The organism is Streptomyces sp. NPDC000594 (genome assembly GCF_040299965.1).
GTDB lineage: Bacteria > Actinomycetota > Actinomycetes > Streptomycetales > Streptomycetaceae > Streptomyces.
On the sequence record NZ_JBEPCY010000007.1, the window covers coordinates 230007 to 287677 of the forward strand.

General features: G+C 73.3%; 43 protein-coding genes (2 of these 43 cut by a window edge). 18 read left to right on the top strand and 25 right to left on the bottom strand.

The genetic code is table 11. The annotated features are described in order from the left end of the window. Positions 1–68 carry the final stretch of an acyl-CoA dehydrogenase family protein gene (locus tag ABT354_RS13745; protein ID WP_351493014.1) on the top strand. Its footprint begins 958 nt before the window's first position, so 68 of the gene's 1026 nt are visible here — the last part of the coding sequence; its start codon lies off the left edge, out of view; it ends in the stop codon at positions 66–68. A 76-nt stretch (positions 69–144) separates the two neighbouring features. On the opposite strand, the gene ABT354_RS13750 is transcribed toward ABT354_RS13745, so the two are convergent. From ABT354_RS13750 to ABT354_RS13770, 5 genes are all read right to left on the bottom strand, one after another. Next, positions 145–1845 (bottom strand): class I adenylate-forming enzyme family protein, encoded by a 1701-nt coding sequence (locus ABT354_RS13750; RefSeq protein ID WP_351493017.1) that lies wholly within the window; start codon positions 1843–1845, stop codon positions 145–147. Between the two features lie 97 nt (positions 1846–1942). Next, on the bottom strand, positions 1943–2707 hold the full coding sequence (locus tag ABT354_RS13755; RefSeq protein WP_351493019.1) for a crotonase/enoyl-CoA hydratase family protein: 765 nt from the start codon (positions 2705–2707) through the stop codon (positions 1943–1945). Between the two features lie 77 nt (positions 2708–2784). After that, entirely contained in the window at positions 2785–3699 is a 915-nt protein-coding gene (locus ABT354_RS13760) for an acyl-CoA thioesterase (RefSeq protein WP_351493021.1), read from the bottom strand. 11 nt (positions 3700–3710) lie between these two features. Next, complete coding sequence (locus ABT354_RS13765) at positions 3711–4877, bottom strand: thiolase family protein (RefSeq protein ID WP_351493023.1); 1167 nt, start codon at positions 4875–4877, stop codon at positions 3711–3713. Between the two features lie 35 nt (positions 4878–4912). After that, complete coding sequence (locus tag ABT354_RS13770; protein ID WP_351493025.1) at positions 4913–6070, bottom strand: acyl-CoA dehydrogenase family protein; 1158 nt, start codon at positions 6068–6070, stop codon at positions 4913–4915. A 358-nt stretch (positions 6071–6428) separates the two neighbouring features. Between ABT354_RS13770 and ABT354_RS13775 the strand changes: the two genes are divergently transcribed. Then, complete coding sequence (locus tag ABT354_RS13775) at positions 6429–7886, top strand: aldehyde dehydrogenase (RefSeq protein ID WP_351493027.1); 1458 nt, start codon at positions 6429–6431, stop codon at positions 7884–7886. Between the two features lie 47 nt (positions 7887–7933). Beyond that, positions 7934–9010, top strand: coding sequence for a zinc-binding dehydrogenase (locus ABT354_RS13780; RefSeq protein WP_351493029.1), 1077 nt, complete (start codon positions 7934–7936; stop codon positions 9008–9010). Between the two features lie 37 nt (positions 9011–9047). On the opposite strand, the gene ABT354_RS13785 is transcribed toward ABT354_RS13780, so the two are convergent. The 6 genes from ABT354_RS13785 to ABT354_RS13810 all read right to left on the bottom strand — a co-directional run bounded on the left by ABT354_RS13785 (position 9048) and on the right by ABT354_RS13810 (position 15055). After that, positions 9048–10058, bottom strand: a complete 1011-nt coding sequence (locus tag ABT354_RS13785) for a zinc-binding dehydrogenase (protein WP_351493031.1) — start codon at positions 10056–10058, stop codon at positions 9048–9050. Positions 10059–10172: 114 nt separating this feature from the next. Then, on the bottom strand, positions 10173–11102 hold the full coding sequence (locus ABT354_RS13790) for a malate dehydrogenase (protein WP_351493034.1): 930 nt from the start codon (positions 11100–11102) through the stop codon (positions 10173–10175). Further along, entirely contained in the window at positions 11099–11920 is an 822-nt protein-coding gene (locus ABT354_RS13795; RefSeq protein ID WP_351493036.1) for a methyltransferase domain-containing protein, read from the bottom strand. The genes ABT354_RS13790 and ABT354_RS13795 overlap by 4 nt, the downstream gene beginning before the upstream one ends. Positions 11921–12007: 87 nt before the next feature. Further along, positions 12008–12721, bottom strand: a complete 714-nt coding sequence (locus ABT354_RS13800; protein ID WP_351493038.1) for an alpha/beta hydrolase — start codon at positions 12719–12721, stop codon at positions 12008–12010. A 128-nt stretch (positions 12722–12849) separates the two neighbouring features. Then, positions 12850–14106, bottom strand: coding sequence for an FAD-dependent monooxygenase (locus tag ABT354_RS13805; RefSeq protein ID WP_351493040.1), 1257 nt, complete (start codon positions 14104–14106; stop codon positions 12850–12852). Positions 14107–14422: 316 nt separating this feature from the next. After that, on the bottom strand, positions 14423–15055 hold the full coding sequence (locus ABT354_RS13810; protein WP_351493042.1) for a TetR/AcrR family transcriptional regulator C-terminal domain-containing protein: 633 nt from the start codon (positions 15053–15055) through the stop codon (positions 14423–14425). Positions 15056–15357: 302 nt separating this feature from the next. Between ABT354_RS13810 and ABT354_RS13815 the strand changes: the two genes are divergently transcribed. From ABT354_RS13815 to ABT354_RS13830, 4 genes are all read left to right on the top strand, one after another. After that, positions 15358–15495 carry a hypothetical protein gene (locus ABT354_RS13815; protein WP_351493044.1) on the top strand — a complete coding sequence of 46 codons (138 nt, stop codon included), beginning with the start codon at positions 15358–15360 and terminating at the stop codon, positions 15493–15495. Positions 15496–15582: 87 nt separating this feature from the next. Next, positions 15583–16902 (top strand): YcaO-like family protein, encoded by a 1320-nt coding sequence (locus tag ABT354_RS13820; RefSeq protein ID WP_351493046.1) that lies wholly within the window; start codon positions 15583–15585, stop codon positions 16900–16902. Positions 16903–16915: 13 nt separating this feature from the next. Next, positions 16916–17869, top strand: coding sequence for a LysR family transcriptional regulator (locus tag ABT354_RS13825; RefSeq protein ID WP_351493048.1), 954 nt, complete (start codon positions 16916–16918; stop codon positions 17867–17869). A gap of 206 nt (positions 17870–18075) precedes the next feature. Further along, entirely contained in the window at positions 18076–18717 is a 642-nt protein-coding gene (locus ABT354_RS13830) for a DUF6545 domain-containing protein (RefSeq protein ID WP_351493050.1), read from the top strand. Here the strand turns inward: ABT354_RS13830 and ABT354_RS13835 are convergent. Together ABT354_RS13835 and ABT354_RS13840 are read right to left on the bottom strand one after the other, a co-directional pair. Further along, positions 18686–19060, bottom strand: coding sequence for a peptidase inhibitor family I36 protein (locus ABT354_RS13835; protein ID WP_351493052.1), 375 nt, complete (start codon positions 19058–19060; stop codon positions 18686–18688). The genes ABT354_RS13830 and ABT354_RS13835 overlap by 32 nt on opposite strands. Positions 19061–19092: 32 nt before the next feature. Further along, a complete protein-coding gene (locus ABT354_RS13840) occupies positions 19093–19440 on the bottom strand; it encodes a peptidase inhibitor family I36 protein (protein ID WP_351493054.1) in 348 nt (115 codons plus the stop codon). A gap of 480 nt (positions 19441–19920) precedes the next feature. Here ABT354_RS13840 and ABT354_RS13845 point away from each other — a divergent pair, with 480 nt between their 5' ends. Then, the gene (locus ABT354_RS13845; RefSeq protein ID WP_351493056.1) at positions 19921–21120 is read left to right on the top strand and encodes a hypothetical protein; all 1200 of its coding nucleotides are present in this window, start codon (positions 19921–19923) and stop codon (positions 21118–21120) included. Between the two features lie 93 nt (positions 21121–21213). Here ABT354_RS13845 and ABT354_RS13850 read toward each other — a convergent pair whose 3' ends face one another. After that, the gene (locus ABT354_RS13850) at positions 21214–22488 is read right to left on the bottom strand and encodes a serine hydrolase domain-containing protein (RefSeq protein WP_351493058.1); all 1275 of its coding nucleotides are present in this window, start codon (positions 22486–22488) and stop codon (positions 21214–21216) included. A gap of 282 nt (positions 22489–22770) precedes the next feature. Between ABT354_RS13850 and ABT354_RS13855 the strand changes: the two genes are divergently transcribed. From ABT354_RS13855 to ABT354_RS13885, 7 genes are all read left to right on the top strand, one after another. Further along, on the top strand, positions 22771–23094 hold the full coding sequence (locus ABT354_RS13855; protein ID WP_351493060.1) for a hypothetical protein: 324 nt from the start codon (positions 22771–22773) through the stop codon (positions 23092–23094). Positions 23095–23625: 531 nt separating this feature from the next. Next, positions 23626–30864, top strand: a complete 7239-nt coding sequence (locus tag ABT354_RS13860; RefSeq protein ID WP_351493062.1) for a non-ribosomal peptide synthetase — start codon at positions 23626–23628, stop codon at positions 30862–30864. Between the two features lies 1 nt (position 30865). Next, positions 30866–32083 (top strand): FAD-dependent monooxygenase, encoded by a 1218-nt coding sequence (locus tag ABT354_RS13865; protein WP_351493064.1) that lies wholly within the window; start codon positions 30866–30868, stop codon positions 32081–32083. Positions 32084–32310: 227 nt separating this feature from the next. Then, complete coding sequence (locus ABT354_RS13870; RefSeq protein ID WP_351493065.1) at positions 32311–32889, top strand: HD domain-containing protein; 579 nt, start codon at positions 32311–32313, stop codon at positions 32887–32889. A 542-nt stretch (positions 32890–33431) separates the two neighbouring features. Next, entirely contained in the window at positions 33432–34445 is a 1014-nt protein-coding gene (locus tag ABT354_RS13875; protein WP_502983406.1) for an ABC transporter ATP-binding protein, read from the top strand. An 86-nt stretch (positions 34446–34531) separates the two neighbouring features. Beyond that, the gene (locus ABT354_RS13880; RefSeq protein ID WP_351493067.1) at positions 34532–35335 is read left to right on the top strand and encodes an ABC transporter permease; all 804 of its coding nucleotides are present in this window, start codon (positions 34532–34534) and stop codon (positions 35333–35335) included. A gap of 4 nt (positions 35336–35339) precedes the next feature. Beyond that, positions 35340–36155: an ABC transporter permease gene (locus ABT354_RS13885; protein ID WP_351493069.1), complete on the top strand. Its 816-nt coding sequence runs from the start codon at positions 35340–35342 to the stop codon at positions 36153–36155. A 63-nt stretch (positions 36156–36218) separates the two neighbouring features. On the opposite strand, the gene ABT354_RS13890 is transcribed toward ABT354_RS13885, so the two are convergent. From ABT354_RS13890 to ABT354_RS13900, 3 genes are all read right to left on the bottom strand, one after another. Further along, positions 36219–37415 carry a cytochrome P450 gene (locus ABT354_RS13890; protein ID WP_351493071.1) on the bottom strand — a complete coding sequence of 399 codons (1197 nt, stop codon included), beginning with the start codon at positions 37413–37415 and terminating at the stop codon, positions 36219–36221. After that, entirely contained in the window at positions 37412–37651 is a 240-nt protein-coding gene (locus ABT354_RS13895; RefSeq protein ID WP_351493073.1) for an MbtH family protein, read from the bottom strand. Before ABT354_RS13895 ends, ABT354_RS13890 begins: the two co-directional genes overlap by 4 nt. Positions 37652–37798: 147 nt before the next feature. Beyond that, the gene (locus ABT354_RS13900) at positions 37799–45571 is read right to left on the bottom strand and encodes a non-ribosomal peptide synthetase (protein ID WP_351493075.1); all 7773 of its coding nucleotides are present in this window, start codon (positions 45569–45571) and stop codon (positions 37799–37801) included. A gap of 476 nt (positions 45572–46047) precedes the next feature. On the opposite strand from ABT354_RS13900, the gene ABT354_RS13905 reads away from it, so the two are divergent. Beyond that, on the top strand, positions 46048–47217 hold the full coding sequence (locus ABT354_RS13905) for a tryptophan dimethylallyltransferase family protein (protein WP_351493077.1): 1170 nt from the start codon (positions 46048–46050) through the stop codon (positions 47215–47217). 20 nt (positions 47218–47237) lie between these two features. Further along, the gene (locus ABT354_RS13910; protein ID WP_351493079.1) at positions 47238–48251 is read left to right on the top strand and encodes an aldo/keto reductase family protein; all 1014 of its coding nucleotides are present in this window, start codon (positions 47238–47240) and stop codon (positions 48249–48251) included. A 53-nt stretch (positions 48252–48304) separates the two neighbouring features. Here the strand turns inward: ABT354_RS13910 and ABT354_RS13915 are convergent, their stop codons facing one another. The 7 genes from ABT354_RS13915 to ABT354_RS13945 form a co-directional block, all read right to left on the bottom strand. After that, positions 48305–49444, bottom strand: a complete 1140-nt coding sequence (locus ABT354_RS13915) for a YeiH family protein (RefSeq protein ID WP_351493081.1) — start codon at positions 49442–49444, stop codon at positions 48305–48307. After that, on the bottom strand, positions 49444–50016 hold the full coding sequence (locus ABT354_RS13920; RefSeq protein WP_351493083.1) for a cysteine dioxygenase family protein: 573 nt from the start codon (positions 50014–50016) through the stop codon (positions 49444–49446). Before ABT354_RS13920 ends, ABT354_RS13915 begins: the two co-directional genes overlap by 1 nt. 167 nt (positions 50017–50183) lie before the next feature. Beyond that, complete coding sequence (locus ABT354_RS13925; protein ID WP_351493085.1) at positions 50184–51089, bottom strand: LysR family transcriptional regulator; 906 nt, start codon at positions 51087–51089, stop codon at positions 50184–50186. A 79-nt stretch (positions 51090–51168) separates the two neighbouring features. Continuing rightward, complete coding sequence (locus ABT354_RS13930) at positions 51169–52029, bottom strand: ABC transporter ATP-binding protein (RefSeq protein ID WP_351493087.1); 861 nt, start codon at positions 52027–52029, stop codon at positions 51169–51171. Between the two features lie 72 nt (positions 52030–52101). Continuing rightward, positions 52102–53151, bottom strand: a complete 1050-nt coding sequence (locus ABT354_RS13935) for a FecCD family ABC transporter permease (RefSeq protein WP_351493089.1) — start codon at positions 53149–53151, stop codon at positions 52102–52104. Then, complete coding sequence (locus tag ABT354_RS13940; protein ID WP_351493092.1) at positions 53148–54194, bottom strand: FecCD family ABC transporter permease; 1047 nt, start codon at positions 54192–54194, stop codon at positions 53148–53150. The genes ABT354_RS13935 and ABT354_RS13940 overlap by 4 nt, the downstream gene beginning before the upstream one ends. Then, positions 54191–55306, bottom strand: a complete 1116-nt coding sequence (locus ABT354_RS13945) for an iron-siderophore ABC transporter substrate-binding protein (RefSeq protein ID WP_351493094.1) — start codon at positions 55304–55306, stop codon at positions 54191–54193. The genes ABT354_RS13940 and ABT354_RS13945 overlap by 4 nt, the downstream gene beginning before the upstream one ends. Positions 55307–55663: 357 nt before the next feature. Here ABT354_RS13945 and ABT354_RS13950 point away from each other — a divergent pair, with 357 nt between their 5' ends. Next, positions 55664–56935 (top strand): MFS transporter, encoded by a 1272-nt coding sequence (locus ABT354_RS13950; RefSeq protein ID WP_351493096.1) that lies wholly within the window; start codon positions 55664–55666, stop codon positions 56933–56935. 22 nt (positions 56936–56957) lie between these two features. On the opposite strand, the gene ABT354_RS13955 is transcribed toward ABT354_RS13950, so the two are convergent. Further along, positions 56958–57671, bottom strand: partial view of a D-2-hydroxyacid dehydrogenase family protein gene (locus ABT354_RS13955; RefSeq protein ID WP_351493098.1) — the 3' portion only. Its footprint extends 249 nt past the window's final position; 714 of the gene's 963 nt are visible here — the last part of the coding sequence; its start codon lies off the right edge, out of view; its stop codon occupies positions 56958–56960.

Consider the following 57671-nt stretch of genomic DNA (forward strand, 5'->3'; position numbering starts at 1 on the left):
GCCGCCGGGCGGGCGAGGCCGGTGAGTCCGGTGTCTGGACCGCCCTCACCGCCACCGGGCACGGCTGACGGCGGAGAGAGCCGAAGGTCAGGGCCGGGCGACCCCCCGTGGTCGCCCGGCCCTGACCTGTGCCCTCACCCGCCGTCAGGAGTCGGTGACCCGCCTGCGCAGCTCGGTCTTGAGGATCTTGCCCGTGGCCGACAGCGGGAGTTCGTCCACGATCACCACCTCCCGGATCCGCTGGTACGGGGCGACCCGGGCCGCGACATACGCCGTCAGCTCCGCGGCGGTGGCCGCCGGGTCGAGCGCCCGTTCCCCGGACTTCAGCGCGACGAAGGCGACCGGGATCTCCCCGTGCTCGGGGTGCGGCCGGCCCACGACGGAGGCCTGGGCGACCACCGGGTGCTCACGGAGGATGTTCTCCAGGGGGCCGGGGTAGACGTTGTACCCCTTGTAGATGAGCATGTCCTTCGCCCGGCCGACCAGGGACAGCCGGCCCCGGTCGTCGAGGGTGCCGAGGTCGCCGGTGCGCAGCCAGCCGTCGACGTACTGCTCGGCGGTGCGCTCCGGGTGGCCGAGGTACCCGGCCGTGATCTGCGGGCCCCGGACCCAGACCTCGCCCTTCTCCCCCGGTGCCAGGAGGGTGACGCCGTCCGGCTCCCGGATCTCGATCTCGGTGTCGAAGAGCGCCGGGCCGATGCTGCCCTCCGGACGGGGCACGGCCGGGTCCAGCGGGCTGATCGAGACGCCCATGGTCGCCTCGGTCAGGCCGTATCCGTCGCTGACGATCGCCCGGGGGAAGATCTCGGTGAGTTCCGCGGTGGCGGCCGGGTTGATGGGGGCGGAGCCGCTGCTGACCAGGCGTACGCAGGACAGGTCCCGCTCACGCACCCCCGGTACGGCGAGCAGGGCGTGGCAGAGGGCCGGGGAGCCGGTGACGGCGTGGACGCCCAGCTCTTCGACGGTGTCGAGATAGCGGACCGCGTCGAAGCGGCCGAACACCACGACGGTCAGCCCCGAGGCGGCGTAGACGCTCTGGCTGACCATGCCCATGCCGTGGAAGAGCGGGGCGATGGAGATTCCGGTGGCGCCGCCCAGCGGGATGTGGTGCGGGGTTCTCGCGCCCGGCACTTCGCGCAGCCGGATACGGCCCCGTTCGTCCGCGGCCGGGACGGCGGCGGAGCGCCAGCAGGCCACCTGGAGCACATTGATGATCAGATTGCGGTGGAGGACCATGACGGCCTTGGGCACACCGGTGGTCCCGCCGGTGAAGGCGAGATGGGCGACCGCGTCCCCGGCCACCTCGGTCGCGGGCGCCGGGTGGGCGGCCATGAGGTCGGCCAGGGGGACGGTGGTGACCGGAAAGGCGACCGGGCCGGCGCCGGGTGCGGGGGCCGCCGCGGTCGGGGCGGCGAGGGTGACCAGACGGACGGTGGGCGATCCCTCCAGGGCCTCGGCCATGGGCGCCGCGACGGAGGGGTGGGTGACCACGGCGACGGCGCCCGAGTCGTCCAGCTGGCGGCGGAGGGCGCCCGGCGGCTGGGAGGGGTTGACCGGCACCACGGCGGCACCGGCGAGGAGGACGCCGTAGTACGCGACCGTGAACCAGATCGAGTTGGGCAGATGGAGGGCGATGGCCTCACCGGGGACGATGGACCGTTCACGCAGCCCCTGGGCGACGCGGAGCGCCCGGTCGTGCAGTTCGGCGTAGCCCATCCGGATGTCGCCGTCGATCAGCGCCGGGCGGTCGGGGTAGGCATGGGCGGAGCCGGCGAGCAGGTCCGCGACCGTGCCGTCGGGGTAGTCGAGGGTGCGGGGCAGCGCCTTGGGCCAGGCGGTGGTCATGGCGGAACTCCTTTGTTCGGTCATGCCCGGGGCGGGGTCTCGGGACCGTGACGGTGGTTCACCTCATGGCGGGCGGGCTCGCGAGAGCCGGCCGGGTCTAGCGGCCGTTCCAGCGCGGGGCGCGCTTCTCGGCGAAGGCGAGCGCGCCCTCCCGGGCGTCCGCCGAGGCGAAGACCGGGGCGCAGGCGTCGCGGTTGCGGGCCCAGACCTCATCGGCGGGCCAGTCGGCGGAGTCGGCCACGATCCGCTTGCTGGCCCGGACCGCGAGCGGCCCGTTGGCGGCGATCCGCCGGGCGAGCGCCAGGGCCGTCTCCAGCGCCGCGCCCTCCTCGGTCAGTTCATTGACCATGCCGAGCCGGTGGGCCCGTTCGGCGGGGAGGAAGTCACCGGTGAGCGCGTACTCCATGGCGATGGTGTACGGGATCCGCCGGGGCAGCCGTACCAGGCCGCCACCGGCGGCGATCAGGCCGCGCCGGGTCTCGGGGAGGCCGAAGACGGCGTTTCCGGCGGCGACGATCAGGTCGCAGGCGAGGGCCAGTTCGGTGCCGCCGCCGAGTGCGTACCCCTCGACGGCGGCGATCAGGGGTTTGGCGGGCGGGGTCTCGGTGATGCCGCAGAAGCCCCGGCCGGGGATGCCGGAGCGCTCCCCGGCGGCCAGGGCCTTGAGGTCGGCACCGGCGCAGAAGGTGCCGCCGGCCCCGGTGATCACTCCGACGACGAGGTCGTCCCGGCTGTCGAGGGTGTCGACGGCCTCGGCGACGGCGTCCGCGACCGCCCGGTTGACCGCGTTCCGGGCCTCGGGCCGGTTGATCGTCACCACGGCGATGCCGTCGTCGAACGAGGTGAGGACGAGATCGGACATGAGGGATTCCTTTGATGAGGTGAGGCGTTGAGCGGGTGACGGCGCGCCGAGCGGCAGCAGCGCGGCTCGGTGGTGTCTCAGGGGCGGGGCGGCCTGGACGGGCGCACCACGGTCTCCTGCACCACATGGGCGATCAGCAGGCCGTCGGGGCTCCAGACCTCCGCGAGGGCGAAGCCGCGTCCGTCGGCCGCCGTGGGGCTGCGCTGGGCGAAGAGCATCCAGGTGTCGGCGCGGAACGGGCGGTGGAACCAGACGGCGTGGTCCAGTGAGGTGAGGAAGACCGACGACGGCTTCTCCCGGAGCATCCTGGGCGGCTCGGTGGACAGGACGGTGGTCGGGGCGAGGAAGAGATCGGAGGCGTACGCCAGGGCGCAGGCATGCGGCAGGGGGTCGTCGGGGAGCGGCCGGGCCGCCCGTATCCAGAGCTTCTGCTCCGTCAGTCCGGGGGTGTGCGGTTCGGCGGGCCCGGGTACGTGGCGCATCTCCAGCACCCGGCGGAACTCGGCGCGGGCGTAGTCCTCGGGGTTGTTCCGTTCCCAGAGCCCGTACATGTCGGGGAGCAGCTCCGGTGCGGGTGCCGTGGGCATGGCGGGCTGGCGGTCGGCGGTCGTCTCCGGCCGTTTGAAGGAGGCCGAGAGGGTGCAGACGGCCTCCTGGCCCTGGTGGGCGACGACCCGGCGGGAGTGGTAGGAGGAGCCGTCCCGTTCCCGTTCCACCGTGTAGTCGAGGGGGTGGGCCGAGTTCCCGGCGCGCAGGAAGTAGACGTGCAGGGAGTGCACGGTGCGATCGTCGGGGACGGTCCGTCCGGCGGCGGCGAGCGCCTGCGCGGCCACCTGGCCGCCGAAGGCGCGCAGCGGGAGGCCGTCGTGGCAGCGGCCCCGGAAGAGGTCCCGGCCTCGTGGTTCGAGGTCGAGGAAGCCGGCGAAGGCGTCGTGGGTGTCATGAGAGGTCTGGGGAGTCTGGTCCGCCCGGGGTCCGGGCCGTACCTGCATGGCGGGCCGCCTCAGAGGAGTTCGAGGATCGTGGCGTTGGCCATGCCGCCGCCCTCGCACATGGACTGGAGGCCGTAGCGGATGCCGTTGTCCCGCATGTGGTGGACGAGGGTGGTCATGATCCGCGCGCCCGAGCCGCCGATGGGGTGCCCGATGGCCATCGCACCGCCCAGGGGGTTCAGCCGCGCGGGGTCCGCGCCCGTCTCCCGCAGCCAGGCCAGGGTGACCGAGGCGAATGCCTCGTTGATCTCGTAGACGCCGATGTCGTCCAGGGAGAGACCGGATTTCCTGAGCGCCTTGGCGGTGGCCGGGATGGGTCCGGTGAGCATGGTGACGGGGTCGGTGCCGGTCACGACGGCGGTGTGGACGCGGGCCATCGGGGTCCAGCCGTGCGCGCGGGCGATCTCACCGGTGGTGAGGAGCAGCGCGCCGGTGCCGTCGGACACCTGGGAGGCGTTGCCCGCGGTGATGGTGCCGTCCTCGCGGAAGGCGGGTTTGAGGCCGGCGAGCGTCTGGAGGGTGGAGCCCCGGCGTACCCCCTCGTCGGTGGCGAAGCGGCGGGTGGTGCCGTCCTCGCCGGTGACGGTGACGGGGGCGATCTGGCCCTCGAAGCGGCCTTCGTCGATCGCCCGCGCGGCGCGGGCATGGGAGTCCAGGCCGTGCTGGTCCATCTCGGCGCGGGTGATGCCATGGGCGTCGGCGATCAGCTGGGCGCCCATGCCCTGGTGGAACCGGATGCCGTCGTAGCGGTCCCAGACATGGGGGCCGAAGGGTTCGCCGCAGCGGCCGTCGAGCCGGGTGGTGCCCAGCGGGACGGCGCTCATGATCTCGACGCCACCGGCCACGGCGATGTCGTACTGGCCCGATATCACCCCGGCGGCGGCCTGGTGGACGGCCTGCTGCGAGGAGCCGCACTGCCGGTCGACCGTGAGCCCGGGGACGGACTCCGGCCATCCCGCGGCCAGTACCGAGGCCCGGCCGATACAGCCGGCCTGCATGCCGACGCCGGAGGCGCAGCCCCAGATCACATCGTCCACGAGGGCGGGGTCGAGACCGGTGCGCCCGGCAAGGGCGTTGAGGACATGGGCGGAGAGGGAGGCGGAGTGCAGCCGGGAGAGCGAGCCACCGCGTTTGCCGACCGCGGTACGTACGGCGTCGACGATCACTGCGTCGCGCATGGGGTCCTCCGGGGGAGATGGGTACCAGGGCAGGGCTACAGGCCCAGGTCCTTGGCGATGATCGTCTTCATGACCTCGCTGGTCCCGGCGTAGATCCGGGAGACGCGGGTGTCCGCGTAGAGGCGGGCGATCGGATACTCCAGCATGTACCCGTAACCGCCGTGCAGCTGGAGGCACTTGTCGATGACCCGGCCGGCGGTCTCGGTGCAGAAGAGCTTGGCCCTGGCCGCGTCGGCGGGTGTCAGTTCGCCCGCCGCGTGGGCGGCGACGGCGCGGTCCACCAGGGCCTGGGCGGCGGTGACCTCGGTGTCGCACTCGGCGAGGACGAACTTGGTGTTCTGGAAGGCCGCCACGGGCCTGCCGAAGACCTGGCGTTCGCGTACGTACTCCCGGGCGAAGCCGATCGCGCCGGCCGCGCCCGCGTAGGCGCCGACGGCGGCGCCCAGCCGCTCCACGACGAGATTGCGGGTGAGGTAGGAGAAGGCGGCGCCCTCCTCACCGAGGAGGTTCGCCACCGGGACCCGGACATCGGTGAAGGAGAGTTCGGCGGTGTCCTGCGCGCGCAGCCCGATCTTGTCCAGCCTGCGCCCGACGGCGAAGCCCTCGGAGCGGGTGTCGACACAGAGGATCGACAGCCCGGCGCGGCGGTCGGCGGGGTCGTGGTCGGCGGTGCGGCAGACCACCAGGACGAGGTCGGCCCCGGCGCCGCCGGTGATGAAGGTCTTGGCGCCGTTGAGGAGATAGTGGGTGCCGTCCTCGGAGAGGCGGGCGCGGGTGGTGATGCCGGCCAGGTCGGAGCCGGTGCCCGGCTCGGTCATGGCGATGGCGGTCATCGTCTCCCCGGTGAGGAAGCCGGGCAGCCAGCGCCGCTTCTGCTCCTCGTCGCCGAAGTCCAGCAGATAGGGGAGGACGAGACAGGTGTGCACGTTCTCCGCGCCGAAGCCGACTCCGGCCCGGCCGCACTCCTCGCGGATCACGGTCTGGTAGGTGAAGTCGGTGACACCCGCGCCGCCGTACTCCTCGGGCACCTGGATGGCGAAGACCCCCAGGGCGCCGAGCTTGCGGTAGAAGTCGCGGGGGACCTGGCCCGCCCGCTCCCAGTCGGGGTAGTACGGGACGACCTCCTGGGCGATGAACGCGCGGATGGTCGCCCGGAACGCCTTGTGCTCCTCGGTGAACAGGCTGCGGCGCACGGCTGCACTTCCTTCCTCGGGCGCGCCCGGCGCACTCGCCGGAAACACCCCTGAAGTTAATCTTCAATAACCACACTGTCCAGATCTCGCGGGCCTGATTCTGCTGTCGGAGCGGATAGCGGCACGGCGCCGAGTGATTCTCTGATCGCCCCTCACCGGACCCGGGCCGACGGACGGGACGGTCACCGCGAAAGCCTGGACAGGAGAGTTAGCGTGAATTAACTTCATGGACATTCGGCCCGCTGTCCGACCTTTCCGGTTCCGGTGGCAGCGGCCCCCTTCCCCGCGCCCCACCAGCCGCCCCCGACGCCACCGACGCCACCGCCACCGCCGTCGCAATGAAGCGAGGACCCTGCGCATGACCGACATCGTGGAACACCGCACACTCTTCATCGGCGGGAAGTGGACCGCCCCGGCGGGCCCGGAGACCATCGACGTGGTGTCGCCCGTGACCGAGCGGATCGTCGGCCGGGTCCCGCACGCCGGCCCGGCCGATGTGGACAGGGCCGTGGCCGCCGCCCGCGAGGCGTTCGACCACGGCCCCTGGCCCCGGATGGCGCCCGCCGAGCGCATCGAGGTCGTCACCCGTATCCGGGACGGCCTGCTCACCCGCCACCGGGAACTCGCCGAACTGGTCACCCTCCAGAACGGCTGCCCCATCACCGTCTCCGTACGGGCCCAGGCGCTCAGCGCGGTCGCCGCCTTCGGCGCGGCCCTGGCCGTCGCCGCCGGGATCCCCACGGAGGAGGAGCGCCCCGGGCTCACCGGCCCGCTCCTGATCCGCCGGGAGCCGGTCGGTGTGGTCGCCGCCGTCACCCCGTGGAACGTCCCCCAGCTGACGATCGCCGGCAAGCTCGCCCCCGCCCTGCTCGCCGGCTGCACGGTCGTGCTCAAGCCGTCCCCGGAGACCCCGCTGGACGCCTTTCTGCTGGCCGAGGTGTGCGCGGCGGTCGGTCTGCCGGAGGGGGTGCTCAGTGTGCTCCCGGCCGGCCGGGAGACCGGCGCCCACCTGGTCGCGCATCCGGACATCGACAAGGTCGCCTTCACCGGCTCGGTCGCGGCGGGCAAGCAGATCATGGCCGCGGCGGCGGGGAACCTCACCCGGGTCACCCTGGAACTCGGCGGCAAGTCCGCCGCGATCCTGCTGCCGGACGCGGACCTCGGTACCGCCCTGCCGCAGGTCGTGATGGGCGCCTTCGCCAACAGCGGTCAGGCGTGTGTGGCGCTGAGCCGGGTGCTCGTCCCGGCGAGCCGCTACGACGAGATCGCCGCCGGGATCACCGCCGCCGTCGCCGCGCTCCGGGTCGGCGACCCGGACGACCCCGCCACCCTGATCGGCCCGATGGTCACCGAGGCACACCGCGAGCGGGTCCTGGAGTGGATCCGCGTCGGCCGGGAGGAAGGCGCCACGGTCCTCACCGGTGGCGGCGTCCCCGACTCCCCGGCCACCGGCTGGTATGTCGAGCCCACGGTGTTCGGGGACGTCGACAACGGAATGCGGATCGCCCGCGAGGAGATCTTCGGCCCGGTCGTCTGTCTCATCCGGTACGAGGACGAGGCCGACGCCGTCCGGATCGCCGATGACTCCCCGTACGGACTGGCCGGCACCGTCTGGGCGGGCACCGACGAACACGGCACCGCGATAGCCCGGCGGATCCGTACCGGCACCTACTCCGTCAACTGCCAGCGGTTCGATGTCGCCGGACCGTTCGGCGGCTACAAGAACTCCGGCATCGGGCGCGAGTTCGGCCCCGAGGGCTTCGCCGCGTACCAGGAGACCAAGACCATCCATCTGCCCGCCCCGGCCCGGCCCTGAGCCCGTCCGCCGAGCCACCCACCGAGCCAGCCACAAGGAGAAGACCCATGCACGCAGCAGTACTCCACCGGACCGGTGACGCGACGCTGGAGGTGACCGATGTCGACACCGTCTCCTTCGGCCCGGGCCGGGTACGGGTCCGGATGCACAAGGCGGGCCTCTGCCACTCCGACCTCTCCGCCATGAGCGGTGTCCTGGCGCACCCCGCGCCGTTCGTCCCCGGCCATGAGGGCGCGGGCGAGGTCATCGAGGTGGGCGAGGGCGTCACCCATGTCAGGCCCGGTGACCGGGTCATCGTCTGCTGGATGCCGCCGTGCGACGCCTGCCCCTCCTGTACGGCGGGCGACGGACATCTGTGCCGCAGCGGCTACCGCAATCTCGCCCACCCCAACTTCCGCAGCGGCGACACCGTCCTCCCCGGCATGCTGGGCGCCGGGACCTTCGCGGAGGAGACGGTGATCGCGGCGTACGCGGCGATCCCGATCCCCGACGACGTGCCCTATGAGATAGCCGCCCTGGTCGGCTGCGGGGTGACCACCGGGATCGGCGCGGCCCTCAACACCGCGAAAGTGCGGCCCGGGTCCTCGGTCGTCGTCATCGGCCTCGGCGGCGTCGGGATCAGCATCGTCCAGGGCGCCCGGGTCGCCGGGGCCGCGCGGATCATCGCGGTCGACCCCACACCCAACCGCCGTGCGTGGGCGCTGGGGTTCGGCGCCTCGCAGGCCGTGGCCCCCGAGGAGCTGAAGGAGACCGTCGAGCGCCTCACCGGCGGCTTCGGTGTCGACTACGCCTTCGAGGCCGTCGGCAGGCCGGGCACGCTGCGCGCCGCGTACGACGCCACCCGCCTCGGCGGCACGGTCTGCCTGGTGGGCGCGGGCTCCCGTACCGATATGACCGATCTGAGCATGGCGGAGCTGGTCCTCTCGGAGAAGGCCGTCCTGCCGTCGTTCTACGGCGGCGCCGACATCCGCCGCACCTATGCCACCATCTTCGAGCTGTGGCGCGCGGGCCGGATCGACCTGGAGTCGATGATCACGCACCATGTGCCGCTGACGGGGATCAATGAGGCGATCCGTCAGATGCACACCGGGGAGGCGCTGCGCACCATCGTGGACATCGCCTGAAACCGGGGGCCGGGACCGACGACCGGCGATACCGGAGTCAGAGCCGTACGACGAGTTTCCCCGGGCGCCGGCCCTCCTCCATGTCCCGGTGCGCGTCCCTGATCTGCTCCAGGGCGTAGACATGGACGGGCCCGGCGGAGAACTCGCCGGTGGCGATCCGGTCCAGATAGCGCTGGAGCACCTCGGCGGGCAGTTCGGCCGAGGCTCCCCCGTAGGCGGAGAGCCGCACCCCGCGCGGCAGGTAGTCGATCGGGTAGAAGTCCTTGACGGTCCACTGGTTGGAGAGCATCCCGGTGAAACAGACGGTGCCCTGGTCGCGGGTGGCGGCCAGGGTGTCCGGGAGGGTGGGGGTGCCCACCAGTTCGAGCCCCCTGTCCACCCCGTCCGGAAGGATCTCGCGTACCAGCGGGGCGACCGCGCCGTCGTCGACCAGCGGATGGTCGACGCCGTGGTCGGCCAGGACCCGGACCCGGTCCGGCTTACGGGTGGTCGCGAAGACGGTCGCCCCGATGTCCCGGGCCAGTGCGGCCGTCGCCAGCCCCAGGGCCGAGGTCCCGCCACGGATCAGCAGCGTCTGCCCGGCCCGCAGCCCCAGCCCGGTGGTGAGCGATCCATACGCGGTCTGGAGAGTCTCCGGCAGCGCGCCCACCGTCTCCCAGGGCAGCTCGGAGGTGAAGGGAATCACCTGGGAGCGCGGGACGACCGTGTACTCGGCATAGCCCCCGTCGAAGGTACGGCCCATGCCGCCGACCATGGTCACCACCTGCTGACCCGGCGGCAGCACCCCGTCCGGGTCGGCGTCGACCGTCCCGGTCGCCTCGATGCCCAGGACCCGGGGGAGGGTCACCCCTTCGGCGAGACCGAGCCGGGTGTGCAGCTCGGAACGGTTGAGACCGAACGCCTCCACCTTGATCCGTACCCAGCCCGGCTCCGGCTCGGGCACCGGGAGCACCCGCAGCTTCAGATGGTCCACCGGCCCCGGCTCCTCCAGGACAACGGCGCGCATGGTCTTCCCCACCGGACCTCCTCGTGATCGCCTGCGGGCCATCGTGGCGCACCGGCGGGGGAACCGGTGGAAGCGACGGCACCGGCCGGCCGGACAACGACCCCCATGGCGGCACCGAACGCCGCCGGCCGCCCCCTCCTCCCGCGGTCGGCCCGCTCACAGCCCGCCGAGACGGTCCACCCGCAGTCGGACCAGGGAGGCCGCCTGCCGGAGGGCGGTGTGTTCGGCTGCCGACAGCTCCCACTCGACCACGCCCAGGTCCCCTCGCGCGTCCAGGGTGACCGGGACGCCGACACTGACATCGCGCAGCCCGTACTCGCCGTCCAGGCCCATGGAGGCGGTCCACTCCCCCGGCCGCCGGCGGGTGAGGTCATGGATCATCCGGGCGACCCCCTCGGCCGTGGTCCATGCCGTGGTCCGGGGGATGCCGAGCCGGCCCCAGCGGACATAGAAATCGCGCAGTTCACCGACGACGGTCTCCCGCTGCCGGGCGGAGAGCCGGACGCGCGCCCCGTGCACCAGGATCCGGTCGAGGAGCGGGACGAAGGCGTCCCCGTGCTCACCGATGACCCAGGCCGTGACGGACGCCGCCTCCTCCCCCAGCACCCGGGCGACGGCCACCCGCAGCCGCAGGCTGTCGTTCCAGGAGTAGCCCAGGATCCTGGAGCGGTCGATCTGCGCGTACCGCCGCAGCCAGGCGCTGAACACATCGATCGGATTGGTCACCACGATGACATGGCCGCGCCAGTCGGACCGTATCTTGGCGATCTCGCGGAAGTAGGGGTGCACGATCTCCGCGTTGCCCGTCATCGAGTCCGCGCGGGGCGCCCAGGCGGTGAGCGGGACCGACGCGGTGATGACGATGATGTCCGCGTCGTGGAAGTCCCGGATGTCGCCCTGCCCGACGACCGGTGTCCGGCCCAGCGGCGCGAGCGACTCGGCGTCCATCAGCAGACAGCCGATGGACTGCGGACTCCGGCCGATGAGCGCGATCTCACAGGGGTCGGGGCCCCTGATGAGGAGATGGACGAGGGACGACCCCACACCGCCCGCCGCGCCGACGATCGCGACCTTGGGAGGTCTCACCGGGGGCGCACCCCCTTCGCCTCCCCGGGGGCCCGGCCGCTGACGGTCACCCAGCCGAGCGAGCAGACCGGATGGCCGTCCCGGGTGGTGAGGCGGTCGAACTCGGCGACCAGGTCGGGGCCGCCCCAGCGGGCCAGCCGCGGCCCGGCCGCCCTGACGGTGGAGCGGTAGAGCAGGTCCCAGGGGGAGCCACCGCTGTAGAAGGGCACCTCCATGGTCATGTCCTGGAGTTCCAGCCCCGCGCGCCGGAGGGCCCGGGGCAGTGTGCGGCCGAGCCGGAAGTCGACTCCCTCACTCTGGCCCCAGCGGCACCAGGCCGACCAGAAGCGCTGGTGCTCCGGCTCCGCGAGGACCGAGGCATCGGCGTCCGGTTCGACCAGGACCAGGACCCCGTCCGGCTTCAGGGCCTGCGCCAGACGCTCCACCACGGATTCCCGCCGGGGCAGATGGTGCAGGAGCGCACGGCAGGTGATCAGGTCGAAGGCGGCCCGGGGCAACTCACCGGTGACCACGTCGAGTTCCCGTACCGCCAGATTCGGGCGCCCCAGGTCCCGCAGGAACGACAGATTGATGTCGGTGGCCAGGACGGAGCCCCCGGCACCCACCTGATCGGCCATCCACCCGGCCATCGAGCCCGTACCCGAGCCGAGTTCCAGGCAGTGCAGCCCCTCCCGTATCCCGGCCGCTCCCAGCGCCCGCCGGTGCAGCGGGTCCAGCAGCCGTGCCAGCAGACGGAGACGGTCGTGCTCCTGGGACCCCGAGTCGGCGAAGACATAGGGGTGGGGCGCGGCGCGCTCCGCCGGGAAGGCGTTCGTCATGGGGATGTCCTTTCCTCGCACGGTCCTTCTCGGCCGGTCGCACCGCGTGCAGCCGGGAAGGACCGGGGCCAAGGGGTCAGCCGTCGCTCACGCGCCGGATTCGGAGGCGGCGGCGGTTGCCGCCCGGGTGATGAGCGCGGCGACCACCTCGGGCCGGGACACATAGAGGGCGTGGCTGCCGCTGGTCTCCGCCACCGTCGCGCCGGCCCGCTCGGCCATGGCCCGCTGGGCCGGTGGCGGGATCATGCGGTCGTCGGTGGCGATCAGACAGAAGCTGGGTCTGTCGCGCCAGGCGGGGTGCCCGACCGTGCCGTCGAGGGCGTCCACCCCCCAGGGCACCTGGGAGTCGGCCAGGAACCGGGCCTCCTCGGCCGGCAGGTCCCCGGCGAAGGAGGTGGGGAACTTCTCCCGGTCGAGGAGGAGGAAGCCGTCCACGGGCGGCAGGATCGGGGGTACGGGCGCACCCGCCGGCGGGTCGGCTATCAGACTGCTCACCGACTCGCCCGTGTCGGGGACGAAGGCCGCGATGTAGACGAGGGCCGCCACCTTCCCATGACGTCCGGCCTCGGAGACCACCACCCCGCCGTAGGAGTGTCCGACCAGGACCGTGGGGCCGTCCTGGTCGTCGAGGACGCGGCGGGTCGCGGCCACATCGCCCGCGAGGGAGAGGGTGGGGTTCTGGACGACGCTCACCCGGTAGCCCTCGGCGCGCAGCAGATCGTAGACCCCCTTCCAGCCGGATCCGTCGACAAAACCGCCATGGACCAGGACAACATTGCCGGGGTGTGATGCGGTGCTCACGATGCGTCAACTCCTTGGGGCAGGGCTCGACTACGGAGATGCTCGGATGTGCTCGGATACGGTGGTGCTCGGGCCTGATGGTGCTCGGACACGGTCTCCGGCTGGGGCGACCCGGTGCGGGCCGGCCGTCAGGGTGCCGGGGTGGCCGGACGGTGCGGGACCGTCCAGGAGGCATGGGTGTTGACCTGGGTGACGGTGGCGCGGGCCAGCTCCCGGTAGCGGGTGGCCAGTTCCTCGGCGCGGCGGGCGGGCAGGGGTCCGCCGTGGTCCTCGGCCCGCGCGATGATCTCCTCCGGTCCCAGCTCCCGGTTGGCCAGGACCACCGCGTTGACGATCGGCCGGCGTATCCGGTCGTAGCGGCGGAGCGCGGCGACGGGGTCCTTCTCCCGGGCCAGGCACCAGGCCAGCACCCGGGCGTCGACCATGGACTGCGAGCCGCCGTTCATGCCCATCGGGTACATGGGGTGGGCGGCGTCCCCGAGCAGGGTGACCCGGCCGAAGCTCCAGCGGGGCAGCGGGTCGCGGTCGAGCATCGGATACTCGACGATCGCCGGGGAGCGCTCGGCCAGCGCCGTGGGGTCGATCCACGGCAGGCGCCAGGAGGCCAGCCCGGCGCGGGCCTCCTCCGGGGTGATCCGGCGGGCGGTGCCGTCCGGCGGCCGGCCGGACGGCCCGTGCCGTACCTCCAGTACCCAGTTCATCAGGGATTCGCCGCCCTCGGCGGCCGGGTCCCCGATCGGGTAGGCGACGAACTTGTCGCCGGGGGTGCCGCCGGCCACCACGATCGTCCGGCCGTCGAGGATGTGCGGGTGGGGTGCGACGCCGCGCCACATATGGACGCCGTTGCCCCGGGCGGGGCCCTCGTCGGGGTGGAGCAGGGCACGGACCCTGGAGTCGATGCCGTCGGCGCCGACCAGCACCTCGGCGTCCTCGGTCGCGGGCCGGCCGCTCGTCCGGTCCAGGAAGTGGGCCCGGACGCCGTTCGGCAGCTCCTCGAAGCTCCGGAACCGCAGACCGGTACGGACCGCGTCCGGCCCCAGCCGCTCGCGCACCGCCGCCAGCAGCAGCGTCTGGAGACGGCCCCGGTGCACGGAGTACTGCGGCCAGTGGTAGCCGGCGGCATGTCCGAGGGGCTCCTCCCACACCGCCTCGCCCGCGCGGTCGCGGTAGCTCAGCCGGCGCGGGGGCAGGGCTATGGCGGCCAGCCCACCGGCGAGGCCGAGTTCGGCGAGCTCCCGGACGGCGTGCGGCAGCAGATTGATCCCCACACCGACCGCCTCGACGGTCCGCGCGGCTTCGCACACCCGGGGCTCCCAGCCGGCGGCGTGCAGGCTCAGGGCACAGGTCAACCCGGCGATTCCCCCGCCCACCACGGTCACTCGCACCGCTTCGTCCCTGCCTCTCGCCGGGCCGCGGGGGCCTTGGCCCCCTGTGTCGGCCGTGATGGGGATGGTGTTCCCGGGGGAACCCGACCGTGGGCCGGCCGGCCGTCACCAGCCTGCTTCTCCCGGCCCCCGGACGTCCAATACACAACCGTGATGACAGCTGTCACCGGCACTGATCGCACCACCGGCCCCGCCCGCGCCTTCCGGAACACGCGGCACTCCGGCCGCCCGAGGAACGGAGAACGGGGAACGGGGACGGGGAACGGGGACGGGGAACGGGGACGGGTAAGGGGGACGGCAGGGCGGCCCGCGCGGGTCAGGGTGTCGTGGCCGGGCCCAGGACGCGCCGGATGCCGTCCTCGAAGCGGTCGGCGAAGCTGTCCTCGGCGAGGATCTCCCGGGACGCGCGCAGGGCGGGATAGGGCCCCTTCTCCACGGCCTCCCGGAAGCGGGCCCCGTCCGTGTCGCCCATGGCCTGTTCCTCCTGGGTGAGACCGAGGGTGAAGTAGACCAGGGCGTAGAGGGTCCGGGCCGACGCCTCCGCCGTGTCCTCGTGCTCCCCGAGGGCGGTGAGCAGGGTGTCCGCGAAGCGCAGGGTGTGCGGTTCGGCCGCGTAGGTCCCGGTCACCAGGGCGGCTCCATCGCGGTGCGCGAGCAGCGACGCCCGGTAGCGGCGCATCAGTTCGGCGGCCCGCTCCCCCGCCCCGGCGGGCAGATCGTCGTAGGCGATGGTGCCGGCGATGGCGTCGGCCATCAGTTCCAGCAGCCGTCTCTTGGTCTTGATGTGCCACAGAACGGTGTTCATCCGCACGCCGAGCCGGTCCGCGACGGCGCGGGTGGTCACGGCGTCCAGCCCCTCGTCGCCCAGGAGACCCAGGGCCGCGTCCACCACGGCGGCGGGGGTCAGTCGGGTGCGGGCCCGCGCCCCGGCCGCTTGCTTGTTGGTCATTGACCTAGTTTACTGCGGGCCGGCGATGGGTCGGCGACGGAGGAGCGATCCACGGCAGAGATCGTTGCCGTCCGCCCGGGACCCGTGCGCCGGATCCGGCGTTCGCGGTCGGCACGGTGCCCGTACGCCCCGACGGCCATGTCGCCCGGGCCCGCGACCGGGGGCTGCCAGCGGCGATCAGTGACCGTGACGGCTGCCATCACGACTGTCTATTGGACGGGTGCGGAGACCGGCCGGAGGCTGGGGGTCAGGCCGCGCCCCGCGGCCGGTTCCCTGGTTTCCGAATCGGAGGAGATGTCGTCATGGGTGGACTTCAGGACCGTTGGGGTTTCCGGGCGGAGGAGGTCGTTCTCTCGGCGGGTGAGCAGAGCGTCATCGCCGAGCTGGCGCTGGAGGAGGAGCGGTCCGGGGCTGTGACAGGAGCGCCCGAGGAGGGCTGACCGGCAGTCGGAGGGTGTTTCCCCGGAGTGCGGGCGGCGGTCGCCAGGGCGGGCCGCCGCCCGCACTCCCCGGCAGACGGGTTTCCCATGAACACGATCCCCATCAGGGCCGATGAGTCCGGTGAGCGCGGACTCACCCCGGCCGACGCGTTCCTCCGGGCCAGGGCCGCCGTGGCCGATCTGGGCGTCGAGGCCGATCTGGCCCCCGTCCTCGACGGCAGTCCCGGCACCTGGCGGTGCATCCTGCGCGACGACGGCGAGGACATCCGTACCGGACTCGGCCTGGGCAAGGGCGACCGGGACCAGGCCAGGACCGGGGCGCTGTTCGAGGCCCTGGAGCACTATCTGAGCGGGCTGCACGGACTGCGTACCGAGGAGATCCGGACGGTCCGGGCACACCGGCTCGCCGCCGGACCGCTCGCGGCCGACCTTCCGGTGTCCCTGCTCGCCGAGGCGCCGGACGGGGAGGTGGGGTGTCTGCCCTACGACTCGCTGACCGGCGGCCCCGAGGTGTCCGTACCGGTGTTCCTGTCGATGCCCGACTACTTGGGGCAGGAGGGCCGGGCCGCCCGCCGGCGCTCCGGTGACACCTATGACTACCGGTCCGTCTGCCGGTACTCGGTGAACAACGGGTGGGCCGCGGGCTCGGAACCCGTCGAGGCCACCGTGCACGCGATCAACGAACTGATCGAACGGGACGCGCTCTCCCTGCTGCTGGCCGGTCAGTTCCTCCGGGCGCGGCCCGAACGTCTGGTGCGGGTCGACCCCACGACGCTGCCCGCCCCGGTCGCCGGGCTGCTCGACTTCGCCATGACGGCCACCGGCCGGACGGTGCATCTGATCGATATGACCACCGATCTCGGTGTTCCCGCGTACATGGCCTATCTGCCCGCCCCCGCGGGGCTCCCGGCCCGGGTGTGCGGCTGGGGCGCCTCGCTCTCCCGCCGGTACGCGATCACCCGGGCGCTGACCGAACTCGTCCAGCTCCACTGCACCATCCCGCTGCGGGAGGAGTTCGCCCATCTGCTGCCCGAACGCCGGGACGACACCGTGCCCTACCCCCGGCTGCACGCCTGCTATCTCTCGGACTTCACGGCCGCCCTGCCGGGCGCGGAGCTGCGGCCCTTCGAGGACACCAGGGCCCCCGCCACCCCCGCGGGGCATCTCGACCGTCTGCTCTCCGTGCTCCGGGCGAACGGGCTGAGCGTGTTCCGGCGCGAGCACTATGTCACCGAGCACATCGCCGTGGTCAATGTCCTGGTACCGGGGCTGGAGCGGTTCATGCTGGTGACCGACGGGCATCTCGTGGTGCCCGGCGACCGCGGACTCGCCGTCGCGCGGGGCGGCCGACCGGCCGGCACCGACCGCCCGTCAGCCCACAACACAGAGGTGTACCAGCGGAGTTGATAGCCTCATGGACATGGAGCTCCGCACACTTGAGTACTTCGTCGCGGTGGCGGAGGAGGGGTCGTTCACCAAGGCTGCGGCACGCTGCCATGTCGTCCAGCCGGCGATCAGCCAGCAGATCCAGGCGCTGGAGAAGGAGCTGGGCGAGCCCCTGTTCGAACGGCTGCCCAGGAAGGTGGTCCTCACCTCCGGGGGCACGGCCCTGCTCCCGCACGCACGGGCCTGTCTGGCGGCGGCCGCCTCGGCCGCACTGGAGTTCGCCAACCGCTCCGGTCTGCTCAGCGGCACCCTGGCGCTGGGCACGGTCGGCGGCCTGGAAGGCACCCGGGTCCCCCGGCTCCTGGGGGAGTACCACCACCGGTACCCGGGGGTCTCGGTGAGCCTCGTCGGGACATCGAGCCCCGCCCTGCTGAAGAGGGTCCGGGACGGGGCGATCGACGCGGCCGTGCTCGCGGAGCCGCCGGACGGACTGCCCGCCGCCGTGGGGTCACGGGTGCTCCTGAACGACTGGATCGTCGCGGTCCTGCCCGCCGGGAGCAGATCGGCGGAGCATCCGATGTCCCTGGAGGAGGCGGCCCGGCACCCCGTCATCAGCTACGGCCCCGACAGCGGTGTGCACGCCTTCATCCGCGACGCCTTCGCCGAGCGGGCGGTGCGGCTGGACATCGCCTACGCGACCAACGATGTCGCCCTCCAGGTGGCGCTGGTGGCGGAGCGGGTCGGCATCGCCCTGACCTCACACGCCAGCCCGGTCATCGCCGGCGACCCGCGCTTTGTCGTCGTACCGCTGGAACCCGCCGTCCGGTTGCGCAAGGTGTTTATCTGGCGGCTGGGCACCCGGCCGAGCGCGCCGCTGCGGGCCTTTCTCGACCTGTGGACGGAGCTGCCCGACGGCCCGCCGCGGCCCGTCGATCCCGGGGCGGGGCTCCACCGCTCTCCGGTGGCCCCCGGCCCCGGCGATCACTGAGCGTCGACGCTCAGCAGCTCCGGGGCGGCTTCAGTCCGCGCACTCCGGGACCGGTACGGGGGACCCCGCGCAGTCGTTCGGCCGGTTGCCGGCGGGACCGGCCGATCCTCCCCGAGACCTCCGCCCTGCCCCTCCTCGTCCCCGGGCTCTCCACCGAGCCGGTCCGCCTCTCCCATCTGGCCCATCCACTCGGCCGAGAGCTGGAGATGGCGACCCTGGCGCTGCTTCCGGCGGCAGTCGGCAGGCTCGTCCCGAGCGGCCGGTGGGTGGCCGGGCGGCGGACACATCTACGGGTGTCGGCGGGGGCGCTCCTGGCGGCGCCGGTGCTGTTCCTGGCCACCGGGGCCGATCTGCTGGACGGGCGGATCGTCGCGGGCGGCCGGGACCGGTTCGCCCTCGCAGCCTTCGGCCTGCTCTTCGCCGTCTTCAGCCTCTGGTGTCTGTGGGGGTTCGCCGCACGGGTCCACCACCAGGGCCAGGGCGCGGCCCAGGACCCGCCCGGCCGGGGCCCGGGCGCGCCGCTGGTCCGGGACGCCGAACTCGCCCTGTACCGGCGGGTGATCGAGATCCGGGACAGCTATCCGGTGCCGCGGCCGTATCTCGCGCCGGGAGCTGAGCTACTGCCACCTCCACCGCCACTGGTACGTGGGTCCGCACCCCACCTGGGTGACCGGCTTGGCGCCGGCGATGGCGGTGTTGATGCCCGGACAGGCCGTGGTGTACGGGTTCTCCAGGGCCGGACGGGCCACGGCGGCGGTCGGCGCACCGGGCCCGGCTTCCCCGGGCCCGGTGCTCTGTGGCGTGGTTCCCCATGGGTCAGCAGAACCTTCCGGGGCGGAAGCTGGTGAGGTGGTCGTTGTAGTGCGGGTTGACGGCCGCGCTGGACCCACCCGGGGGAACGGACTCGAAGCAGCTCTGGAAGTCCTCCACGATGTAGAGCGAGACCCAGTTGTCGGTGCGGTTCCAGTACGAGGTCATCTTGTCGTTCATGTACGAACCGACATTGGGCACGGGATGGCGGGAGTGGGCGAAGCGCCCGGTGTAGCTGGAGTTCTCCCAGATGCAGAACTCCCCGGCCGGGCACTGGCTGTAGTGGGCGGCGGCCGGGGCGCCGGTGACGGTGGTCAGGCCGAAGGCCGCGCCGAGGGTGAGCACCGCGGCGGCCAGGGGCCGCGTCCGCGCAGAGAACATCTTCTTCCTCCTCATGAGAGTGACGGTTCCGCTCAGCACCACTGACCGACGGCGAACGAGGTCACCCGGTCATTGAGATGGGGGTCCACGGCCGCGTCGGAGCCGCCCGGCGGGATGGCGAAGAGACAGCCTCGGTAGCCGGAGTCGGCGTACACCGTGATCCACTGGTTGGTGCGGTTCCAGTAGGACGTCATCCGGTCGTTCATCTGGGGGCCGATATTGGAGATGTTCTGGGCGGGCGAGACCACGAAACGGCCCCGGTAGCTGGAGTCGTCCCACATGCAGAACGAATGCGTCAGGCAGTCCTCCGGCGCGGCGGCGGCGGACGGGGCGCCCAGCGCGCCGATGGCGACGGCGGCCAGGGTGGCCGCTCCCGTCATGGACAGACGTTTCACAAGGCGATGGCCGCGAAGGCGATGGCCGCGCATGATGGCTTCCTCTCCTGCGTTCCCGGGGTGTTCGGCGCCCCGGGTCTCCTGGCAGGGATCCTCGGCGCGATGGCTGTCCATCCGACAGTCCATTCACCGCTCACTGCTGCTCACCCGTGCTCACCTCTGCTCACCTCCGCCCAGGAACAGGAACACTCGGGATCACTCCGGGGCACTCGGGGGCACTCGGGGGCACTCGGGACCGTACGCCGAGGAGCGGGTAGGGAGCACCGGCGGGCGAGGCATGAAGTGTCCATGTCCGTACGGGAGTTGGGCCGTCCTCCGATCACGTGATCAGGAACCACGTACGGCCGGTGCACGCTCAACAGTCCATACGGGCGCCCTCGCCCCGCGCCCGCCGCCGAGGCGTTCCGGGCGGGGCGGGCCCCCGATCGCGGTGTCCCAGGAATCGACCGACCCGGAAGGCTGACCGTGAGGAAGACCAACCCGTCCCGCCGTATCCCCCGTACCGTGCTCATCGCCTGTGTGGCCCTCACGGTGGCCGTGACCGGAGCCCCGGCACTCGCCGCCGGTCCCGTCTCCCCGGCCGAAACGGCCAAACCGGCGTGGCACATCTCCCAGCTGACCCCACACGCCTCGACGGCGGCCGCCACCACCCGTATCGACGCGCACACCACCTGGGTGTCGGGCATGCACCTCAGCGGCGGCAGCGGCGAGAACGGCTTCCGTCCGGCGATCTGGGAGCGGGACGACCGGGTGGGCAAGGGCTGGCGGGAGCTGCCGATCGACGCCTCCCCGCTCCATGACACCCGGTTCAACGACGTCGACGCCTCGGGCGGGGGGAACGCGCTGACCGTCGGTGACTACTCGGAGAAGGCCGGCGGCATCGTCACCCAGCGCCTCTCCGGCGGCAAGTGGCGTACCGTCATCGCTCCCTCCTCCCGGGACTCCGTCTCCAGCGGACTGCTCTCGGTGGAGTCGCTCTCCCCCCGCAACGGCTGGGCGGTCGGCTGGGACCAGATACCGTCGCCGGACGGATCCCGCCATGTGGGGCAGATCCAGCACTGGGACGGCCGGAAGTGGAGCAGGTCCGCCCTGCCGGATGTGGGCGAGGGGCCCGAGGGCGGCTGGCAGCTGACGGAGGTCGCGGCGCACAACAGCCGGAGCGTCTGGGCGGTGGGCGGCACCTTCAGCGCGGCCGGGGCGGAGCCCCTGGTGCTGCGGTACGACGGTGCCGCCTGGAAGAAGGTGACCCTTCCGGCCATCGGGGAGCGTGCCCAGCTCAACGCTGTCACCGCCGCGCCCGACGGCACGGTCTGGGCGGTCGGGGAGGTCGGCCCCCGGTTCGGTCCCTCGGCGGGGCTCGCCCTGCGGTACGACGGGAAGAAGTGGACCAGGGCCGCCCTGCCGCAGGGCACCGGCGCGTTGCAGTCGGTGACCTTCAGCAGGGGCGTGCCGGTGGTCCTCGCCCAGGCGGAGGACTGGACCCCGTCCGTGCTCCAGCGCGCCGGGAAGGGGTGGAAGCAGCTGGACCTCCCCACCACCGTCGGCGGCTCACGGCTCGCGGGGCTGAACATCTCCGGCCATGGCCGCACCCTTGATGTGGGGGGCGCTCTCATCGGCCCGAACGGCGAGGCCGGCCCGGCGGTGGTCCTGACCGCGCGGCGGTAGCGGGAGCGCCCGCCGCGCGGGCGGCGAGGCCGGGGCGCGGTTCGGCACGGGATCAGAAACGCGCCCCGGCCCGGCTCGGAGACGCGGCCCGGCTCAGGTGCCGCACAGCGTCCGCTCCAGCAGCCGCTGTACGGCCCCCTCCGCGCGGGCCAGCCGGTCGAATTCGGCGGTCTTGCCGCTGGCGGTGATCACGACCGATCGTTCGCCGTCCGTGGTGAACCCGGTCCTGATGGTGGTTCCGTCGAGGTCGCCGCCATGGCCCCAGCGGTCTCCCCCGCAGCCCAGGGGCTGTTTCATCAGCCCGAGCCCATAGCCGAGACCGGGCAGCAGTTCCCCGATCACCCCCTCGACCGGAACCGTACGGCGCATCTCGGCCAGCTGTGCGGGGGGCAGCAGCCGCCCCCGGAGCAGCGCGGTGTAGAAGCGGTCGAGATCGCCCCGGGTCGAGATCAGGGCTCCGGCGGCATCGGCGGAGGTCATATTGCGGTCCGTGGTGTCGGTCCAGCGGTCGGAGCCCCGGAACACATGGTAGGTACGGGCGTGGGGCCCCCGCAGATACGGGTCGTCGCCGGGGGCGCGGGTGCCGCGCAGGCCCAGTGGCCGGATGATCCGGCGTTCCACCTCCTCGGCCCAGGGGTTGCCGGTGGCCTTCTCCACGATCATCCCGGCGAGGAGATAGCCGGGGTTGGAGTAGTTCCAGCGGGGTGCGGGGTCGCCGGGCCGGGCGGGCGGGAAGTCGGGGCGGTGCCGCACGGCGTGGGCGACGGACTCCTCGGGGGCGATACGGTCGAAGCGGGTGCGCTGGAAGTCCTCTGCGGTGTCGCCGGTGATGTCGGTGTGGTCCCAGTTGTGGATGCCACTGGTGTGCTGGAGGAGATGGCGCAGGGTGATACGGCTGCCGTCGTTGCCATTGCCGTCGACCACTCCCGGCAGCCAGCGCTCGACCGTGTCGTCCAGGGAGAGCCGGCCCTCGGCGGCCAGTTGGAGGACGACGGTGGCGACAAAGGTCTTGGTGATGCTGGCCGCGCGGAACACGGTGCCCGGGGACTCGGGGCGGCCCGAGCCGAGGACCGCCTCGCCGGCGCTCGCCCGGACGCGGTCACGGCCGTGGCGCACCTCCACCGCGATGCCGACATAGCCGGCCTCCTGGAGGGTCTTCTCCAGCTCGCGGGTGAGCTGATCCCGGGTGAGGGGCGCGGTGCGGTGTCCGGCCGCGACGGCCTGCGGGACGGGTACGGACGGCGCCGGGGTGGCGGCCACGGGGGTGGCGACGGCACCGCCGGCGAGCGCGGTCGCCAGGGCGACCACGGCGACGGCGACGGCCGGGCGCGGCCGGGTCCTGGTCCTGTGGGGTTTCAGGGTGCTCATACCGACCACGGTGCCGGGCGGACGGCGGCCGGGCCAGGGGCCCAGCCCCCGTCCGGGGGTGTGTCCAGCCCCCGGTCACCCGACCGGAGTCATGACGCGGTCCGGATGCCCGACCGCTTCGACGACGACTCCGGCCGACCCGGCCGAGCCGACCGACCCGGCGCGGCACGGCACGGGAAGCCGTGCGGCGCGAAAACCCGGCGCGGGTCGATGACTTCATCCGCCATGTGACCGAAACTGGAGGCACACGGGGCGCCTGCCCCGTAGCGGGGAGACAGACGTATGACAGGAAGACCGGGCAAGGCGCTCGCCACCCTCGGCGCCGTCGCCGCGCTGGGCCTCATGATGCCGCAGCAGGCCCATGCCGCCACCGGACAGTTCACGTACCACACCCAGCCCGGGAACACCGCGCGGACCCTGACCGATCCCCGGGACGGCGACTGCTATCCGGTGGGGCGCAACGCCCGGGGCCGGGTCGTCAACAACACCGACCGCCGGGCGGTCCTCTATGTCGAGAAGAACTGCCGCCAGGCCACCGCGGAGGAGCTGGACCCCGGCCAGTGGGTCGACAACGCGGTCTTCATGTCGGTGCAGTTCACCGCCTGAGACCGCCTGAGACCGCCTGGAACATTCTGAGAGACCTTCTGAGACCGGCTGAGACCCGCTGAGACCGACGGCCCGCACGGCCCGCCGCCGCCCGCGCCACGGCGGCGCTCCTCCCCCGGGCGGTCCGCACGGATCAGCGGGAATCCGGCCATGTCCCGGGCGACCCCACTCCGCGGCACCTCTCCGCCGAGCCGGCGGTGGTCCGAGCGGAGCGCGCACGGCCCCCGGCTGCCCCACCGGGGACGCGGCCCCGGGATGCCGCGGACGGCACGTGCCACCGCGCGGGGGCGGACCGACGGGCGGGCGGGCAGGCCGCCGACGAGGACCGGACGCGGACCCGACGAGGACTCGTCCCGGCCCAAACAAGGCTTTAGTCGCCGCTGGTCAGCTGCGATTCCAGCCCCCACGGTCGCTCCCCCCACAGGCTCCGCACCGGCACGCTGGTGATTTCCGGCGGGATCTGCCGTGAGTCCGTCCGCCCCGGCACGCCCGTGCCGTGCGGTCGGGCGGACCATGACGGAAGGATCAGTTGTGGCACCGTGCCGCACATTTCCGCTCACCTCATACCAGCGGGACATCTGGGTCGCCGAGTCCCGGACACCGAACGATCCCCAGTACAACCTCATCCTCGACGAGCGGATCGACGGGACCGTCGACACCGGGGCACTGCGGGAGGCGCTGGCCCGGGTCCTGGGGCGGCACGACGCGTTACGGCTGCGCTTCGGTGAGGACGACGGAGTCCCGTTCCAGTGGATCGCGGACCCGGCGGAGGCCGCATCCGTCCAGTGGCTCGACCTCTCCGGCGAGGACGATCCGGCCGGGGCGTGGGACGCCTGGCGGGAGGCGTCCCTCTGGCGCCCGTTCCGGCTGCTGGAGGAGGCCCCGGTCATGGCGGCCGTGGTCCGGGAGAGCCCCACCGTGCTCCATGTCCATGTGAAGTTCCATCATCTCGCCGCGGACGGCTGGACGGCCAACGCGCTCGGCGTCGCCCTGTGGGAGACCTACGCCCTGCTCACCGGGGACCCGGACGCCCGACAACCCCAGGATCCGCCGGCCTCCTGGCGGGAGCTGGCGGACCGGGACACCGCCTACCGTGCCTCGCCCGCGTACGCGGAGGATCTGGCCTTCCACCGGGAGCGGCTGGCGGGGGTGGTCCCGGCGCTCTTCCCCCGGGGCGGCGGCACGGCGCTCTCGGGACCCGGCCGGCGCCATGTCCATCACACCTTCACCCTGGACGCCGCGCTGGTACGGGGGGCGCGCGAGCGGGGCGGCTCGCCCTTCGCGTATCTCACCGCCGCCCTCGCGGTGCTCCTGACCCGGCTGCACCGCTCCGACGAGGTGGTGCTCGGCGTCCCCTTCCTCAACCGGCCCTCCGCCGCCGAACGCGCCACCGCCGGACACTGCGCCAACAATCTGCCGCTGCGGATCCCGGTGCCCCAGGACGCCTCACTCGGCGCGCTCGCCGGGGCCGTCGGCGACCGGGTCCGGGAGCTGCGCGCCCATGAACGCCTCCCGCTCGGGGACATCCTGCGCGATCTGCCCGCCGACAGCGCCGGGGAGCGGCCGCTGTTCGATGTGAATGTGTCCTATCTGCGCTTCCCCCGCCCCGGGCCCCTGGCGGGGGCGGTACGGGACACCCTGCTCACCGCCCCGCTGCACGCGCGCAGCGTCATGATGGTGGGCATCACCTCCTACGAGGACGACTCCGACCTGCGGATCGACCTCTACTGCGCACGGGATGTCTTCGACGGCGATCTGCCCGGTGAGGCCCTGGGGCGGCAGCTCACCACCCTGCTCCGGGCGGGCCTGGCGGAGCCCGACCGGCCCGCCGTCGCCCTGCCGCTGCTGGACGGGGCGGACCGCGCCCGGGTCGTGCGGGCCCAGCAGGGGCCGACCGTGCCGTACCGCTCCACCACCCTGCACGCCCTGTTCGAGGAGCGGGCCGCGCGCACACCCGACCGTGCGGCGGTGACCTCGGCGGACGGCACCCGGCTCGGCTATGCCGAGCTGGACTCCCGCGCCAACCGGATCGCGCACGCGCTGCGCGGACACGGCATCGGCGCCGGGGACCGGGTCGCGGTGCTCCTGGAGCGCGGACCGCTCACCCTGCCCGCCCTGCTGGGGGTGCTCAAGTCCGGTGCCGCCTATGTCCCGGTCGACCCCGGGTACCCCGCCGAGCGGATCGCCTTCCTGCTCTCCGACAGCCGGGCGCGGGCGGTGCTCACCGGCCCGGCGATCCCGGCCGACCTGCCCGGCGATGTCCTCCCGCTCCGGGCGGACCTGTTCGCCGACGAGGGGCCCGACGGGCCCGTGGAACCGGTCGCCGGCCCCCATGACCTGGCCTATGTCATCTACACCTCCGGCTCCACCGGCCGCCCCAAGGGCGCCATGGTCGAGCACCACTCCGTCGTCAACCGGCTCGCCTGGATGCAGCGGCGCTATCCGCTCGGCCCCGGTGACACCCTGCTCCAGAAGACCCCGGTCTCCTTCGATGTCTCCGTCTGGGAGCTGTTCTGGTGGGCCGTGGAAGGCGCCGGTCTGGCACTTCTGGAGCCGGGTGGCGAGCGCGACCCGCGCACCATCCTGCGGACCGTCGCCGAACACGGCGTCTCCGTCCTGCACTTCGTCCCCTCCATGCTGGGCCCCTTCCTCGATCTGCTGGAGGAACGGCCCGGGCTGCGCGCCGAGGCGGCCGGGCTGCGGCAGGTCTTCTGCAGCGGCGAGGCCCTGCCGCCGGCCCGGGTCGAGCAGTTCGCCCGGGTCCTCGGCACCGCCGACGGCGGCGGGCCCCGGCTCACCAATCTGTACGGGCCGACCGAGGCCACCGTCGATGTGTCGTACCACGACTGCCCCACGGTGCCCGGCGAGCCGGTCCCCCGGGTGCCCATCGGACGCCCGGTCGACAACACCGGTCTCTACATCCTGGACCCGGCGGACCGGCTGCTGCCGCCCGGCTACCCCGGCGAACTCTGCGTCGGCGGGGTGCAGGTGGCCCGCGGCTATCTGGAGCGCCCCGGGCTGACCGAGGAGAAGTTCACCGACGACCCCTTCCGCCCCGGCGGCCGGATGTACCGCACCGGGGACCTCGCCCGGCTGCTCGCCGACGGGTCGATCGAGTATCTGGGCCGTATCGACGGACAGGTGAAGATCCGGGGCAACCGGGTCGAGCTGGGTGAGGTGCAGAGCGCCCTCACCGCCCTGCCCGGGGTGCGGGACGCGGTCGTGGTCGACCTCCGGGACGAGCCGCGCGGCGTCCGGCTCGCCGCCTACTGCGTCACCGACGAGGAGCTGGACCCGGCGGCCCTGCGCGCCGAACTCGGCCGCGGTCTGCCGGAGTACATGATCCCGGCGCACTTCCTGCGGATCGACGCCGTCCCGCTCACCCCCAACGGCAAGGCCGACCGGCGCGCCCTGCCCGCCCCGGACGCCGGGGCGGCCACCGGCCCGCACCCGTACACCGCGCCGCGCGACGCCACCGAGGAGACGCTGGCCGCCGTCTGGGGTGAGGTACTCGGCGCCGGGCGGGTCGGTGTCCACGACGACTACTTCGCCCTCGGCGGCGACTCGATCCTCATGCTGCGCGTCCGTGCGCTGGCGGCGCGGCGGGGGTTCCACTTCGATCTGAGCGACCTGGTCCGCAACCCCACCGTCGCGGCGCTGGCACCGCTCACCAAGGCCGCCCCGGTGACCGGTCCCGATGCGGTACGGGAAACCGAGCCCGCGCCGTTCGCGCTGGTCTCCCGGGTGGACCGGGCCCGTCTCCAGGGCCGTCAGGACGCCGTCCCGGTCAGCCGTCTCCAGCTGGGCCTGATCTACCACAGCGTGGCCGAGCAGGATTCGGCCGTCTACCGGGACGTGTTCCGCTACAGCTTCGGCCTGCGCTGGGACGAGGCCTCCTTCACCTCGGCGTACGACCTGCTCACCACCCGCCATCCGGTGCTGCGCTCCTCCTTCGACCTGGGGGGCCTCTCCGAGCCGATGCGGATCGTGCACCCGGAGGTGGACCGCGCCCGCGCCCTGAGCGTGGTGGATCTGCGGTCGGCCGGAGCGCCGGAGGCGGAGGCGGCCATCGCCGCCCATGTGGAGGAGCGCCGCCGCTTCCCCTATGTCTTCGACCGGCCGCCCCTGCACCATCTGCGGGTCCATCCACTGCCGGAGAGCGTGGAGCTGGTGTTCAGCTTCCATCACGCCCTCCTGGACGGCGGCAGCGTCGCCACCCTGGTCCAGGAGCTGCTCCAGGACTATGTCCATCTGCTCGGCGGCGAGGTGCCCGCCGTCTGTGACGCCCCGCGGGTCGCGGCGGCCCACCACATCCTGGCCGAGCGGGAGGCGCTGCGCTCCGAGGAGGCGCGGGCCTACTGGACCGGGCGGCTGACCGGGGCGCCGCCCGCCCTGCCGACCGCCTTCCGGCCGCATGAGTCCCCCGGTGACAGGGAACAGATCACCCGCCGGGTCGACCTGCCGGAGGACCTCACCGCCGCCGTGCGCGCGTTCTCCCGTACCCACACCCTGCCCGTGAAGTCGGTGCTGTTCGCGGCGCATGTGCTGGTGCTGCGGCTGTTCTCCGGGAGCGCCGATGTGGTCACCGGTCTGGTGACGCACGGCCGCCCGGACCGGGAGGGCGCCGAGCGGATGACCGGGCTGTTCCTCAACACCCTGCCGATCCGGGTCGCCCCCGGTGAGGGGGACGGGAGCTGGCTGGAGGCGGTGCGCGAGGCGTTCCGGCAGGAGCAGGAGAGTCACCCGTACCGCCGCTATCCGCTCAGCGCCATCCAGGAGGACCTGGGCCGGCCGGTGCTGGACACCGCCTTCAACTACATCCACTTCCGCCAGCTCACGGAGGTACGGGCGCTGCCGGGCGTCCGGATGCTGGACTTCCGCACCTGGGAGGAGACCAACTTCGCCCTGCTGGTGAACGCGGTGACCGACCCGGGCGACCGGAGTCTGTGGCTGCGGGTGGACCACGCGGCGCGGATCTTCACCCCGGACCAGGCCGAGCTGTACGGGACGACCTTCCTCCGAGTGCTGCGCCGGGTCGTGGAACACCCTCAGGAGCCGGTCGGTTTCACCTTCCTCGCCGCCCCGGTGGACGGGGTGCGGGGGCGGGCCACTCCGGGCACCCCCGATGTGGTGCGGGCCTTCGCCGCGCGGGTGGCCCGGTCGCCGGAGGCGGTCGCGGTGGTGCACGGCGGGCGCCGGTGGAGCTATGCCGAGCTGGACGCGGTGGCCGACCGGGCCGCCCGGCGGCTGCGGGCGCTGGGCGCGGGGCCGGGGAGCCGGGTGGGGGTCGCGCTGGGCCGCGCGCCGGAGACCGTCGCGGTCCTCCTCGGGGTACTGCGGGCCGGGGCCGCGGTGGTGCCGCTGGATCCCTCGTATCCGCAGGAGCGCCTCGCGGACATGATCGGGCAGGCGCGCCCGGTGACGGTGGTCACCCGGTCCGCACGGGACGGCGGGGAGCCGGGCACCGGCCGGATCACGGTCACCGAACTCCTGGACGGGAGCGACCCGGCCGGGGCCGGTGGGCCGGGGACGGAACCGCTGCCGGGGGCGACCGGGGACGGGGTGGCGTACATCCTGTTCACCTCCGGCTCGACCGGGGTGCCCAAGGGCGTCGAGATGCCCCACCGCTCCCTGGCCTCCCTGGTCGCCTGGCAGAACCGCCTCCCCAGCGGGGTCGTCGGCGGGGTCACCCTCCAGTACGCGCCGCTCAGCTTCGATGTGTCGTTCCAGGAGATCTTCTCCACGCTCTGCGGCGGGGGCACCCTGCTGCTGGTCTCCGAGGAGGAGCGCCGGGACCCGCGCACCCTGCTGCGGCTGCTGGACCGGGAACGGGTGGAGCGGCTGTATCTGCCCTATGTGGCGCTCCAGCAGCTCGCCGAGACCGCGCGGGCGCTGGGCACCGTACCGAGGTCGCTCAAGGCGGTCCTCTCCTCCGGTGAGCAGCTGCGGGTCACCGATGAGATCCGGGCGCTCTGCGCGGCGGTGCCGGGGCTGTTGCTGGAGAATCAGTACGGGCCCACCGAGTCGCATGTGGTCACCCGGTACACGATGACCGGCGACCCGGCCGCCTTCCCCGCGCTGCCGCCGATCGGCACCCCCGTCGACGGGGCCGAGGTGCTGGTGCTCGACCGGTCGATGCGGCCGGTGCCGGCGGGGGTCACGGGCGAGCTGTATCTGGGCGGGGTCTGTCTCGCGGACGGCTACACGGGCCGTCCGGATCTGACCGGGGAGCGGTTCGTCCCGCACCCGTGGGGCGGGCCCGAGGACCGGCTGTACCGCACGGGTGACCTCGGTTTCGCGCTGCCGGACGGTTCGCTGGTCTGCGCGGGCCGGGTGGACTCGCAGGTGAAGGTGCGCGGCTTCCGGGTGGAGCCCGCCGAGGTGGAGATCGCGATCACCCGGTTCGCGGACGACCATCCCGGGATCGTGGAGGCGGCGGTCGTGGCCCGGGGGCGGGAGGGGCATGACTCCTTCCTGGCGGCGTACCTCGTCGGCGACCCGGACGGGGCCGATCCGGAGCAGCTGCTGAAGCAGTTGCGTTCGGTGCTGCCGGAGTATCTGGTGCCCACCCATGTCCAGTGGGTGGCGGCGCTGCCGCTGACGCCGAGCGGCAAGCGGGACGACGCGGCGCTGCGCGGGCTCCCCCTGGTGTCCGCCGTGACGGGGGCCTCGGAGGGCGCCGTACCGCCCCGGGACGCCTATGAGAAGGCCCTGGTGGAGATGGTCGGGGAGCTGCTGGGGCTGCCCGCCGTGGGGGTGTACGACAACCTCTTCGGCCTCGGTGCCACCTCGCTGACCGCGATGCGGCTGGTGGTGCTGATCGAGCAGCGGTACGGGGTGGGGGTGCCGCTGTCGGAGTTCGTGGCGGCGCCCACGGTCGCGGCGCTGGCCGCCCGGCTGCGGGGCGGTGAGGCGGTGCGGGTCTTCGACCCGCTGGTGCCGCTGCGGCCCGGCGACGAGCGGCAGCCGCTCTTCCTGGTCCATCCGATGGGCGGGAATGTCCTGTGCTACGTGCGGTTCGCGGCCCATCTGCCACCGGGGCGGGCCTGTTACGCGCTCCAGGCGGCGGGGGTGGAGGCGGGTACGGAGCCCCGGCGCACCCTGGAGGAGATCGCGGCGGGTTATGTGGAGCGGATCCGGCGGGTGCAGCCCGAGGGCCCGTATCTGATCGCGGGCTGGTCCTTCGGCGGGTTCGTGGCGTTCGAGATGGCGCGGCAGCTGCGGGCGGCGGGGCAGGAGATCGGGCGGCTGATCCTGCTGGACACCACCGCCCTCAATCCGGGGGAGCGGCCGGACACCAGCGACGAGGCGCTGCTGGGCTGGTTCTTCTGGGAGTTGCTGTGGCTGCGGCGCGGCGGCGACTCGCCCCAGGAGGTGCTGCCGCCGGAGCTGACCACGCTGGAGGAGAAGTTCGCCTTTGTCGCCCGGCTGGCGACGGAGGAGGGTGTCCTGCCCGAGGGGGCGACCGGCGCGGTGGTGCGCCGGCTGTTCCAGGTGTACGAGGCGAACTGGCGGGCGGCGTCGGCGTACCGGCCCGAGGCGGTGGACCAGGACATGGCGCTGGTGCACGCGATGGAGCCGCTGCCCGCCGTCCTGGACACCATGCACACCGCCGCGAGGACCCTGCACCGGGATCCGGCCAATGGGTGGCGGGAGCGCACCCAGGGGGAGCTGACCGTGGTCGACGTTCCGGGTGACCATTTGACGATCATGGAGGATCCGCAGGTCGCGGAGGTCGCCCGGGTCGTCGTCGAACTGATCGGAGAGTGAGATGAGCAGGCGCAGAGCCCTGGTCGTCGGCGCGGGCATCGGCGGTCTGACGGCCGCCGCCGCCCTGCGGGACGCGGGCTGGGATGTCGAGGTGTTCGAGCGGGCGACCCGGCTGCGGGCCGCCGGGTCGGGTCTGTCGGTGATGAGCAACGCCATCGCGGCGCTCTCCTCGGCCGGGCTGGACCTCCGGCTGGACGAGCGCGGCGAGGTGCTGCGCTCGTACCATGTGAGGACTCCCCGGGGGCGGTTGATCCGGGAGTTCCCCTTCCCCGAGATCATCGGCAGGCTGGGGGTGCCGAGTGTGCTGATCACCCGCTCCGCCCTCCAGGAGGCGCTGTTGGAGGCGGCCGACGGGATCCCCATCCGGCTGGGCGCCGCCGCCGAGGAGTTCACGACGGACCCGTCGACCGGGAAGGTGACGGTCCGTTTCACCGACGGGAGCGGGACCACCGGGGACGTCCTGATCGGTGCCGACGGCTTCAACTCGGCGGTCCGGCGGGGGCTGGTGGGTCCCGACGAGCCCTCCCGGGACAGCGGCTATGTCTGCTGGCTGGCCCTCACCCCCTATCGGCACCCCGGCTTTCCGCCCGGCTCGGTCATCCACTACTGGGGCAGCGGGCGGCGCTTCGGCCTGGTCGACATGGGCGGCGGGCTGCTCTACTGGTGGGGTACGCGGAACATGCCCACCGGGCTCTCCCATGACTGGCGGGGCACCAAGGCGGATGTGGCCCGGGAGTTCGCGGGGTGGGCCGACGAGGTCCGGCATGCCATCGAGGTCACCGACGAGGACGCGATCCTGGCGGTGCCGTCCCGGGACCGGACCTTCCTGGAGCGCTGGGGGCGCGGCCCGGTCACCCTGCTCGGGGACGCCGCGCATCCCATGCTCACCAGTCTGGGGCAGGGCTCCGGGCTGGCGATCGAGGACGCGGTGGTGCTCGCCCGGCATCTGCGCGGCGCCGGGGACGTGGCGGCGGCGCTGCGGGCGTACGAGGACGAACGGCGGGAGCGCACCCGGATGATGGTGGCCGCGTCGCGTTCGCTGAGCGACCTCGAACAGGCGGAGAACCCGCTCCGGCGGCCGCTGCGGGACGCGTGGTTCCGGCTGGTGCCCCGGCGCAGGCTCACGGCGCTGCTGGAGGGCGGGCTGACCTTCCCGCCCGCGCCCCGGGGAAGGGTGGCGGAGAGCCGGTCGCCCCGGCCGGTCCCCGGCGCCGGGTGACACCGCCGGGCCCGGCGGGAGGGCGGGTCGGCGGGACGGTGGGACGGGCGGATGGCGGGATGTGACGGGTACCGGCGGGTGACGGGGATCCGGTGCGGGCGGTTCAACGGGGTCCTGTGGGGATCCTCACCCGACCGGGCCCCGGGGGCGGGCCGTGCGGACGGGTGGGGGCGGGCGGCGGCTGCCGCCCGCCCGGACCCCGACCGTTCTCTTCTCCGGAGGTATCCGTGCGCCGTCCCGCTCCGCCGACCACGGGCCAGGAACCGGCCGTCACCCTCCTCGCACCGGCCCGCCACGGCCTCGCCCGGCCGCCGGGCCCGGCCCGCGAACACCACCGGCGGACCGCCGGCGGCGGGCCCCGGAGATGGAGCCTCGTGGAGGTCGAGGCCGCCGCCCGGCTGGCGCACGCCGGGCACACCGACCGGACGGGACGGCCCTATCTGGAGCACATCGTGGCCGTGGCCGAGGGGGTCCGGGCCCGGGGCGGCAGCGCCGAACAGCTCGCGGCGGGCTGGCTGCACGACACCGTGGAGCACCACCGGGTCCCGCTGCGCTGGCTGCACGCGGCGCCGCTGCCACGGTCGGTGAAGGACATGGTGATCGCGCTCACCCGGGGCGACGAGGAGGATCTGGAGTCCTATGTGGGACGGATCCGGGCCACTCCGGGCGCGCCGCTCGTGAAGGCGGCGGATCTGGCGAGCAATACCGACCCGGCCCGGCTCGCCGCGCTGGACGCTCCGACCCGGGAGCGGCTCACCGAGAAGTACGCGCGCACCTGGGCCCTGTTGGGCCCGCTCCCCCGGTAGCCGCCCCCCACGATCACTTCTGCCGGGTGCTCCTTTCCGCCTGTCGTGTGGGGTCCGGCGCCCGCGCCCCCCGGCCCTCGGTGCCGGGGGGCGCTTCGGGGTGCCCCGGGCGCCGACCACCGGGTGATCACCGCCGCCGCGCCCTCCCCCGTACCCTCCGGCAGGCCCCCCAACAGGCCCTTCCCCGGCCGTTCTTCGCCCCGGACCTCGGTGACCACGGGAAATTCCCTGGCCGGGAGCGCGGCCCCTGGATAGGGTCCGAACTCCCGGACAGCCGCACGGGCGGCTGCCACGGCCCGAGGGCGATTCCATGAACTGCCGGTACGCGACGACGAATCCGTGGTGCGTGACCGGGCGCCGGGCCCCGCACACGGGTTGCTGAGCCGGGACACCCTCCCTTTCGCCGCCCTCGGGTGCGCCCTCTGCCGTACCGCCCCTCCCCGTCACTTCACTTCTGTCACTTCACTTCTGTCACTTCACTTCTGTTGCTCCACTGCTGTCGCTTCAGTCACTCCTGCCCCACCGCCCTTCCTGGAGGTTGTGTGTCCGCATTGATCAGCGTCGACGGCTTGGTGAAGGAATTCCGGAGGGTCCGGCCGCACCCGGGCCGGCTGGGTGCCGTACGGACCCTCTTCACCCGCCAGTACGACGTTACGCGCGCGGTCGACGGCATCTCCTTCTCCGTCGACGAGGGCGAACTCGTCGGCTATCTCGGCCCCAACGGCGCCGGCAAGAGCACCACCATCAAGATGATGACCGGGATCGTCCTGCCGACCGGGGGCACCGTCCGGGTCCGGGGACTCGACCCCTGGAAGGACCGCCCGCGCAACGCCGCCCAGATGGGCGTCGTCTTCGGCCAGCGCACCCAGCTCTGGTGGGATCTGCCGCTACGGGATTCGTTCCGGCTGGTCGGCGCCATCTACGGGGTGTCGCCCGCCGACTACCGCACCAGCCTGGACCGCTTTGTCGACCTGCTGGACATGGGGGAGTTCATCGACCGCCCGGTGCGCCAGCTCAGCCTGGGCCAGCGGATGCGCGGGGATCTCGCCGCCGCCATGCTGCACCGGCCCCGGGTGGTCTATCTGGACGAGCCGACGATCGGTCTGGATGTGATGGCGAAGGACCGGATGCGGGACTTCGTGGAGGAGACCGCACAGGCCGGTGAGACGACGATCGTCCTCACCACCCACGATCTCGCCGATGTCGAGCGGCTCTGCCCCCGGATCATCCTGATCGACCACGGCCGGGTCCTCTACGACGGGGACGTCCAGGGCCTCAAGACGACCTATGCCACCCACCGGGAGCTGGTCGTCCAGCTCGCCCCCGACGAGACCACCGGCCGGGTGCCCGCCGTCCTGGCCGAGCATGTCCTCGGGGCGGAGATCACGGCACAGGAACAGGGCCAGGTCCGCATCCGGTTCGAGGCGTCCCGGATCGCCGTCCAGCACCTCATCGACTCCGTCAACCGGAACTACCCGGTGCGCGACCTGTCCATCGTCGAGCCCGATCTGGAGGGCGTGGTGCGCCGGATCTACAGCGAGGACCTCGCCCCGTGACCCCGGACCCCGTGACCCCGGACGCCGTGCCTCCGAGCCCCGTCACCCCGGACCCCGTGAGCCAGAGCCCCGTAAGTCCGAAGCCCATGACCCCGCTCGCCCCCGGACTGCGCCGGATCGTCGCCGCCCGGGTGCGAACGGCGCTGACCTACCGTCAGAACGTCCTGCTGCTCCAGCTGATCGTCATCCTCAACATCTTCATCCTCTCCCGGCTCTGGACGACCCTCTTCGAGGGCCGGGAGACGATCGACGGGATGACCCTGCACGCCTTCCTCGTCTATCTCACCGTCGTCAATCTGCAGAGCTGGGTGTTCACCGACTTCACGGTGAACGAGTACATCTATCGACGGGTGCGCACCGGGGAGATCGTCTTCGATCTCATCCGGCCGGCCGGCTTCGTCCCGCAGCTGCTGGCGCACATGGCCGGGTCCCATCTCTTCATGGGGCTCTCGGTGGTGGCCACCCTGCCGGTCGTCATGGTCGTCGGAACCGTCGACACCCCCGCCTCCGCGAGCGCTCTCGCCCTCTATGTGCCGGCCCTGCTGCTCGGGTACGTCATCGCGCTGCTGCTGGCCCTGCTGCTGTCCCTGGTGGCCTTCTGGACGGTGGAGACCAGCGGGTTCACCGTGCTCTACCGGCTGATCAACCAGTTCTTCGCGGGCACGATGCTCCCCGTCTCGCTCTTCCCCGAACCGCTGCGGATCCTCGCCGGGCTGCTGCCCTTCCAGAGCACGGGCTATGTCCCCGCCGCCCTCTACGTCGGCAGGCTGGAGGGCGCGGAGGCGCTGCGGGCACTGGCCGTCCAGGGCCTGTGGGTCCTGCTTCTCACCCTGGCCACCGTGACGGTCTGGCACCGCGCACGGCGGCGGCTCTCGGTCCAGGGAGGCTGACCGCATGAACCGAACACCCCGACAGTCCCTCTCGCTCTACTGGACGCTCCAGAAGGCGGCGCTGCGCGCGGAGACCGGCTACCGGTTCAACTTCGTGCTCCTCGTCTTCATGGGCATCGTCTACCAGGGCAGCGGAATCGCCTTCATCTGGGTGGTGCTGAGCCGCTTCGACGCGATCGGCTCCTGGACCTTCTCGGATGTGGCCTTCCTCTACTCCCTGCGGCTGCTGGCGCATGCCGTCTGGGTCGTCCCGTTCAACCAGCTGAGCGTCCTGGACATCATGGTCCGGGAGGGGCGCTTCGACATCTATCTGATGCGTCCGGTGAACCCGCTGATCCAGGTCATCACCACCCGGGCGCGGATGAACACCCTCGGCGACGTCATCACCGGTGTCACCCTGTTCGCCTTCGCCCTGCCGGCGGCGGATGTCGACTGGACCCCGGTGAAGGCGCTCTATCTCGTCCTCGCGGTCCTCGGCGGCGCGGCGGCGGAGGGCGCGGTGGTGCTGGCGCTCTCGGCGCTCTGCTTCCGCTTCCTGGAGACCCGGTCGGCGCACATGCTGACGGACAATGTCTTCCTGCTCTTCGGCTCCTATCCGCTGCATATCTTCGGCACGGCGACGACCTGGCTGCTCACCTGGACGGTGCCGGTCGCGTTCGTCGCCTACATACCGGCGAGTGTCCTGCTGGGGCGCACCGGGGAACTGCCCCTCCCGGCCGTCCTGGCCTGGGCGGCACCTGTGGTGGGCTTCCTCTGGCTGTACGCCGCCTATCTGGTCTGGGTACGGCAGATGCGCCACTACCAGAGCACCGGCAGCTGACCCGGCCGCCGGGGGTCCGGGAAGCGGTCCCCCGGCCCCCCGGCTCCCGGCCGCCGCCTCCGGCTACCAGACGACGGGCAGCGCCAGCAGGCTGCGTACCTGCATGCCGTCCTTCCACTCCAGCGACTGGGTGGGAACGGCGCAGCGGACGCCGGGCAGACGGGTCAGCAGCGTGTCGAAGGCCACCTGGAGTTCCAGCCGGGCCAGCGGCGCGCCGAGGCAGCGGTGGATGCCGTAGCCGAGGCCCAGATGGGGATTGTGCTCCCGGGTGATGTCGAAGCGGTCGGCGTGGGGGAAGACGGCCTCGTCGCGGTTGGCCGAGGGGATGGCGGGCAGGACGGACTCCCCCGCGCGGACCAGGGTGCCGCTCAGCTCCACGTCCTCGGTGGCGTAGCGGGCGAAGGTCACATGGGAGATCAGCGGGACATAGCGCAGGGTCTCCTCCACCGCGCGGGGCAGCAGGGAACGGTCCCCGCGCAGCGCGTCCAGCTGTTCCGGGTGGGTGAAGAGGGCGTAGAAGGAGTCGATGAGCTGCGAGGAGACCGTCTCGTGCCCGGCGATGAGCAGCACGCTCGCCAGCTCCGTCAACTCCTTCGGGGAGAGCCGCTCCTCCTCGTCGCTGGCCTTGACCATGGCGCTGAGCAGGTCGTCCTGGGGCGTGGCGCGCCGGGTGACGACCAGGTCGCCGATGTAGTCGTACAGCCGCTGGGTGTCCCGTTCGATCTCCTCCTCCGTCATCACGGTGGTGGCGGAGAAGGCGTCGAGCCAGCCCCGGAAGCGCTCGCGGTCCTCGAACGGGACACCGAGCAGATCGCAGATGACGGTGGCGGCGTAGGGGACGGCGAAGTCCTCCATGAGGTCCCCGGGCATGCCCTGGGCGACGATGGCGTCGATCAGCCGCTCGGCCTCCCGCTCGACGCGCGGGCGCAGCAGTTCGACCCGGCGCATGGTGAAGACCCGGGAGAGGAGCCGGCGGAGCCGGGTGTGGTCCGGGGGGTCCATGCCGAGGATGCTGGTGTGGATGGGGAGCGGGGTGAGCCGGGACTCGTCGTGGTCGGCGGCGCGGGCGCGGCTGAAGCGGGGGTCCCCGAGGATGGTCTTCATGTCCGCGTGCCGGGTGACCAGCCAGGCGTCCTCGCCGTAGGGGCAGCTGACCCTCGGTACGGGCTCCTCGGCGCGGAGGATGCCGTAGAGCGGGTCGACCTCAAGGGCCACCGCTTCGGAGAAGGGGTACTTCCGGGGGGACGGCGCGTCGCTCACTGGGACAGCTCCTTCGTGTACCGATGGTGGTGGGCGATGAGGCTCTGGGGGCGCATATCGGTCCAGTGCTCCTCGACATAGGCGAGGCAGTGCGGGCGGGGGGCGGGGCCGCAGACGGTCCGCCAGCCGTCCGGGACCGGGGTGCGGGTGGGCCAGAGGCTGTACTGGCCCTCGTCGTTGACCAGGACGAGAGAGCTGCGCTCGGGGTCGGCGGAGTCCTTGCGGGGACGGGTCACGGGTGGGCGCCTTCCGTCGGGAGGTGGGAGGCCGGTGCCGGGACGGCGGTATCGGGGGCCGGTGCCGGGGACGCGGTGTCAGGGGCCGGTGTCGGGGGCCCGGAGTCAGGAGTCCGGTGTCGGGGACGCGGTGTCAGGGCCCCGGTGTCAGGGACGGCGGGTCGGGGGCGGGAAGAATCCGGCGGCGACGAAGTGGTCGGCGTAGGTGTGGATCAGGGTCCGGTCCAGTGCCGGGAACGCGGGCCCGGAGCCGTCGAGACCGGCCCGGGTGTGGGTGGTGTCGAGCGCGACTCCGGCGAGCCGGGTGAGGGCGGGCAGGGTGTCGGCGAGGAGCAGGGCCGCGTCCAGGCCGCCTCCGGTGCCGCCCGTGCGCGGGGTGGCGCCCGTGCGTGGGGTGGCGTCCGCCCGTTCGCGGAGGGTACGGGTCCACCGCTCGCGCTCCGTCTCCTCCAGCCGGTAGCCGTAGGACCGCAGATGGTCCAGGAGCACGGCGAAGGAAAGCGGGGCGGGGCAGGTGAGATGGTGGGCCAGGCCCAGGGCGCGCGGCTGCCCCGCGAGCCGGACCACGGCGGCGGCCGTCCAGTCGACGGGGATCAGATCGACCACGGGGTCCGGGTCCTCGGGCGTGGCCAGCAGCGGCGCGGAGCCGGTCAGCAGCATCGAGCGGACCAGATGCCAGAGCACATCGGCGCTGGGCCCGGCGCCGGTGACGGAGTGTCCGCTGATCCGTCCGCACCGGTAGACGGCGACGGGGGTGCCGCGTTCACCGGCCGTCCAGACCAGTTGTTCGGCCGCCCATTTGCTGGCGGGGTAGCCACCGGGCAGCAGGGTCGCGGGGTCGATCCGCCGCAGCTCCGGTACGGGCGCGGTGCCGTCGGCGGCCCCGACGGAGACGGCGGCGGTGGAGACATGGTGGACGGGGGTCGCCCCCCAGCGGGTCGCCAGGCGCAGGATCTCCTGGGTGCCCGTCACATTGGCCGCCCGCAGCCGGGCGTAGGGCTCGACGGCGTTGACCCGGGCACCGTTGTGGAAGACGGCGTCGACACGTTCCGCCAGCGCGTCGAAGCGGCGGGGGGTGAGTCCCAGCAGGGGCCGCTCCAGATCGCCGGGGACGGCGTGGACGCGTCCGCGCAGCTCCTCGTCCCACAGGCCGTACCGGGCCAGGGTGCGGTGGATCCGCCCGGCCGCGCCCTCGGTGCCGTGCGCGGTGGGGTCGGCGCGCACCAGGCAGTGCACGGTCGCGTCGGTACGGTCGAGGAGTTCGCGGAGCAGGAAGGAGCCGAGGAAGCCGGTGGCCCCGGTCAGCAGGACATGCCGCCAGGCGGTGGCGGGCGGTGCCGGGCTCCGGTGCGGCGGGCGGATCGCGGGGTCCAGTACGGCGTCGGCGACCGGGTCGTGCGGGGCGGCGCCGACCGGTACGGCGTCGGTATCGGTATCGGCATCGGTATCGCCCTCGAGGGCCGCGAGCAGGGCGGCGGGGGTCTGCCGCTCGAAGAGGATGCGCATGGGCGGCCGGGCGCCCAGCCGCCGGCCGATCCCGCTGATGACCCGGGGCACCAGCAGCGAATGGCCGCCCAGGGCGAAGAAGTTGTCGTCGAGGGTGACCCGGGGGATCGCGAGGACTTCGGCGAACAGCTCGCACATCGCCCGCTCGCGCGCGGTGGCGGGGGCCCGGCCGGCCGGGCGGGCCAGCGCCGCGAAGTCGGGTGCGGGCAGGGCGGCGCGGTCCACCTTGCCGGTCGCGGCGAGCGGCAGGGCGTCCAGGACCAGGACGACGGCGGGGACGAGATGGGCGGGGAGCAGCGCGGCGAGGTGTTCGCGCAGCCCGCTCCCGTCGGGTACGGGCCCGTCCCCGGCCGGTACGGCGTAGGCGACGAGGCAGAGGTCGCCGCGCGGGTCCTCGCGGGGCAGGACGACGGCCTGGGCGACCTCCGGGTGGGCCGTCAGGGCGGCCGCCACCTCTCCCGGTTCGATCCGGAAGCCGCGGATCTTGACCTGACCGTCCGTACGGCCCAGGAACTCCAGCTCCCCGGCGGTGTTCCAGCGGGCCAGGTCGCCGGTCCGGTACATCCGGGTGCCGGGGGGCCCGAAGGGGTCGGCGACAAAGCGTTCGGCGGTCAGCGCGGGCCGGCCGAGATAGCCCCGGGCCAGTCCCGCGCCCGAGATGTGCAGCTCACCGGGGACACCGGGGGCCACCAGGGAGAACGCGGGATCGAGCACATAGGCGCGGGCGTTGACCGTGGGACGGCCGATGGGGGGTGGGACGGTTCCGGAGAGCGGGGGGCTGAGCGTGGCGCAGACGGTGGTCTCCGTCGGACCGTAGCCGTTGATGAGCCGGCGCCCGGCGGACCAGAGCCGGACGGTCTCCCCGGAGGGCGCCTCACCGGAGACGATCATCGAGGTGAGCGAGGGCATGCCGCGGGGTTCCAGGACCGCGAGCGCGGCGGGGGGCAGGGTCGCGTGGCTGACGCGGTGGCGTTCGATCAGCGCGGTCAGACCGGGTCCGGGGGCGAGGGCGGCGGCGGGGGCCATGACCAGGGTGGCCCCGGTCAGCAGTCCCCCGCACAGCTCCCAGACGGCCCCGTCGAAGCTGTGGGAGGCGAACTGGAGGATCCGGCTGGTCTCCGTGACCCCGAACCGCAGCCGCTGGGCCTCGGCCACACCCGCGAAGCCGGCATGGGTGACCACGACCCCCTTGGGGCGGCCGGAGGAGCCCGAGGTGTGGATGACATAGGCGGGGTCGGCGCAGTCGAGCGGCCGGGCTCGCTCGCCGTCGGTGAGGTCGGTGCCCGCGAGCCCCGCCAGCTCCCGCCGGGTCGCCTCGTGGTCGAGGTCGACACGGAGCGGCCCGGGGTCGCCGAGCGGCGGCAGGGCCGTACCGGCCGGGGTCAGCAGCAGGACGGGGCGGGCGTCGTCGGCCATCAGCCGCAGCCGCGCGGCGGGCCAGTCGGGGTCCAGCGGGAGATAGGCGCTGCCCGCCTTGAGCACCGCGAGGGTCGCGACGGCCGATGCGGCGGTACGGGGCAGGGCGATGGCGACGACCCGCTCGGGTCCGGCGCCCCGGGCGATCAGCAGCCGGGCGAGCCGGTTGGCGCGGGTGTTCAGCTCCCGGTAGTCCAGGGTGGTGACCCGGCCCGCGCCGTCGTCGTGGAGGAGGGCGGTCGCCTCCGGGGTACGCCGCACCTGCTCCTCGAAGAGGGCGGGCAGCGTCCGGGTGGGGATCTGCGGCGCGGTGTCGCCGCTCCGCTCCAGCAGCAGTTCGCGTTCGCCGGGGAGCAGCACGGCGAGGTCGCCGATGGGCCGGTCGGGGTCGGTGACGGCGGCTTCGAGGAGCAGGAGGTAGCGCTGGACGAGGGTCCGGGCGGTGGCGCGGTCGAAGAGGTCGGTGCTGTACTCGGCGACCCCGTCAATGGTTCCGGGGCGGCCGTCGGGGCCCGGCCGCTCCCGCAGGCTCAGGGAGAGGTCGAAGCGGCAGGCCCCGGTGGAGACGGGCTCCTCCTCGACCTCCAGACCGGGCAGTTCGGGGATCCGTCCGGGGGCGTTCTGGAGCGCCAGCATCACCTGGAAGAGGGGGTGGCGGCCGGGGTCACGGGCCGGGGCCAGGGTGTCCACCAGCCGTTCGAAGGGCAGGTCCTGGTGGCCGTAGGCGGCGAGGTCGGTCTCCCGTACCCGGGCCAGCAATTCACGGAAGGCGGGGTCGCCCGAGGTGTCCGTGCGCAGCACCAGCATATTGACGAAGAAGCCGATCAGATCGTCGAGCGCGGGGTCGGTGCGGCCCGCGACCGGGGCGCCGACGACGATGTCGCTGCCCGCGCCGAGCCTGGTCAGCAGGGTCGCCAGGGCGGCGTGCAGCACCATGAAGGGGCTGACCCCGCACTCCTCGGCCACCCTGCGGACCTCTTGGTTCAGCCGCTCGCCGACGGTGAAGTGGAGGGTGTCGCCGCGCTGGGACGCGGTCGGCGGCCGGGGCCGGTCCAGGGGCGGGCCGACCTGCTCGGGGAGCCCGGCGAGGGTGGTCCGCCAGTGGGCGGTCTGCCGGGCGAGGGGGCTGTCGGGGTCGTCCTCGCCGCCGAGGAGTTCCCGCTGCCAGAGGGTGTAGTCGGCGTACTGCACCGGCAGCGGCGGGAGTCCGGGGTCGGCTCCCCGGCGGCGGGCGGCGTAGGCGGTGGCGAGGTCCCGCCACAGGGGTGCCAGGGACCAGCCGTCGCAGGCGATGTGATGGACGACCAGGACCAGGGTGTGGACACCGGGCCCGGTGGTGATCAGCCGGGCCCGCAGGGGGATCGCGCGGGCCAGGTCGAAGGGGAGGCCCACGGTGGCGTCGACCTCGTCGTCCAGCGCGTCCGGCGGGACGGTGGAGCGCTCCAGCGGGATCCGGGCTGCCGGTCCCGTCAGGACCCGCTGCCAGGGGGTTCCGGCGGTCTCCGGGAAGACGGTCCGCAGGCTCTCATGGCGGGCCAGTACATCACCGAGGGCGGCTTCGAGGGCCTCGGGGTCCGCCTCGCCGCGCAGCCGCAGCACCAGCGGGACATGGTAGGCGGCGCTCCGCCCGTCGAGCCGGCCGAGGAACCAGAGCCGGCGCTGGGCGAAGGAGAGCGGGGTCCGCCGGGGCCGCTCCACCCGGGTGAGCGGGGGTCTCTCCCCCGCGATGGCCCGGTCGACCGCGCCGGTCAGCGCGGCGACGGTGGGGGTGTCGAAGAGGGTGCGCAGCGGGAGTTCGAGGCCGAGCACGGAGCGGATCCGGGCGATGAGGCGGGTGGCGGAGAGGGAGTGCCCGCCGAGGGCGAAGAAGCTGTCGTCCACGGTGACCCGGGGGACGCCCAGGATGTCGGCGTACAGACCGCAGAGCAGACGTTCCATCGGGGTGCGCGGGGCCCGGCCGTGTTCCGCCGATCCGCTGTCCGGGCGGGGCAGCCGCCGCCGGTCGACCTTGCCGTTCGCGGTCAGGGGCAGGGTGTCCAGGACCACGATCGCCTCGGGGACGAGATAGGCGGGGAGCCGCTCGCCGAGGAAGGCGCGGACGGAGGCGACCAGCGCACCGGTGTCCCGTGCGGTCGCGGGGGCGCTGACCAGGGCGGCGAGCGGGGTGCCCAGCGGGGCGGGGTCACCGCTGCCCGGGGTGGCGGGGGGCCGGGCGGTGAGGACGATGTCCAGGGTGTCCCGTTCCGCCGTGGGACGGGACACCGAGGCGCGCAGCCCGCGGCCGGCCGCCAGCAGATGGAACTCCTCCAGGCCGGGGAAGTCGGTGTCGTTGAGGCTGTCCAGGGGCCGGACACGGCCGGGGGTCCCGTCCAGGGCGGCGAGGGCGGCGGCCACCGGGGCGAGGCGGTGGTCGGGGACACCGGTCACCCTCAGGTCGTCCCGGGAGCCGTCCGGTTCGGTGCGGCCGGTCCCGGGACGGGAGGGGTCGGGACGGTCGGCGTCCAGGTGGGCGGGGTCCAGGTGGGCGGCGAGCGCCTCCACCGTGGTGAGGTCGCGCCCCCAGCGCAGCTCACGGACGGCGGGCACGGGGCCGGCCGGCTCCTCCGGGGCCTTGCGCAGGACGGCGTCGTAGCGGTAGCGGGTCAGCTCGTTGACATACCGGCCGCGCTTGAGCCGCACCTCGGTGCCGCCGATGCCGGGGACGGCACGTGTCAGCTCGGTGAAGTAGGCCGGGTCCACCAGGAGTTCCTTCTCCCGGGCCATGCCGTGCCCGATGGCGTCCCGTACCGCGCCGGGGTCGTCGGGCAGATCGGGCCTGCGGAGCTGGACATCGGCGTGGAAGGCGCGCAGCAGCCGTGGGTCGCGGATGTCGCCGGCGAAGACGGCGCCGCCGGGGACCAGCAGTTCGACGGCGCGGGTGAGCACACCGGTGAGATAGGCGGCGTCGGGGAAGTACTGGATCACCGAATTGATGACAACGGTGTCAAAGAAGTCCTGTGGAAGGCCGTCGAGTTCATCCGCTGCGGCCTGCCGCAGCCGGACCCTGTCGGCGAGGTCGGGGTCCTCGGCGACCATCCCCTCCAGCGCCGTGATGACCTCGCCGGAGAGGTCCGTTCCCCAGTAGGAGGCACAGTGGGGAGCCAGCCGGGACATCAGCAGCCCGGTGCCCACGCCGATCTCCAGCACCCGGGAGGGGCGCAGTTCGGCGATGCGCTCGACGGTGGCGTCGCGCCACTCCTGCATCTGCTTGAGGGGGATCGGCAGGCCGTCGTAGCTGCTGTTCCAGCCGGAGAAGTCCTCGCCGAGACGGGTTCGGGCGGTCCGGTCGTAGAGCGAGTCGTAGATCGCCCGCCAGGCGGCGACGGACTCCTGCCGGTCCGGAGCGCCACCGGACCGCCCGGGGCCACCGGGCCACTTGGCGCCAACGGGGCCCCCTGGGCCGTCGAGCGGTCCGGGGCCCTCCGGACCCGCGTCCGGTCCCGCGTCCGGTGCCGGGAGCGTGGTGTCATCGGCCGGGACGACATAGCCGACGAGCCGTTTGTGGCCGGGCCGGTCCTCGCGGACGGTGACGGCGGCGCGGGCGACGGCGGGATGGCGGCCGAGGGCGGCCTCGGCCTCCGCGGGCTCGACCCGGTAGCCGCGGATCTTCACCTGGTCGTCGCCGCGCCCGAGGAACTCCAGCAGGCCGTCGCCGGTACGGCGGGCCAGGTCGCCGGTGCGGAAGAGCCGGTCGCCGGGGGCGCCCGCCGGGTCGGCGACAAAGCGGGCGGCGGTCAGCCCCGGACGGCCCTCGTAGCCGCGGGCCAGCCCGGAGCCCCCCAGATAGAGTTCGCCGGTCTCCCCGTCGGGCACCGGCCGGAGCCGTTCGTCGAGGAGGACCGCGCGCATGCCCGCCATGGCGGTGCCGATGGGGACCGAGGCGCCCGGTCCGCCGGGGTGCTCCACCCGGTGGCAGGTGGCGAAGGTGGTGGTCTCGGTCGGCCCGTAGCCGTTGACGACCGCCAGTTCCGGGCAGGCGGTCAGGACCCTGCGTACCCCCTCCACGGGGACCACGTCCCCGCCGGTCCACACCTCGCGCAGCCCGGCCAGACAGTGCGGGTCCTCGTCGGCGAGGACCGAGAAGAGCCCGGCGGTCAGCCAGAGCGCGGTGATCCCGTGCTGGGCGACCGCGTACCGGATACCGCGCGCGTCCAGCTCGCCGGGGGGAGCCACCACGACGGTGCCGCCCTGGAGCAGGGGCACCCAGAGTTCGAAGGTGGAGGCGTCGAAGGCGTGCGGGGAGTGGAGCAGGACCCGCCGGTGGGCCCCGCCGGCGAAGGCCGGGTCGGCGGCGAGGGCGACCACATTGGCGTGGGTGGTGACCACGCCCTTGGGTGTCCCCGTGGAGCCGGAGGTGAACATGAGGTACGCGGACCCGAGCGGATGGGACAACGCGTCCGTGCCGGTACCGGTGGTCTCCGTGGCAGTGCCCTGCGGCAGGTCCCGATCCATGTCCCGATCCGGGTCCGTGTCCGGGTCCAACTCCAACTCCGGCTCCAGGGAGACGGGCAGGATCTGGACGCCCCCGGGGGATGCCGCGCCCGCGCCGGGGGCCGTGAGCAGGGTCCGGGCCCCGGCCTCGGTGAGCATCCAGGCGGTGCGCGCGGCGGGCTGTCCCGGGTCCAGCGGCAGATAGCGGGCCCCGGCCCTGACCACCGCGAGCAGCGCCACCACCAGCTCGGCCGAACGCTCCAGGAGCACCCCCACGGTGGCCCCGGCACCGACGCCCCCGGCGGTCAGCCGCCGGGCCAGCCGGTCGGCGAGCCGGTCCAGCAGGTGATAGGTGAGCCGGGTGTCGCCGCTGATCAGAGCGGTCGCGTCGGGGGTGGCCCGGGCCTGTCGGGCGAACACCTCCGGAAGGGTGGCCCCGCCCGGAAGGGGCGCCCCGCCCTCGCCGGCGGCGAGGGGGGCGGCGGACACGGGCATGGCGGAGCGGCGGGACGATAACGGTCCGGACACGCGTGAAGTCCTCTCGCGGGCTTCCCGGGGCGCGGGAGAGCCGAAGCTGGGAAGCGGCAGGGAAGGCCGGCCCGGTGCGCCGGAGAAGGGGCCGGTGAGCGACGAGCGGTAGCGAGCGAGTCACAGTGTGTCGCCAGGTGCTGAAGGGCTGATGGAATCTGGCCTTTTCCGTTTCGACCGCGAGTGATCTTTTACGGAAATAGGACGCCCGGCCTCAACATCCCAGGTACAGGGGCGCGTTCCGGCGCCACCACGGACACGTGTCCCACCGGCGTACACGCCCCGCGGGCGCCGGTGACAGGGGGCGCGACGCCGGGTTCACCCTTACAGAACTGTTTCATCTTGTCCGGAAGTGCTCGCCCCGCGATCGGGCGCGGCCATCAATGTGCGCAAGTACCGGCGAAGACGGCCCTCTTCGGTGGATCCTTACTCGCCTTTGCCTCGGTGATCGATCCGACTACACATCAGGAGACGGGATGCGGACGACCGGCCCCGCCCAGGGCACCCCCCACGACTTCACCCCCGGCACGGGGGTGATCGCGGAGATGTCCGGGCGCCCGCTGCGCTTCGCGTCGTCGCGCTACCGACCGGACGACACCTATGCGGAGGTCGCCGACGACCGGATCCGGCGCGCCCGCGAGGCCCTGGGGCTCACCGGCGAGAGCCATGAGTCGACCCTGGAACTGATCACCGAGATCTCCGCACCCTGGGGGGATCTGCCGGTGGGCACTCCCCCTCGGCGCGGCTGCTGGGTCTCCGTCGACGGCATGCCCTTCGAGCCCTCCGTCGCCTGGACCGACGGCGAACCCGCCGTACGGCTCTCCTTCGAGTCGCCCGGCGACGGCACCATCGCCTCCCGGATGCGGGACGGCCTGCGGACGACCCGGCTGCTCGCCGGGCACCCCGGGGTGTCGATCGACCGCTTCCTGGAGATCGCGCCCCTGTTCACCCCCGACGATCCGCAGGGGTACTTCGTCATCGCCCACGCGGTCGCCTGGCGACCCGGCGGCCCGCCCGCCTACAAGGTCTTCCTCAACCCGGCCGTCGGCGGGCGGGAGCACTCCGCCGCGCGGGCGGCCGAGGCGTTCAAGCGCCTCGGTCTGGAACGCCCCTGGTCGGCGCTGGCCGACCATCTGGGCGGTGAGTTCACCCCCGCCCATGAACCGGTCTGTGTCGCCCTGGACCTGGTCGGCGACGAGGCGCTCCGCGCCCAGCTGTATGTCGCCCACTCCGGGGTGTCCGCGGCGGAGATCGACGCCAAGGCCGCCGTCGCGCGGGACCATGTCCCCGGACTCTTCACCCGCGCCCTGGAGGGGATCAACGGCCCGCACACCGCGCCCGCGTGGGGCCGCAAGCCGGCGGTCACCACCTTCACCCTGGACCCCCGGCACGATCTGCCCAGCGCGGCGACGTATGTCCCCATGATCCCGGTGCACGACCACGACGAGGCCGCCCGCGACCGGGTGGCCGCCTTCCTCCGCGCCGAACAGCCGGATGTCGCCGGGCCCTACGCGGCGCTCCTGGACGCCCTCGCCGACGAGCCGCTCTCCCGGTCGGTCACCCAGAACTTCGTCTCGTACCGGGGCGGCGACTCCCGGCGCTTCTCCGTCTATCTCGCCCCGGGCCTCTACCGCCCCGCCGGCTGACGGAAGGGAACGCCGACCCCATGGAATTCCGTCATCTGGGGCACAGTGGGCTGATCGTCAGCCGGCTGGCCTACGGGAACTGGCTCACCGGGCCCTCCGCGCGGGACGAGAAGACGGACGCGGCCTGCGTCCGGGCCGCGCTCGACGCGGGCATCACCACCTTCGACACCGCCGACGTCTACGCGGACACCCGGGGGGAGGAGTCCCTGGGCCGGGCGCTGAGGGGCGTACGCCGGGAGGGGCTGGAGATCCTGACCAAGGTCTTCGCCCCCACCGGCCCCGGCCGCAATGACCTCGGGCTCTCCCGCAAGCACATCCAGGAGTCCATCGACGGCTCCCTGCGCCGGCTGGGCATGGCGTACGTGGATGTCTACCAGGCCCACCGCTTCGACCCCTCCACCCCGCTGGAGGAGACCATGGAGGCGCTGGCCGATGTGGTGCACACGGGCAGGGCCCACTACATCGGGGTCTCCGAGTGGACCGCCGACCAGATCGCGCGGGGCCATGCGCTCGCACGGGAGCTGCGGATCCCGCTGGTGGCCCACCAGACGCAGTACTCGGCCCTGTGGCGGGTGCCGGAGAGCGAGGTGATACCCGCCTGCGCGGAGCTGGGGGTGGGGCAGATCGCCTGGTCACCGCTGGCCCAGGGGGTCCTGACGGGCAAGTACGCGGCAGCGGCGGGGCGGTGGCCCGAGGGATCCCGGGCCACCGCGGAGAACGACGGGTCCGCACTGCTGGCGGGCTGGCTCACCGACGAGGTACTGGACCGGGTGGGACGGCTGCGGCCGATCGCCGCGGAGCTGGGGCTGACCACCGCCCAGCTCGCCCTCGCCTGGGTACTGCACCGCCCCGGGGTGTCGGCGGCGGTGATCGGGGCGTCCCGGCCGGAGCAGATCACCGACAACGCCCGCGCGGCGGAGATACGGCTGGCGGACGACGCCCTGGCCGCCGTCGAGGAGGCGCTGGCACCGGTGGTCACCTGGACCGCGCCCGAGCCCGCCGGGCCCACGGACCCCGGCTGGCGCCTCGGGTGACCGCCCGGCACCTCTTCCGGGCCCCGCCCCGTCCCGGAAGAGGTGCCGGCGGGTCAGGTGGTGAGCAGGACCCCGCCGTAGGAGATCGCGGCGATCAGTACCCAGGCGGCCAGGCCCAGACCCGCGACCCGGACACCGGTACGGCTGAGGGAGGGCAGATGGACGGCGCTGCCGAGGGCGAAGAGGGCGGCGGCGAGCAGGATCTCCTGGACGGTGGCGGCACCCTCCAGCACCCCCGCGGGGACCACCCCGGTGCTGCGCAGCGCGACCATGGCGAGGAACCCGGCGACAAAGAGCGGCAGCAGCGGCGGGCGCGCGGCGCGGGAGCCCGCACCGTTGCCGGGGGTGGCGGGGGTGGCGGCGAGACGGCGGCGGACGGCCAGGGCGAGCAGCGCGACCAGCGGGGCCAGCGCCATGACCCGCAGCAGCTTGACGACGACGGCGTCGGTGAGGGCCGGTCCGCCCGCGGTGCCCGCCGCGGCGACGACCTGGCCGACATCGTGGACGGAGGCGCCGACCCAGCGGCCGAACTCGGCGTCGCTCAGGCCCAGGGGGTGGTGGAGCAGGGGCAGGACGACGATGGCGAGGGTGCCGCAGAGGGTGACCAGGGCGATGGAGGGGGCGATGTCCTCCTCGTCGCTGTCGCGGACGGCGGCGACCGCCCCGATGGCGGAGGCGCCGCAGATGGCGTAGCCGGTGGCGATGAGCAGCGGCTGGTCCGCGGGGAGCCCCAGGCGGCGGCCGAGCCACCAGGTGCCCAGCAGGGTCGCGGTGACCACACCGGCCACCATGGCGACGGTGGCCCAGCCGAGTCCCAGCAGATCGCCCATGCCGACCTTGAGGCCGAGCAGGACGATGCCGACGCGCATCAGCCGCCGGGAGGCGAGGGCCAGTCCGGGGCGGTACGGACCGGTGAGCCGGGGCCGCAGCCGTGGCAGATGCGCGACGGCGACGCCGAGCAGGACGGCGGCGGTGAGCAGGGGCACGGCGGGTACGGCCCGGTGCACCAGCCAGGCGGCGATGGTCGCGGCGGCGGCGAGGGCGAGTCCCGGTGCCGTGGCGGAGAGGGCCGGGGGTATCCGTCCCCGCCGGGGTCCGGTGGGGACGGTACGGGAGCCGCCGGGCTTCGTACGCGTTTCGGCGGCGTGGGTACGGGGTGCGGCCGCCGCGGTACGGGTGCCGAGGAGGGCCATCAGCGGTCGGCCGGGAGGTCGTAGACCCGGCGGATGCTGCTGCCGAGCCGGGAGATGTCGGCGCCGTAGACATGGAAGGAGACGGCGGGTCCCGGTCCGTCGTTGCGGACCAGATGGATGTCGCCGGGCGGGGCGAAGGCGGCCACGGTGCCCTGGGGGTTGACGACGTCCTCGACGGCGACGAGCCGGGCGGCGCGCCCGTCCGGCACCAGGACATAGCGGCGTTCGCTCTCCGTACCCTCATGGACTCCGGTGACGCACCAGGAGACATGGTCGTGGACGGGGGTGTGCTGGCCGGGCAGCCAGACGAGGGCGACCAGCGAGAAGCTGCCGTCGGCCTCGGCGTGCAGCACATGCTGGCGGTAGCCCTCGGGGTCGCCCTCGCGCTGGGCGGGGGTGAGCAGCCCCGGGGTGCCGAGGTAGGGGCCGAGGGTGCGGGCGACGAGCCGGGCCGTGGGCTCGGGTGCGAGACCGAGCCGGACGTCGGCGCGCAGGGCGTCGACCAGGCGGGCCAGCCGGGATGCCGGGGTGGCCTCGGGGGTGAGGAGGCCGGGAGCGGCGGAGGTCGTCATGACCGCAGGCTGCGCCCGTGGATCCATCACGTCCAGCGAGGGTTTGTTGCCGTTGCCCCCATGAACGCTTATGGATGGGGGGTGCGGGGGCCGGTGGGTACGGTGGTCGGCGGCGACCCGGCGGGGCGTGCGGCGGGATGTGCGGAGGGGGCGGGGCGGGGGCGGGGTCAGCAGCCGACGCGGTTGGCGGCGACCCGGCGCAGCTCGTCCAGGACCAGTCCGGTGGCGGGGATGCGCTGGTGGTCCCGGAGGACATAGGCGGAGACCCGCCGGAAGGCATGGGGTTCCAGCAGCCGTCCGGTGATCTTGCGATGGCAGAGGAAGGAGAGGACCAGGGCGGGCATCATCGCGATGCCGATACCGGCCGCGACCATGGACTGGACCACGAGGTTGTCGTCGGAGGCGAAGGCGATGTCGGGGGTGAATCCGGCCTCGGCGCAGGTGTGCAGGAAGTGGGCGCGGCAGCGGGGGCAGCCGGCGATCCAGCGTTCCCGGGAGAGGTCGCCGAGGTGCACGGCGCGGCGGCGGGCGAGCGGGTGGCCGGTGGGCAGCAGGACGGTGACCCTGTCCTCCAGCAGCCGTATCTCCTCGACCTCCTGCGGGGTCTCGACGGCGAGGCCGGGGTAGCTGAAGGCGAGGGTGATGTCGCACTCGCCCCGGGTGAGCAGCCGCAGCGACTCGGGGGGTTCGCCCTCCAGCAGTTCGACGCGGACTCCGGGGTGGTCGGTGTGGAGCCGGGCCATGGTCTCGGGTATCAGGGTGGCGGCGGCGCTGGGGAAGGCGCAGACGCGTACCCGCCCGGAGCGCAGCCGGGTGAGGGCGTCGATCTGCCGCCGGGCGGCGTCGACGGACTCCAGGATGGTCCCGGAGTGGCGGGCGAGGGCGAGTCCCGCTTCGGTGAGGCGCATCCTGCGGCCGACGCGGGTGAACAACGGGGTGCCGACATCCCGTTCGAGTGCCTTCATCTGCTGGCTGACCGCGGGCTGGGTGTATCCCAGGGTGCGGGCGGCCGCGGAGTAGGACCCGGATCTGACGACTTCATGAAAGGTCTTGATCTGCCGGGAGTCGAACACGCTCGAAATCATAAGCAGAATTTGGGGTGACGAAAGAATCGGACCGCATTCCGTCCGAAAAGAGCATGTCTCTCCGGTATCACCCCATCCGCTTGCCTTCCAGGCTCCCCCCACCCGCTCCGGACGGTGCCGCAGGGTCCGGCCGGATGCCGTGCCGGCCGATGGGGAGCATCAGGGGCCGCCCGGAGAGGGGGTCCTCGATGACCCGGCTCTCCAGCCCGAAGACCGCGCGGACCATCTCCTCGGTGAGGACCTCGGACGGGGTCCCGGCGGTGTGCAGCCGGCCCGCCGCGAGGGCGACGAGATGGTCGGCGTACCGGGCGGCGAGATTGAGGTCGTGCAGGACCATCACGACGGTGGTGCCCCGGTCCCGGTTCAGATCCGTCAGCAGATCCAGCACCTCGATCTGGTGGCTCGCGTCCAGGAAGGTGGTCGGCTCGTCCAGCAGCAGGATGTCGGTCCGCTGGGCCAGGGCCATCGCTATCCAGACCCGCTGGCGCTGGCCCCCGGACAGCTCGTCCACACTGCGGTCGGCGAGCGCGGTGGTGTCGGTCGCCTCCAGGGCCGCCGCCACGGCCGCGTCGTCCTCGGCGCGCCACCGCGAGAACATGCCCTGGTGGGGATGGCGCCCCCGGCCGACGAGATCGGCGACGGTGATCCCCTCGGGGGCGACCGGCGACTGGGGCAGCAGCCCGAGGGTACGGGCGAGTTCCCGGGCGGGCAGCCGGTGGATCCGCCGGCCGTCGAGGAGGACCCGGCCCTCCCGGGGGGTCAGCAGCCGGGACATGGAGCGCAGCAGGGTGGACTTCCCGCAGGCGTTGGCGCCGACGATGGCCGTGATCCGGCCGGGTGGCACGGCCAGGTCCAGGGAGCGCACGACGGTGCGGTCCCCGTAGCCGAGGGTGAGGTGTTCGGCGGCCAGGGTGTGGTCGGTGGTCATGGGGAGCCTCCCGCCCGGCGGAAGGGGTAGCTGGTCACTGGGGGCCTCCCGGCCGGCGGGAGCGGGCCCCGGTCACAGGGAGCCCCCCGCCCGGTTGGTGCGGACGATCAGATAGATGAGATAGGGCGCGCCGAGCACCCCGGTGACGACGCCGACCGGGAGCCGGGTGTCGAAGGCGAACTGCCCGGTGAAGTCGGCGACCAGGACCAGCAGGGCGCCGACGAGTCCGGCGGGGACGAGCGGGGAGCCGCCCGGACCGGTGATCCGCGCGGCGATGGGCCCGGAGAGAAAGGCGACGAAGGCGATCGGCCCGGCCGCCGCGGTGGCGAAGGCGATCAGACCGACGGCGGCGAGGATCACCAGCAGGCGGGTGCGCTCGACGCGTACCCCGAGGGCGGCGGCGGTGTCGTCGCCGAGCCGCAGCGCGGACAGGTTCCGCGCCTGCGCCAGCAGGACGGGGCCGAACACGGCGAGGGCCGCGGCGGCGGGCCCGGTCTGCGTCCAGGTGGTGCCGTTGAGGCTGCCGGTCAGCCAGCGCATCGCCTCCTGGAGGTCCCACTCGGCGGCCTGGGACAGCACATAGGCGACCACACTGTCGAGCATGGCCGCGATCCCGATACCGATGAGCACCAGCCGGGTGCCGGCCAGACCGTCCTTGAAGGCCAGGGTGTGGACGAGGAGCGCCACGGCGAGGGCGGACACCACGGCGATCACCGACACCTGGGTCCCGCCGAGGGAGAAGAGGACGATGGCGATGGCCGCCCCGGCGCTCGCGCCCGAGCTGATGCCGATGACATCGGGGCTGGCGAGCGGGTTGCGGAGCATCGTCTGGAAGGTGACCCCGGCCATGCCGAAGCTGAAGCCGGCCACCACCGCGAGCACGGCCCGGGGCAGCCGCAGCCGGCCGACCGTGAAGGTGGCGCCCGGCACCTCCTCGCCGAGGACGACCCGGATCACCTCGCCGAGCGGATAGACCGTCCGCCCCGCCATCAGGGTCACGGTGAAAGCGGCCACCACCAGGACGGCGAGCAGCAGGGCGACCGCGCGGCGGCGCAGCGCCCGGCGGGTCCGGCCACGGGCGACCGCCTCGACGGCGGCGGGTCGGACGGTGAGGGGACTCACAGGGCACGCACCTTCTGCCTGCGGACGATCCAGATGAAGAACGGGGCGCCGATGAGGGCCGTCACGACACCCACATCGATCTCCGCGGGCGGGGCGACGATCCGGCCGAGGACATCGGCGGCGGTGAGCAGCACCGCGCCCAGCAGCATGGCGAAGGGCAGCAGCCAGCGGTGGTCCACGCCGATGAGCAGCCGGCAGGCGTGGGGGACGACCAGGCCGACGAAGCCGATCGGTCCGGCGATGGCGGTCGCGGCGCCGCAGAGCACGACGGAGCCGAGGGCGGCCAGGCCCCGGGCGACGGCGACCCGTTCGCCGAGCCCGGCGGCGAGTTCGTCGCCGAGCGCCAGCGAGTTCAGCGCCTTGGCCGACACCAGACTGAGGGCGCAGCCGACCGCGAGGAAGGGGAGGACCTGGGCCGTGCGGTCGAAGGTGGCGCCGCCCACTCCGCCGATCTGCCAGAGCCGGAAGCCGCCCGCGATGTCATTGCGGGGCAGCACCACGGCGGTGACGAGGGAGGCGAGGGCGGCCGAGGTGGCGGCCCCGGCGAGGGCCAGCTTCAGCGGGGTGGCGCCGCCCCGGCCGAGGGAGCCGACCCCGTACACGAAGAGGGCCGAGAGCGCCGCGCCCGTCATGGCGACCCAGATCCGGCCGGTGGCGGAGGTGAGTCCGGCGTACGCGACGGCGATGACCACGGCGAGCGAGGCGCCCATATTGATCCCGAGGACCCCGGGGTCGGCCAGTGGGTTGCGGGTCACGCCCTGCATGACGGCGCCCGAGAGGCCGAGCGCGGCGCCGATCAGCACCGCGAGGACGGTACGGGGGACGCGCCGGGCGACGGCGGCCTGTTCGAGGGTGGTGTCCGCGCCGCCGAGTCCGGCCCAGACATCGGCCCAGCCGACCGCCCGGGAGCCGACAGCGACGGAGGCCGTCATCAGCGCGGCCAGCACCAGCAGGGTCGCGAGGAGCCACAGCCACCGGGTCCGGGCCGGACGCCGCCGTACCGTGGCGGCGTCCGGTGCGGATCGGGCGGTGGCCGCGGTCACGCTCCCTTGTCCCCGGACTTGTCGCCGGACTTGTCGCCCGACTTGGCCGTGGCCTTGCCGGTGACCTTGTCGGCGGCCTTGGCGAGCGCGGCGGCATAGTCGTCCAGGACCCAGTCGATCGACAGCGGGGTCGGGTTGGCCGCCGTCGCGAGCGGGGTGCTGCCGGGCAGCAGATACATCGAGTCGCGTTCGATCGCGGGCATCTTGGAGACCAGCGGGTCCTTGCGGAGCGCCGTGGCCAGCTCGCCCTTCTCGTCGCCGTAGCCGGTGATGATGTCCACGTCGTCGAAGATGTCGATCTGTTCGGCGCTGCGGGTGAGCGCGAACTTCTTCGTCCCCTTCGACACCCCGGCGAGGCTGTCGGGGATCCGCATCCCGAGGTCCTCGAAGAAGAGCGTCCGGGTGTCGTTCGCGGTGTAGAAGCCGACCTTGCTGACGTCCCCGGCGTCGATGTGCGAGAGGAACATCGCGGACTTCCCCTTGAGCTGGGGGTACTTGGCGGCGGTCCGGGCGATCCGGCCCTCCAGGTCCTTGACCAGCTTCTCGCCCTCGGCGGCGAGGCCGATGGCCTTGCTGTTGGAACGGACGATCTCCCGCCACGGGGTCGCCCACGGGGCGTCGGGGTAGGCGACCACGGGGGCTATCTCACTGAGGGTCTCGTAGTCCCGCTCGGTCAGCCCCGAGTACGAGGCGAGGATGACATCGGGGTCGGTGTCGGCGACGGCCTCAAAGTCGATGCCGTCGTTCTCGTCGAAGAGGACCGGGGTCTTCGCGCCCAGCTTCTCCAGTTCCTTCTCCACCCAGGGCAGTACCCCGTCGCCGTCGTCGTCGCCGAAGTCCGCCTTGGCCATGCCCACGGGGACCACGCCGAGGGCGAGCGGCACCTCGTGGTTGGCCCAGTTCACCGTGGCGACACGCGTCGGCTTCTCGGAGATGGTCGCCGTCCCGAGGGCGTGCTTGATCGTGAGCGGGAAGGTGCCGGAGGCGGCGGTGTCCTTGCCGCCGCCGTCCTTCTTCCTGTCGTCGTCCCCGGTGGAGGAGGGGCCGCCGCAGGCGGCGAGGGTCGCGAGGGCGGCGGCGACCGTGAGCAGCCGCAGAGGGTGTGAACGCATAGGTGTCAGAACTCCACTGGTCCGGATGGATCAGGTGCCGGTCCTCGCACGCCCGGGTTCCGGGATGGCGTCGTGGAGTCGGTGCACCGCAGGGGCGCAAGCGCTTAGGTAAGGCTTGCCTTGGTACTGTAGGGAATGTCGATCAATGTCGCAATCACCTTCCGGCGGGCGGACGGGCCCCGGAGGATGGCCGGTTCCGGTCGGGCCGCCGGGACCCACGGCAGGCCGTTCCGCCGGGAAGGGCGCAGACTTCCTCAGAGGCGGGTGCGTCCCCGGGAGGGACGGGGACATCCCCCGGCGTGATGCGCGTCATGGGCGTGATGGGCGTGATCGGTGCGACGGACCGAGGTGACCGGTATGACGAAGGACCGCGCCACTTCCCGGACCTCCCCGCGCCATCGCACCTCCCCGCGCCGCCGGACGGCCCCCCGCCACCGGCTGGGCTACGGCTCCGCGGCGGCGGTCTTCGCCGTCGGCATGGCGGGCACCACCCTGCCCACCCCGCTCTACGGCCTCTACCGCGCGGAACTGGGCTTCTCCGAGCTGACCGTGACCCTGGTCTTCGCCAGTTACGCGGCGGGGGTCATCCTCACCCTGCTGCTGCTGGGCGACCACTCCGACCGCGCGGGCCGGCGCCCGGTCCTGCTCGCCGCCCTGCTGTTCGGCGCGGCCAGTGCCGTCTGCTTCCTGCTGGAGAGCGGGCTGCCGCAGCTCTACGCGGGCCGGGTGTTCTCCGGTTTCTCGGCGGGCCTGCTGAGCGGGGCGGGCACGGTCACCGTGCTGGAGCTGGCGGCCCCCGGGCAGCGCTCCCGGGCCGGGTTCGCGGCGACCGCGGCCAATATGGGCGGGCTCGGCTGCGGGCCGCTGCTCGCCGGTTTTCTGGCCGAGTACGCGCCCGCGCCGCTGATCCTGCCCTTCGTCGTCCATCTCGTCCTGCTGGGCGCCGCCTGCGCGGTGGTGCTCCTGCTGCCCGAGACGGTGCCGGAGCCCCGGCCCTGGACGCGCCCGGTCCCCCTGGGGCTCTCGGTCCCGCCGGAGGTGCGGGGCGTCTTCGTACCGGCCGCCGTCGCCGCGTTCGCCGGCTTCTCGCTGATGGGGCTGTTCACCGCCGTCGCGCCGAGCTTTCTCGTGGAGACCCTGGGCGAGCGGAATCTGGCGGTCTGTGGACTGGTCGTATTCGCCGTGTTCCTCGCCTCCACCCTCGGGCAGGCGCTGACGGACCGGGTCCCGGCGGGCACCGCCCTGCCCCTGGGCTGTCTGGTGCTGGTGGCCGGACTGCTGCTGGTCGGCGCCTCGTTGTGGATGGCGTCGCTGGCGCTGCTGATCGGCGGCGGGGTGTGCGGCGGGCTCGGGCAGGGGCTCGCCTTCCGCGCGGGACTGACCGCCGTCGGCGCGGCGGCGCCCGCCGCCCACCGGGCCGCCACCGTCTCCTCGTTCTTCGTCGTCGCCTATCTGGGCATCGCCGTGCCGGTCATCGGGGTGGGGGCGCTGGCCATGGCGCTGGATCTGCGGGACGCGGGCCTGATCTTCACCGGGTGCGCGATCCTGGTCGCCACCGCCACGGGTCTGTGGCTGTGGCGGCGGCGCACGGAGACCGTGGCCGCCCTCCCGGACAACCCCGCCCCCTGACACCCGGTCCGGGGCGCCGGTCTCAGCCCAGCAGCCGTACCGGGGCACCCGCCAGGTACGCCTGGATGTTCTCGACCGCCTGCCCGTAGTACGTCGCGTAGTTGGCCCGCGACACATAGCCGAGGTGCGGCGTCGCCAGCAGTCGCGGCGCGGTCCGCATCGGATGGCCGGCCGGCAGCGGCTCGATGTCGAACACATCGACACCCGCCCCCGCGATGGCGCCGCTGTGCAACGCGGCGAGCAGGGCGTCCTGGTCCACGATCGCGGCCCGGGAGGTGTTGACCAGATAGGCGGTACGCCGCATCAGCGCCAGCTCCCGGGCGCCCACCAGGCCCCGGGTGCGCTCGCCGAGGGCCAGATGGACGGAGACGAAGTCACTCGTCCCCATCAGCTCCTCCAGCGAGCCGGCCCGCGCCACGCCGACCTCGTCGGCCCGCTCCTGGGTCAGGTTGGCGCTCCAGGCGGTCACCTCCATCCCGAAGGCCAGACCGACCCGGGCGACCCGGCCCCCGATCTTCCCGAGGCCCAGCAGACCGAGCCGCCGGCCGTGCAGATCGGCGCCGACCGTGGACTGCCAGGGCCCGCCCTCGCGCAGTGCGGTCGACTCGGCCACGATCCCCCGGGCCAGCCCGAGCAGCAGGGCCCAGGTCAGTTCCACGGGCGGGGTGGACGAGCTGGTGGTGCCGCAGACGGTGACCCCCTGGCGGGCCGCCGCGGCGAAGTCGATCACCGAGTT

Bases quoted from the DNA above. Each gene is read 5' to 3' on its own strand.
- ABT354_RS13750 (WP_351493017.1), bottom strand. From the start codon at position 1,845: ATGACCACCGCCTGGCCCAAGGCGCTGCCCCGCACCCTCGACTACCCC.
- ABT354_RS13755 (WP_351493019.1), bottom strand. From the start codon at position 2,707: ATGTCCGATCTCGTCCTCACCTCGTTCGACGACGGCATCGCCGTGGTG.
- ABT354_RS13760 (WP_351493021.1), bottom strand. From the start codon at position 3,699: ATGCAGGTACGGCCCGGACCCCGGGCGGACCAGACTCCCCAGACCTCT.
- ABT354_RS13765 (WP_351493023.1), bottom strand. From the start codon at position 4,877: ATGCGCGACGCAGTGATCGTCGACGCCGTACGTACCGCGGTCGGCAAA.
- ABT354_RS13775 (WP_351493027.1), top strand. From the start codon at position 6,429: ATGACCGACATCGTGGAACACCGCACACTCTTCATCGGCGGGAAGTGG.
- ABT354_RS13780 (WP_351493029.1), top strand. From the start codon at position 7,934: ATGCACGCAGCAGTACTCCACCGGACCGGTGACGCGACGCTGGAGGTG.
- ABT354_RS13785 (WP_351493031.1), bottom strand. From the start codon at position 10,058: ATGGCCCGCAGGCGATCACGAGGAGGTCCGGTGGGGAAGACCATGCGC.
- ABT354_RS13795 (WP_351493036.1), bottom strand. From the start codon at position 11,920: ATGACGAACGCCTTCCCGGCGGAGCGCGCCGCGCCCCACCCCTATGTC.
- ABT354_RS13810 (WP_351493042.1), bottom strand. From the start codon at position 15,055: ATGACCAACAAGCAAGCGGCCGGGGCGCGGGCCCGCACCCGACTGACC.
- ABT354_RS13815 (WP_351493044.1), top strand. From the start codon at position 15,358: ATGGGTGGACTTCAGGACCGTTGGGGTTTCCGGGCGGAGGAGGTCGTT.
- ABT354_RS13820 (WP_351493046.1), top strand. From the start codon at position 15,583: ATGAACACGATCCCCATCAGGGCCGATGAGTCCGGTGAGCGCGGACTC.
- ABT354_RS13825 (WP_351493048.1), top strand. From the start codon at position 16,916: ATGGAGCTCCGCACACTTGAGTACTTCGTCGCGGTGGCGGAGGAGGGG.
- ABT354_RS13830 (WP_351493050.1), top strand. From the start codon at position 18,076: ATGGCGACCCTGGCGCTGCTTCCGGCGGCAGTCGGCAGGCTCGTCCCG.
- ABT354_RS13835 (WP_351493052.1), bottom strand. From the start codon at position 19,060: ATGTTCTCTGCGCGGACGCGGCCCCTGGCCGCCGCGGTGCTCACCCTC.
- ABT354_RS13840 (WP_351493054.1), bottom strand. From the start codon at position 19,440: ATGACGGGAGCGGCCACCCTGGCCGCCGTCGCCATCGGCGCGCTGGGC.
- ABT354_RS13850 (WP_351493058.1), bottom strand. From the start codon at position 22,488: ATGAGCACCCTGAAACCCCACAGGACCAGGACCCGGCCGCGCCCGGCC.
- ABT354_RS13855 (WP_351493060.1), top strand. From the start codon at position 22,771: ATGACAGGAAGACCGGGCAAGGCGCTCGCCACCCTCGGCGCCGTCGCC.
- ABT354_RS13865 (WP_351493064.1), top strand. From the start codon at position 30,866: ATGAGCAGGCGCAGAGCCCTGGTCGTCGGCGCGGGCATCGGCGGTCTG.
- ABT354_RS13880 (WP_351493067.1), top strand. From the start codon at position 34,532: ATGACCCCGCTCGCCCCCGGACTGCGCCGGATCGTCGCCGCCCGGGTG.
- ABT354_RS13885 (WP_351493069.1), top strand. From the start codon at position 35,340: ATGAACCGAACACCCCGACAGTCCCTCTCGCTCTACTGGACGCTCCAG.
- ABT354_RS13905 (WP_351493077.1), top strand. From the start codon at position 46,048: ATGCGGACGACCGGCCCCGCCCAGGGCACCCCCCACGACTTCACCCCC.
- ABT354_RS13910 (WP_351493079.1), top strand. From the start codon at position 47,238: ATGGAATTCCGTCATCTGGGGCACAGTGGGCTGATCGTCAGCCGGCTG.
- ABT354_RS13915 (WP_351493081.1), bottom strand. From the start codon at position 49,444: ATGGCCCTCCTCGGCACCCGTACCGCGGCGGCCGCACCCCGTACCCAC.
- ABT354_RS13920 (WP_351493083.1), bottom strand. From the start codon at position 50,016: ATGACGACCTCCGCCGCTCCCGGCCTCCTCACCCCCGAGGCCACCCCG.
- ABT354_RS13930 (WP_351493087.1), bottom strand. From the start codon at position 52,029: ATGACCACCGACCACACCCTGGCCGCCGAACACCTCACCCTCGGCTAC.
- ABT354_RS13945 (WP_351493094.1), bottom strand. From the start codon at position 55,306: ATGCGTTCACACCCTCTGCGGCTGCTCACGGTCGCCGCCGCCCTCGCG.
- ABT354_RS13950 (WP_351493096.1), top strand. From the start codon at position 55,664: ATGACGAAGGACCGCGCCACTTCCCGGACCTCCCCGCGCCATCGCACC.